We start from the raw sequence: 40911 nt of genomic DNA on the forward strand, positions 1-40911 counted from the left end.
GCTCCCACGGGGGGAGCCGCCCCTTCCGCACGTCCGGGTAGGCCCTGGTACGGCCCGTCGCGTCCCCGCCGCGGGCTCGACGGACGCGGAGGTTCCACCACGGACGCGAAGGTTCCGGCGGCTGCTCCGCGGGGCCACGGCGACCGCGGACGGTGGACCGGCGGGGGCGTCGCCGCGGACCGGCGGGGGCCGCGCCGACGCCCTCGCGCACACGATCCGGGGGGTGCTCGCCCGATCCGGCCAGGGATTCTCTGTCCGGTCAACCCGCTGACCCCACATAATGGCCTGAGACATCGGAGGTCTGAGGGACATCCGGAGTGACAGGGAGGTCCGCGCCATGGCAGTCACCGATGAGGCGATCGAGAAGATCAAGGGCATGATCGTCTCCGGCACGCTGCGCCCCGGCGACCGGCTTCCCAAGGAGAGCGAGCTCGCCGCGGACCTGGGGCTGTCCCGCAACTCACTGCGGGAGGCGGTCCGCGCGCTCTCCCTGATCCGCATCCTGGACGTGCGCCAGGGCGACGGCACGTACGTGACCAGCCTGGACCCCCAGCTCCTCCTGGAGGCGCTGAGCTTCGTCGTCGACTTCCACCGCGACGACACGGTGCTGGAATTCCTCGCGGTGCGCCGCATCCTGGAGCCCGCGGCGACCGCGATGGCCGCGTCCAGGATCAGCGAGCAGCAGCTGGACGCGCTGACCTCCCAGCTGGACGCGCTCGGCGCCGCGCCCTCGGTGGAGGAACTCGTCGCCTGCGACCTGGAGTTCCACCGGGGCATCGTGCAGACCTCCGGGAACTCGGTCCTGTGCTCCCTGCTGGACGGCCTGTCCGGGCCCACCACCCGGGCCAGGATCTGGCGGGGTCTGACCCAGGAGGACGCGGTCAGCCGCACCCTCCACGAGCACCGGGCCATCCTGACCGCCCTGCGCGACCGTGACGCGGAGGCGGCCCGCTCCTGGGCGACGGTGCACATCGCGAGCGTGGAGCAGTGGCTGCGCAGCACGCTCTGACGGGCCGCCGCACGGAATCCGCCACCGGACCGGGCGGCTACGAGGGTGCGGCCGGGCCGCCCTTTCCCGGGGGCGCGTGTCGTCACCCATACCCGCGAGCTCGGGACGTGCGCCTTCCCGCAGGCTCCCTGGCACTCCTGCCCGCTGCCCCCGAGCGCCGCTCGCCCTGGTTCGGGGCGTCCCGTTCCGGGAGCGGACGGAGCGCGTCCGGGCCTCGTACGCACCGCTCCCGATCATCGGACGTATCACCCGTCCGTGGGGCGCCGTCCCAGGTCGCCGACGAGGTTGGCCGAGAACAGCTCGGATGACTGGCGGGTGTTTCAGGGTGTGGAACGGGGCAGTGATCCGTTCACTCCCCTGTGCAAGGGGGCTGCGGAGGCACCCTCGGCACGCCGTAAGGTTGGGACGTACGCGAGGGCACGTCGGAAGGAGGCGCTGGGTGATCGAGCTGGAGGGGGTTCCCGAGCTGATCGACCCAGTCATGGTGGCCGCGTTCGAAGGCTGGAACGACGCCGGCGACGCCGCCTCCACCGCGGTCGCGCACCTGGACAGGGAGTGGAAGGGCGAGGTCTTCGCGGCGCTCGACGCCGAGGACTACTACGACTTCCAGGTGAACCGCCCCACGGTGTGGCTGGACGGCGGCGTACGCAAGATCACCTGGCCGACCACGCGTCTGTCGGTGGTCCGGGTCGGCGGCGAGAAGCCGCGCGACCTCGTGCTGGTGAGGGGCATCGAGCCGTCGATGCGGTGGCGCTCGTTCTGCAACGAGCTGCTCGGCTTCGCGCACGAGCTGGGAGTGGAGCTGGTGGTGATCCTGGGCGCCCTGCTCGGCGACACCCCGCACACCCGTCCGGTGCCGGTCAGCGGGGTCACCTCCGATGCCGACCTGGCCCGCACGATGGACCTGGAGGAGACCAAGTACGAGGGCCCCACGGGCATCGTCGGCATCCTCCAGGAGGCGTGCACGCACGCGGGCGTACCGGCGGTGTCGCTGTGGGCGGCCGTACCGCACTACGTCTCGCAGCCGCCGAACCCGAAGGCGACGCTGGCCCTCCTCAACCGGCTGGAGGACCTGATCGACCTGCGGATTCCGCTGGGCGAGCTGCCCGAGGACGCGCGGGCCTGGCAGCTGGGCGTCGACCAACTGGCCGCCGAGGACAGTGAGGTCGCCGAGTACGTGCAGACGCTGGAGGAGGCCCGGGACACCGCCGAGCTGCCGGAGGCGTCGGGAGAGGCCATCGCCCGCGAGTTCGAGCGGTATCTGCGGCGACGGGACGGCGGGGGTCCGGCGGGCCCGGCTCCCGGCGGTCACGCCACGGCCGACGGCAGCGACAGCTCGTCCTATCTGCGGGACAACCCGGGCGCGCGTCCGAAGCCGCCCAAGCCCCCGAAGCCCGAGACCGACACGGACACGGAACGCGGGGACGGCAGCGGCAGTGGGGGCGGCGCCGAGGACGAGGACTCGTCGGAGGACTGAACGGGTGGGCGGTCCGCGCGGGAGGTCCGGCCGGACGGGTCGGGCCGGCGAAGCGGACAGTCAGGTCGGGGCGGTGCGCGGACGGCGCGCCGCCCCGCGGCACGTCCGGCGAGCTGTCAGGAGGCGTGCCGACTGGGCACCATCCCGCGGAGAAGTCAGCCGGAGGGCCCGAGCACGCTCCGCCCCGACGGACGGGCCGGTTGCGGCCCTTCCAGCGGCCACCGCGGCAACTCGTCGGGCAGCAACCGGGGACGGCCGCCCGGGCAACCGCCGGGGCACCTGCCGGGGCAGGAGCGGCCGTTGGCACCGACGGGCGGCGTCGCCGTACCCGTGACGGTCTGGGCGGAGAACGGTGCGAGCGGGGAAAACAGGGCGCCGGGCGGATACCACCGCCCGGCGCCCCACGCGTACGAAACCGACGGGCTACAGGGCGACACCCAGCAGGGCGTCCACGGCGCGCGAGACCACGCCGGGCGCGCCCTCGTCCGTGCCGCCCCGCTCGTGCTGGAGGGCCGCCCAGCGGTCGACCGCGGCGAGCGCGGCCGGCGCGTCCAGGTCGTCGGCGAGGGCGTCGCGCATCTCCTCGACGAGCGCCTCGGCTGACGGGCCGTCGGGCCGGGACACGGCGGCGCGCCAGTTCCCCAGACGGGCGACCGCGTCCGCGAGGACGGTGTCCGTCCACTCCCAGTCGGTGCGGTAGTGGTGGGCGAGGAGCGCGAGCCGGATGGCGGCCGGGTCGACCCCGTCGCGCCTGAGGGCGGACACGAAGACGAGGTTGCCCTTCGACTTCGACATCTTCTCGCCGTGCAGCCCGACCATGCCGGCGTGGACGTACGCCTTGGCCATGGGGAACTCGCCGGTGAGGACCTGGGCGTGCGAGGCGCCCATCTCGTGGTGCGGGAAGGCGAGGTCGGAGCCGCCGCCCTGGACGTCGAAGCCCATCCCCAGGTGGTCCAGGGCGATGGCCACGCACTCGATGTGCCAGCCGGGCCGGCCGCGCCCGAGCGAGCCGCCGTCCCAACTGGGCTCACCCTCCCGCGCGGTCATCCACAGCATCGGGTCGAGCGGGTTCTTCTTGCCCGGACGGTCCGGGTCACCGCCCCGCTCGGCGGACAGCAGACGCATCGCGGCGGCGTCCAGGCCGGACACTCCGCCGAAGTGGGGGTCGGACTCGACGGAGAAGTACACGTCCCCTTCGAGCTCGTACGCGGCCCCGGCGTCCCGCAGTCGCTCGACGAGCGGCACGATGCCGGGTATGGCCTCGACGGCGCCTATGTAGTGGCGCGGCGGAAGCATCCGCAGGGCGGTCATGTCCTCGCGGAAGAGGGCGGTCTCCTGCTCGGCGAGTCCCACCCAGTCGACGCCGTCGCGCTCCGCCCGCTCCAGGAGCGGGTCGTCGACGTCGGTCACGTTCTGGACGTAGTGAACCTGCCGCTTGGTGTCGAGCCACACGCGCTGAACGAGGTCGAACGCGTTGTAGGTCGCCGCGTGACCCATGTGGGTCGCGTCGTACGGCGTGATGCCGCAGACGTAGATACGGGCGACGGGACCGGGGTCGAGGGTGACAGGACCGCCGGTCGCGGTGTCGTGGATCCGGAGGTCGCGGCCCTCGCCGGGCAGGGCGGGGACCTCAGAAGCGGGCCAGGCATGCATGTCATGAGCCTAACCGGACGGAACTTCCGTATACGAACCGGACCAGGCCTGATGGCCCGGAAGGCCCTCTTGTGCGGGGCGTCGCCCTGTGCATGGGCGCCCTTCCCGACCGACGCGGGGACCAGGGAACGCGGTCCCGGCGGACGGCCGCACAGCCGTGCACCTGCGCATATCGGTGCATACACGAGCATGTCGGGCGGGAGGTCGCACCACTGAGCGCCGGGGGCACCGGGAGAGCGGCGCCCCGGCGCGTACGGGGCGGGCGCACCCGCCCGGCGGCATCCTCCGCGTCGGGTTCCTCACACCGGCGCCCATGGCCCGGGCGGCGGTGCCCTCAGACCGGTGGCCAGGGAATCGCCGGCCACTCCCCGCTCGGTTCCGGATGCTTCCCCGAGGTCAGCATCGCCTCGACACGATCGCGTGTGGCGTCGATCTCGGCGGTGGTGATGAGTTCGGCCAGCCGGGTGGCCAGCGGCGCGCCGGCCGCCAGGCCGTCCCGCAGCGAGGCGAGGACGTCGACCGCCTCCGGGGTCAGCGGCTCCCCTGCCCATCCCCACAGCAGGGTGCGCAGTTTGTTGTCCGCGTTGAAGGTGACCCCGTGGTCGATGCCGTACAGCCGCCCCTCACCCGAGGGCAGCAGATGGCCGCCCTTGCGGTCGGCGTTGTTGATCACGGCGTCGAGGACGGCGAGCCGGCGCAGCCGGGTGTCGTCGGCGTGCACGAGCAGCGCCGTGCGGCCCTCGCCCACCTCGGCGAAGCCGATCGCCTTCCAGCCCTCGGCGGGCTCCTCGTCGTCCACCAGGGCGAGCAGACCGGCCCCGTCGTCCTCGGAGGACGCCTCGACCCACAGCTGGCACATGCCCTCGCCGTAGGGTCCGTCGCGCAGCACGGTGGTCGGCACCAGTCCCCACCCGGTCGCCTCGGAGACCTCGTACGCGGCGACCTCGCGCTGCGCCAGGGTGCCGTCCGGGAAGTCCCACAGGGGGCGCTCCCCCGCGACCGGCTTGTAGACGCAGAGCGCGTCGCGGCCCTCGTACGAGACGGTGCAGTACAGCACCGCGTTCGAGGCCTCACGGATCTGTCCGCGCACCTTCAGCTCGCCCCGGGCGAGCAGCTCGGCCGTGGTCACGCTCCGCGGCGGTATCCGTTCTGGCGCGGACATACGTGTCCTTCCGGGTCGAGCGGGAGGCTGCACAGCGGGCAGGGCGGCCGGCCCGCGTTGACGACGTCGAGGGCGCGCTTGGCGAAGGCCCGGGCCTGCGCGCCGGTGAGCCGGACGCGGAGCATCGGCGGACCGTTCTCCTCGTCCTGGAGGAGCCGCTCCTCGGCCTCGGCGAGGTCCTCGTCGGAGTCGGCGTCGAGTTCGACCAGGGCCTGCGCCTCGACGATCATGCGCTGCTCGTCACCGTCCCAGGCCAGCGCCATGGTGCCGACCCGGAACTCCTCCTCGACCGGCGTGTCGAGGGGGGCGGTGTCGGACACCTCGGTCGAGGCCACGGCCGGGACCGGGGCGATGCCGCCGGTGCGCCGTACGACCTCGTCGAGGAGTTCGTCCATGCGTTCGGCGAGGGCGGCGACCTGGGTCTTCTCCAGCGCCACGCTGGTCACCCGGGGGCCCGAGGAGGCCTGCAGGAAGAAGGTACGGCGCCCGGGCAACCCGACCGTACCGGCCACGAAACGGTCCGGGGGGTCGTAGAGGAACACCTGACGGGACACGTCCTGTCTCCATTGGATTCGGCATGCGGACCGGCTGACTGCGTCGGCCCGCATCGGTTGCTGACGACTTGCTGACAACTGATGCGCTGCTTCGACCGCTTCACCCTACTGCGGCCGACGATCACGGTGCGCCCGCACCGCCCCCGACCGGGGCGTCGCCGCTCGGGGGCTCCTCGTGCGGCGCCAGGGAGGCGAGATCACCGGTGTCCCCGAGGCGGACGAGGAACGGACGCAGTCGTGTGTAGCGGATCGCGGTGATGGAACACGGTTCGACGGAGATCCGCTGGAAGAGATCCAGGTGAAGTCCGAGTGCGTCGGCGACGAGCGACTTGATGATGTCGCCGTGCGAGCACATGAGGTAGACGGCGTCGCTGCCGTGGTCGCGCTCCACGCGCGCGTTCCACTCGCGTACCGCCTCGGCGGCGCGGGTCTGCATGGCCCGCATCGACTCGCCGCCGGGGAAGGCGGCCGCGGACGGATGGGCCTGGACGACCTCCATCAGCGGCTCGTCCCTCAGCTCGGCGAGCTTGCGGCCCGACCAATCGCCGTAGTGCGCCTCGCCGATGCGCTCCTCGGTGTGCGCGCGCAGCTCGGGCCGGGCGTCGAGCAGCGGCTGCACGGTCTCCTGGCAGCGCTGGAGGGGGCTGGTCACGACTTCGGAGAGCGGCAGCGCGGCGAGCCGCCCGGGCAGCGCCGCGGCCTGCTGGGCCCCGCGCTCGTCGAGGGCGACGCCGGGGGTCCAGCCGGCGAGCAGACCCGCGGTGTTGGCGGTCGAGCGTCCGTGCCGGACGAGGATCAGGGTGGGCATGCGAACCAGCGTAAACGGGTGACGCCCGGACCCGGCCGGGCCTGTGGACAGCCGGTGCCCGGCGTGCGAGCCGGCCGGCGCGGCGGGAGAATACGCTCCGTGATCGTCGACTGGGCCATCTACCGCGCCGGGCGCCGGACCGAGGGCCCCGAGGACCTCTCCGATGCCCTGGACACGGCACGTGCCGAGGGTGACGCGTTCGTCTGGATCGGGCTGAACGAACCGACGGAACAGGAGTTCGACCTCGTCAGCAGCGAGTTCGGACTGCACCCGCTGGCGGTCGAGGACGCGTTGAAGGCGCACCAGCGGCCCAAACTGGAGGTCTACGACGACTCGCTGTTCATGGTCCTCAAGCCGGTCTGCTACGAACCGGAGAGTGACGTCGTCACCGCCGGCGAGGTCATGGTCTTCATCGGGGATTCGTTCGTGGTGACCGTCCGCCACGGCGGGAGTTCACCGCTCGCGGCCGTACGGCGCCGTCTGGAGGCGGACCCCGAGTCGCTCCGGCGCGGGCCGACGACGGTGCTCTACTCGATCGCCGACGCGACGGTGGACCACTACCTGGAGGTGGCGACCGAGCTGGGGGCCGACCTGGAGGAACTGGAGGCCGAGGTCTTCTCACCGTCCGTCGGGGGCTCGCGGAACACCGCGTCCAGGATCTACGCCTTCAAGCGGCAGGTCATGGAGTTCCGCCGGGCGACGGGCCCGCTCGCCGTCCCGCTGACCCGGCTCGCCGGCACGGGCGGGACCGGTACCGCGGTGCCGTTCGTGAACGCCGCGGCGCAGCCCTTCTTCCGGGACGTCAACGATCATCTGACGCGGGTGAACGAGTCGGTGGAGGGCCTGGACCGCCTGGTGTCGGACATCCTCTCGGCGCATCTCGCGCAGATGAGCGTGCGGCAGAACGACGACATGCGGAAGATCTCCGCGTGGGCGGCGATGGCCGCGGTCCCCACGCTGATCGCCGGGGTCTACGGCATGAACTTCGACCACATGCCGGAGCTGCACTGGCTGTGGTCGTACCCGGCGGTGGTGCTGGGGATGGTCACGCTGGAGATCCTGCTGTACCGGCTCTTCAAGCGGCGCGGCTGGCTGTAGCGACGGGCGCCCGTGACCGGAGCGCCGACAGCGGGAGCGTCCGGGACCGGAGGCGCGAAGGTGGGAGCGCTCGCGGCCGACGGCAGCACGGACCGGGTGAACCGCATCGGGCGGGCCGGGCCGGGCGGCCACGGGTCACGCGAACTCGGGTGCCGCCGCCGGGGGGCCGCCCAGCGCGTCACGCCGTTCGGGCATCCTCAGGGAGACCATGCGGCGCCAGCCGCCCGCCCGCTCGTAGACGTAGACGGCGTGGATGCCCGCGGTGAGCGTCGTGGCCTTGGCCCGGGGCCAGCCGAGGATGCGGCCCATGTGGCCCGTCACGGCGAGACTGACGTCCCGGTAGACGCGGATCTCGGCGAGCGCGCAGGCCCGCAGCGTCCGCTGGATGGCCCGGCCGTGCCCGCCCGAGGCGAAGCGCAGCAGCTCCTCGTGGCAGTAGGCGAGATGCCTGTCCTCGTCGTCGGAGATCATCCGGACGGCGCGGCCGAGCTCGGGATGGTCCGCGAAGTGCCTGCGCAACAGGTCCATCTGCTCGGAGGCTCGCTGCTCGGTGACCCTGCTGTGGGCGAGATACGTGACGATGTCCCGCACGCTGAGCGGGTGCTCGCTCCGGAGCTTCTCGTGCGCGAGGCCGATCCCACGGCGTTCGAGGAGCATCGTGTAGTCCGTGTCGGCCGGGACGGCGACCGGGGCGAGGCCCCGCTTCCTCATGAGGGCGTTGAAGATCCGCCCGTGCTTGTCCTCGTCGGCGCCGTGGCGGGCGATCTTCGGCGCGAGTCCGCGTTCGTCCGGGGGGACGAGCGCGGCGATGCGCCCGTTCTCCCAGCCGCCCTGCGATTCACCGCTGGCGGCGATGGAGCAGAAGAGCCGGAACGACTCGTCGTTGTCGAGGATCTCCTGAAACAGACTCTTGGCCGAAAGCATGACTCGCACCTCTCCGCAGGTTCCGCAGAAAACGAGTCAAATCGGATGCCGGGGGCCCGGCAACCGATGTGTCGGACAAATCCGCCGAACGAAGGAGGGAAAGGGAGGCCAGGACGCGTAACCGAGCGGGCGCCCGCGCGTTGTTCACAGTGACGGCCGTGGCGGGGAAGACCCCCCGAGCCCCCACCACGGCCGCAGAACTCTTCTGTCGATGCAGGGCGAAGCGATCCGTCGCGTTACGCCAGACCGGCCCGCTCCAGGGCGTCGGAGCCGGCGCGCAGCGAGGCGATGCGATCGTCCAGCGTGAAGCCCGCGGGCGCCAGGGTGAGCGTGGTGACGCCGGCCGCCGCGTACGCCTGCATCCGGTCGGCGATGCGGTCCACGGAGCCGAGCAGCGTGGTCTGGTCGATCAGCGTGTGCGGGACGGCGGCTGCGGCACCCTCCTTGTCGCCGGACAGGTACTTGTCCTGGATCTCGGCGGCCTCCTTCTCGTACCCCATGCGCTGGGCGAGCTGGTTGTAGAAGTTCTGCTTGCGGCTGCCCATCCCGCCGACGTACAGCGCGGTGTAGGGGCGGAACATGTCGGCGAGCGCCGTCACGTCCTTGTCGGCGCCGACGGACAGCGGCAGCGTCGGACAGACGTCGAAGCCCTCCATCGTCAGGCCGGCCTTCTCCCGGCCCGCGCGCAGGTACGTGATCGCGGTGTCCTCCAGATGCTCGGCCGAGGGGAAGATCAGCAGGGCGCCGTCGGCGATCTCACCGGTCTGCTCCAGGTTCTTCGGGCCGATGGCGGCGACGTACAGCGGGATGTGCTCGCGCTCCGGGTGCACGGTCAGCTTGATCGGCTTGCCCGGGCCGCCCGGCAGCGGCAGCGTCCAGTGCTCGCCCTCGTACGAGAGCCGCTCGCGGGTCATCGCCTTCCGCACGATCTCCACGTACTCGCGGGTCCGGGCCAGCGGCTTGTCGAACTTGACGCCGTACCAGCCCTCCGAGACCTGCGGCCCGGACACACCGAGGCCGAGGCGGAAGCGGCCGCCGGAGAGCGAGTCGAGGGTGGCGGCGGTCATCGCGGTCATCGCCGGCTGGCGGGCCGGGATCTGGAAGATGGCCGAGCCGACGTCGATCCGCTCGGTCTGCGCGGCGACCCAGCTGAGCACGGTCGCCGCGTCGGAGCCGTAGGCCTCGGCGGCCCAGCAGACGGCGTATCCGAGCCGGTCCGCCTCCTGGGCGACGGCCAGATTGTCCGCGTCCATTCCGGCACCCCAGTAGCCGAGGTTGATCCCGAGCTGCATGGCCGATCCCCTTACCGATCAGTAACGTCCCTTGTGCCGGAGACCCTAGCGCGCGGACGGGCATCACGGCAGGAACCGGTTCCGGCTCTGATCATCCGGGTTGTCCACAGGGCCACCACGAGGTGAGTCATGGCCAGTAATCTCGGCGTCCATGGAGCAGAGGCATCTCGGCCGTACCGGCCTTCGCGTGTCCCGGATCGGACTCGGCACCCTCACCTGGGGCCGGGACACCGACGAGCATGACGCCGCGGAGCTGTTGAAGGTGTTCTGGGAAGCGGGCGGGAACCTCGTCGACACCGCGGACGTGTACGGCGACGGGGAGGCCGAGTACGTGCTCGGACAGCTCATAGAAGGGCTGGTGCCGCGCCGCGACCTGGTCATCTCCACCAAGGCGGGCAGCGTCCCCGACCCGGACCGGCGGTTCGACGGCTCGCGCGGGCACCTCCTGTCGGCACTCGACGCCTCGCTCCAGCGTCTGGGCACCGACTACGTGGATGTGTGGCACGTGCACGCCTTCGACCCCGGCACCCCGCTGGACGAGACCCTCCAGGCCCTCGACCTGGCGGTCAGCAGCGGCCGCGCCCGGTACGCCGGGGTGTCGAACTTCTGTGGCTGGCAGCTCGCCAAGGCGGCGACCTGGCAGCTCGCCGCGCCCGGGACACGGACCCGGCTGGCCAGTACGCAGATGGAGTACTCCCTGCTCCAGCGCGGCGTCGAGCGGGAGGTGCTGCCCGCGGCCCTCGACCTGGGCGTCGGGCTGCTGCCCTCCTCCCCGCTCGGCCGGGGCGTGCTCACCGGGAAGTACCGGGGCGGCACGCCGGCCGACTCCCGGGGCGGCTCGGAGCACCTCGCGCCCTTCGTCGCGCCGTACCTGGACGACACGGCGAGCAGCATCGTGGACGCGGTGACGACCGCCGCCGACGGCCTCGCCGTCACGCCGCTGCAGGTCGCGCTCGCCTGGGTCCGCGACCGCCCGGGAGTCGCCGCCCCGATCGTCGGCGCGCGCAACGCGCAGCAGCTCATGGGCGCGCTGTCAGTGGAGGCCCTTAGTCTTCCTGACGAGATCTGCCGGGCGCTCGACGATGTGTCGGCTCCGGTGCACCACTATCCCGATCACGACTGGAGCACGCTGTGAGCACGGAGCCCGAGACCACGGAGGAAGCGGAGCCGGGGGCCCTGGACGTCACGGCGGAGGGCGCCGCCACCGAGGCCGGTGAGGTGACCGGGGACGGGGCCATGCCCTCGACGGACGGGGACTCGGACGCGGACGCGGACGGGAGCGGCGGCGCGGGCGGCGGCACCGAAGGCGCGTCGGGAGGTGCCGAGGGTCCGGCCGAGGGCGCCGCGGACGGGGCCGGGGGCGCCGGAGCCGGGACCGAGGCAGCCGCCCAGCTGTCCGAGGCCGAGGCCGAGTTGGCGGCCCAGCGGCTGGAGCGGGAGCGGATCGAGCGGCGGAAGGCCGAGAAGCGCGGCCCGATCACCGCCGGTACCGGGCTCAGCGGTACGGCCGCCGACCTGCTGGCGGCGGTACGGGCCGTGGAGAGCGGCGAGAAGCCCGTCACCCCCTCCTTCCGCCGGCCCGAACCGGCCCCGCGCGCTCCCGCGCCGGAGTCCGCGCCGCGCCCACGACCGGTGTCCGCCCCGGCGACATCCCCGTCGGCTCCCGCTCCGCGCACCGTCGAGGCCGTCCGTGCCGTCCTGACCGGCGGCGGCGCTCCCGACGGGCTCGCACCGCAGGTCGTCGCCGCCCTGGGCGAGGGCGCGGACGAGCAGCTGCGCGAGGACCCCTGGCAGTTGCTGCGGGTCGCCGGAGTGCGGCCCGAGCAGGCCGACGGGTTCGCCCGGGCACTGCTCGGCGCGGAGTGCGGTCCGGACGACGAGCGACGCGGCCGCGCGCTCACGGTGTGGCTGCTCGAACAGGCGGCGCTCGCCGGACACACCGCCCTCGACGCTCCCGCGCTCACCGCCGCACTCTCCCAGCGGGCCGTCCCGGACCCGGACGAGGCCGTGCAGAGCGCCCTCGCGGAGGGCGAGGCCCTGGTCTTCCAGGACGCGCTGGAGACGACGGCCCCCGCGGCGGCCCCCGCGCCCGAGGACGCCGAGGAGGGCGCCGAGGGGAGCGAGGAGCGCCCGGTGCGCGTCCTCGTGGGCCTGGAGCGGTACGCGCTGGCCGAGGAGAGCCTCGCCGACGGACTGGCCCGGGTGATGAACTCCGTACCGAAGGACGACGGTTCGGCGGCCGACTGGGAACAGGCCGCCACGTCGGCCGGCCGTTCCGCCGCCGAACTGATCCGCGCGGTCGCCGGCCACGGCCTGGTCCTGCACACCGGCGGGGACGCCTCCCGCGCCGAAGCGGCGGCCCTGCTGCGCGCCGCGCGCGGTCTCGGCCTGCGTGCCTGGGCCGCCACCCACACCGCCGGCGGCCGTGACCTGCGCGCCTCCGGGCCGGCCCCGCACGACCCGCCGGACGGCCCCGAGGGCGGCGTGGACACCACCGTCGTCACCGTCGCGGACCTGCTCTCCGGTGCCGGGGGCCCGGGCCGGGACACGGACGGCGCCCTGGACCTCGACCTCCTCGTCGTCCTCGACGCCCCCCAGCTCGACGTGGAGACGGCGGCCGTGCTCGCCGAGTCCCTGCCGGACGGCGCACGGCTGGTACTGAGCGGGGACCCGGGGGTGCTGTGGTCCGCGGGTCCCGGCAGGGTCTTCGCCGACCTGCTCGCCGCCCGCGTGTGCCCGCAGGTCGCGTCGCGGACCCCGGACCCGGGACCGGTCGGCGAGCTGGTCTCCGGTGTCGGGATCGGTGAGTTGAACCAGGTCGAGGCTCCCGGCAAGGAAGTCGTGATCGTGCCGGTGCGCGACGCCGGTGAGGCGGTGCACCGCACCGTGCAGCTCGTCGCGGACTCGGTGCCGCGCGCGATCGGCATCCCGGCCGAGCAGACGCAGGTGATCACTCCGGGGCACGGCGGCGCGGTGGGCACGCGCGCGCTCAACACCGCGCTCAAGGAACGGCTGAACCCGGGCCCCGGCCGCTTCGGGGGCTTCGACCCGGGCGACCGGATCGCGTACTCCCCCGCCCCGGGCCGGACGACGCCGGGTCACGTGGTGACGGCCGACGCCGAGGGGCTGCACCTGGACTGTTCGGGCACCGCCGTCGTCGTACCGAAGGAGCGGGTGGAGCAGTCCGTCCGGCTCGGCTGGGCGCTCACCGCGCACCAGGCGGTCGGCCTGCGCTGGCCCGCCGCGGTCGTGGTGCTCCCGGGTGACGCCGCGGCCGCCCTGACCAGGCCGTGGGTCTACACCGCCTTCGGCCGGGCCGAGCGTCATCTGTCCGTGGTCCACGGGGTGGAGCAGGCGTTGCAGCGGGCGGTGGCCGAGGTCCCGCAGAAGCCGCGCACCACACGCCTGCCGGCCCTGCTCAGGGCACAGGTCCCGACCGCGGTCTGAGCCGCACACGCGGGCCTTTGGCCTTGATCCCACGAGACGGACCTCGCGGACCTGCGTCGCGGGCGGACCTCGCGACGGACCTCGCGGACGGGCCCGGCGGACAAAAAAAGGTGGCGGCCACCGGGCTCCGGTGACCGCCACCTCCTCGCGCCGGGGTCAGCGATCGGCGTCCAGGGGCTCCAGGTCCGCGTCGTCGTCCAGCTCGGAGTCCGCGTCGATGTCCTCGTCCAGTTCCTCGTCGTCCGACTCGTCGTCGAAGACCGCGCTGACGTCGAACCGGCAGACGACGCGCTGCGGGTCGATCGCCTCGAAGGGGGTCTCCAGCCACTCGCCGGGCTCGGCCGGGTCGTCCGCGGCCGTGACCCAGAGCGTGGAGTCGCCCTCCTCCAGCCCGAACTCCTTGTGCCGGGAGGCGATCTCGTCCGGTTCGAACTCCCCGAACAGGACGCCGAGCGCGCCGTGGACCGTGCCGGAGGCCGCGTCGAAGCCCGCGGCCGCGGTGGCGCCGTCCTCCTCCACCGCCTCCACCCGCTGGGCCTGCGCCAGCAGTCGCTGGGGCTCCACCACCGCGTAGTCCCGGCGGATCAGGACGCTCAGGGCGTTCGGCTCCTCGGGGCCCGTGTACGGCGGCAGGGTGTCGTCGCCGGCGGGGATCTCGAAGGGGGTGACCTCGTCGTAGCGGTCGTAGAGCAGCTCGTCGTACTCCTCGGCCGCGGCGGCCAGCTCGTTGAACGCCTCGTAGACGGCCGGGTCGTCATCGCCCGACCTGCGCTCGACCGCGGCCAGGTGGCGGTCGAGTGCGGTCTTGACAGCCTCGGCGGCGGCGCGTACCTCGGCAGCGGTGGGCTGCACAGCATCAGACATAGTGCAGACGCTATCCGTACACGGCCTCTGCCCGCACAATAGATGCGATGCCGGAATACGAATTTGTCGACGTGTACGTGCCGCGCGGGGTTTCCCGCAAGGAGGCCACCCGCCTCCTGACGGACCATGCGGAGTACGGACACTGGGAGTTGGACCGCCTCAGCCTGCACCGCGACGGCAGCCGCAGGGTGCGGTTGCGCCGGCGGATCATCCGCCAGGTGCGTGCCACGTGGTGAGCGGAAGCGGCTGAAACGGAGGGGTCCCGCCCGCGCGGGACCCGCCCCGTGCGCGGCGCCACCGGGGGACACGGGTGGCGTTGCGATGGCGGCTGCGCGACTGCGTGAGCCGCCGTGTGCGTTCCTGTCCCCCGGCCTGGCCGTCGTGCCGTTTACGCGTTCACGCGCGCCCGGCGGTAGAGCACCGCGCCCGCCAGGAGCGCGCCCGCGCCCACCGGGATCACCGCGCCGAGCGGCAGTTCACTGCCGGTGTGGGCGAGCTGCGCGGCACTGTGCGGCTGCGAGACCGACTGCGTCCCCTGGTGGACGGGGTAGGCGGTGGACGGCGTACCGGGGTTTCCGGGCGTCGTCCCGGGCTGACCCGGGGTACCGGGCGTACCCGGAGTACCGGGCGTACCCGGAGTACCGGGCGTACCCGGGGTGCCGGGAATCCCAGGCGTACCCGGGGTACCGGGGTGACCCGGGTGACCGGGGTGTCCCGGGTGACCAGGGTGACCCGGGTGACCGGGGTGACCCGGGTGACCGGGGTGACCCGGATGTCCGGGGTGCCCAGGGTGACCGGGCTCACCCGGGTACCCGGGGTGGTGGTGGTCGGGAGGACAAGGGTGCCCCGGGTGACCGGGGTGCCCAGGCTGACCCGGATGTCCCGGGTGCCCAGGGTGCCCGGGGTGACCCGGGTGACCCGGAGGTGTCTGGTGGCCGCCGCCGTGCCCGCCGGTACCGTTCCCGCACGCGTTGCCCAGCGCGCCGTTGCCGATTCCGATCACGTTCACGCTGTTGCCGCAGGCGTTGACCGGCACGTCGATCGGCACCTGGACGTGGTTGCCGGAGCCGACCCCCGGGGACCCGGCGGCGTGCCCGCCGGCGTGCGCACCCCCAGCGTGACCGCCTCCGTGACCACCCCCGTAACCGCCTCCGTAGCCGCCTCCGTGACCTCCGGAGGACGACGCGCCGCCGCCCTGGTTGACGCATGTGTTGCCGATCGCCGGGTTCAGCAACCCGACGACGTTCACGGTGTTTCCGCAGACGTTGACCGGCACGTGCACCGGCGCCTGCACCGTGTTGCCCGACAGCACGCCGGGTGAGTTCGAACTGAAGCCGCTCGCACCCGAGTCGGCGTGCGCGTAGCCCCCGGTCGCGGCGATCACGCCGGTCGCGGCCGCCACGGTCATCAGGCCCTTGCGGGTGACCTGTCGCATAGCTGTATTCCCTGCCTTAGCCCTCGGCTTGGACCATCCGGAAAGCGCGCGCACCCCTACCGGCGCGTGCGCGAAGCCGGTCGGCCCCGGAGCGCATGGCGCGCGCTCCGGGGCCGACCGCTCAGCCCCTCGTGGAGCCGGGCTCTCGCGGAGCCGGACCCCAAGGGGTGGGGCACAACGTCAGTGGTTGATGCAGGTGTTGCCGAAGGCGGGGTTCAGCAGCCCGATCACGGAGACCGTGTTGCCGCAGACGTTCACCGGGATGTGAACAGGCACCTGAATGACGTTGCCGGAAACGACGCCCGGGGAGTGCACGGCGGCACCCTGGGCACCCGAGTCGGCGACGGCCAGGCCCGCACCCGCGAGAACCAGACCACCAGTGGCAGCCGCAGCGGCGACGACCTTCTTGATCATTATTCCTCCTTGTTGGCAATGCGATCCCAGCTTCGGATCGCATCACCTGTAACGAGGAAGGAGTAATGGAGCTACGAGCTTATCGTCGGATTCACTCGTCCCGGGCGACCTCCGTACGCACGGTCGATTGCGGGCGTCAACACGTCAGGACGCCTCGATGAAGCGGTCGAGCACCCGCACGCCGAACCGCAGCGCGTCCACCGGCACCCGCTCGTCGACCCCGTGGAACATGCCCGCGAAGTCCAGCTCGGGCGGCAGCTTCAGCGGGGCGAAGCCGAAGCACCGGATCCCGAGGTCGGCGAAGGACTTCGCGTCGGTACCGGCCGAGAGCATGTACGGGACGGCGCGCGCGATCGGGTCCTCGGCGGAGAGCGCGATCTGCATGGCGTCGACCAGCGCTCCGTCGAAGGTGGTCTCCAGGGCCTTGTCCGCGTGCACGTCCTCGCGCCTGACCCGCGGGCCGAGGATCCGGTCCAGATCGGCCAGGAACTCCTCCTCGTACCCCGGCAGATAGCGCCCGTCGACGTGGGCGGTCGCCTGCCCGGGGATCACGTTGACCTTGTAACCGGCACCCAGCTGGGTCGGATTGGCGGTGTTCTGCAGAGAGGCGCCGATGAGCTTGGCGATGCCGCCCAGCTTGGCCAGCGTCTCGTCCATGTTCTCCGGGTCGAGCTCGGTGCCGAGCGCGTCGCCGAGCTCGTCGAGGAAGTGCCGCAGGGTCTTGGTCACCCGCACCGGGAACGTGTGCCGGCCCAGCCGGCCGACGGCCTCGGACAGCTCGGTGATCGCGTTGTCCCTGTGGATCATCGAACCGTGGCCGGCGGTGCCGTCCACGGTCAGCTTCATCCAGTGCATGCCCTTCTGTGCGGTCTCGACGAGATACAGCCGCAGCTTCTCGTTGACCGTGAAGGAGAACCCGCCGACCTCGCCGATCGCCTCCGTGACGCCCTCGAAGAGGTCCGGGTGCTTGTCGACCAGGTGGCGGGCACCCCAGGTGCCGCCGGCCTCCTCGTCCGCCAGGAAGGCGAGCACGATGTCACGGGGCGGCTTGCGCCCGGTGCGCAGCCGGTCCCGTACGACCGCCAGGGTCATGGCGTCCATGTCCTTCATGTCGACCGCGCCGCGGCCCCAGACCATGCCGTCCGCGATCTCGCCGGAGAACGGGTGGTGGGTCCAGTCCACCGCGTTGGCCGGTACGACGTCCGTGTGCCCGTGGATGAGCAGCGCGGGGCGCGAGGGGTCCTCGCCCTCGATGCGGGCGACCGTGGAGGCGCGGCCCTGGTGGGACTCGAAGATCTGCGGTTCGAGCCCGACCTCGGCGAGCTTCTCGGCCACGTACTCGGCCGCCTTGCGCTCACCCGGGCCGGAGTGGTCGCCGTAGTTGCTGGTGTCGATCCGGATCAGCTCGCGACAGAGGTCCACGACCTCGTCCTCGCCGGAGACGCTCCTGGTCGTGTTGGACTCGCTCACGCTGCTTCCTCCCACTGTCACTGCTGGTGGTCCCCCTCATCCTCTCCCCCACCCCCCGCCCGGCCCAAGGCCGGTCCCGGCCCGTCACGCGCCGTTCACGCGGCGACGGGGTGTGATCGGAGGCCCTCGAAAGCCTGGTAATGTTTCCTCTGTCGCCGCGAGGGAAACCCCGCGCGACAGACACCTTGTCCGGGTGGCGGAATGGCAGACGCGCTAGCTTGAGGTGCTAGTGCCCTTTATCGGGCGTGGGGGTTCAAGTCCCCCCTCGGACACACAGTGATGAGCGAGGGCCGCGACCGTCAGGTCGGGGCCCTCGCTCGTTGTGTCCGTCGCGTCACGGACGGATGTGGGGCAGATCTCGTCAGCCTGACATACCCCCACGTCAGAGCGTCGCCCACACACCGGAATGATCGGTTCCGATGCCTCGGGCGGCCTCTCCACATGGCTGATGACCAGGCACGCGACTAGCGTCGTACTAAAATTCCACGCTTGTTTGGAGCTGGACCGGAATATCCCCAGGCATACCTGCGGGCCCACCAGCGCCCCGGACGCTCCGGGAACAACTCGTGAGGACCTGATGGCAGCCCTCGAGCAAGGCCCCGCTTTCGCACTGTTCGACGAGGAGGTGCGCGCGGAGTTCGGCGACCCGGCGCGCTTCTCCGCCTCCGCCGCCGCCTCTCCCCGCACCCTGGTCGACATCCTGGACGCCTCCGTCCGGGCGTACCCCGACGAGCCCGCCCTCGACGACGGACACCGCAGCCTCACCTACCGCGCCCTGTCCGTCGAGGTCGAGGCCCTGCGCACGCGGCTGAGCGACGCCGGGGTGGGCCTCGGCGACCGGGTCGGCGTCCGCGTCCCCTCGGGCACCAACGACCTGTACGTCGCCATCCTCGCCGTACTGGCGGCCGGCGCGGCCTATGTGCCGGTGGACGCCGAGGACCCCGACGAGCGGGCCGAGCTGGTCTTCGGCGAAGCCGGGGTACGGGCGGTCGTGGGGGCCGGGCACCAACTGACCGTCAACGGCGTCTGCGAGGTTCCCGCCGCGCGGCCCGGCGTCGATCACGACGCGTGGATCATCTTCACCTCCGGCTCGACCGGCCGGCCCAAGGGCGTGGCCGTGAGCCACCGCAGCGCCGCCGCCTTCGTCGACGCGGAGGCCGACCTCTTCCTCACCGAGGACCCGATCGGACCCGGCGACCGGGTCATGGCGGGTCTCTCCGTCGCCTTCGACGCCTCCTGCGAGGAGATGTGGCTGGCCTGGCGGTACGGAGCCTGCCTGGTGCCGGTGCCGCGCTCCCAGGTGCGCAGCGGCGCCGACCTGGGGCCCTGGCTGGTCGAGCAGGAGATCACCGTCGTCTCCACCGTGCCCACCCTGGCCGCCCTGTGGGAGCCGGAGGCCCTCAACGAGGTCCGGCTGCTGATCTTCGGCGGCGAGGCGTGCCCGCCCGAGCTGGTGCAGCGTCTGGTGACCGAGGGCCGTGAGGTGTGGAACACCTACGGCCCCACCGAGGCCACCGTCGTCGCCTGCGCCTCCCTCATGAGCGGCGAGGAGCCCATCCGTATCGGCCTGCCCCTCAACGGCTGGGAGCTCGCCGTCGTCGACGAGGCCGGCCTGCCGGTCGCCATGGGCGACAGCGGCCAGCTGGTGATCGGCGGGGTCGGTCTCGCCCGGTATCTCGACGCCGAGAAGGACGCGGAGAAGTACGCGCCCCTGGAGTCGCTCGGCTGGGAGCGCGCCTACCGGAGCGGTGACCTGGTCAAGGCCGAACCCGAAGGCCTGGTCTTCCTCGGACGGGCCGACGAGCAGATCAAGCTGGGCGGCCGCCGGATCGAACTGGGCGAGGTGGACGCGGCCCTTCAGGCGCTGCCCGGCGTCGCCGGCGCCGCGGCCGCCGTCCGTACCGCCCGCGGCGGCAACCAGCTCCTGGTCGGCTATGTCGTCACCCAGGACGACTGGGACCACGCGAGCGCCGTCGAGAAGCTGCGCGCCGCGCTGCCGGCCGCCCTCGTCCCGCTGCTCGCCCCGGTCGGGGACCTGCCGACCCGGACGTCCGGCAAGGTCGACCGCGCCGCGCTGCCCTGGCCGCTGGAGGGCCTGGAGACCGGCGGGGCGAAGGAACAGCTGTACGGCACCGAGGCCTGGCTGGCCGAGCAGTGGAGCGAGGTCCTCGGCATCCCCGTGGGCAGCGCCTCCGACGACTTCTTCGCGATCGGCGGCAACAGTCTCGCGGCCGCCCAGCTCACCACCCGGCTGCGCGCCCGCCATCCCAGCGCCGCCGTGCTCGACATCTACCAGCAGCCCGTGCTGCGCAAGCTGGCCCGGCACCTGGAGAAGTCCTCGCAGGACGACGGCGCCGAGCGCGTCATCGCGCCCGTCCCGCTGCGGGCCAAGGTCGTCCAGCTGCTCGTCCTCGTCCCGCTGTTCACCCTGCTCGGGCTGCGCTGGACCGTGGCGCTGGCCGCGCTCGGGAACGTACTGCACTGGTTCGGTCCCTACACCTGGGCGCCGAGCGCCTCGTGGTGGCTCGTCGGCGCCGGGGCCCTCGTCCTGTTCAGCCCGCCGGGGCGGCTCGCCATCGCGGCGGGCGGGGCCCGGCTGCTGATGCGCGGCGTCAAGGCCGGACGTCATCCGCGCGGCGGCAGCGTGCACCTGCGGCTGTGGACGGCCGAGCGGCTGGCCGAGTTCAGCGGCGCGACCTCACTGACGGGTTCCTGGCTGGAGCGGTACGCACGCGCCCTGGGCGCCAAGGTCGGCACGGACGTGGATCTGCACTCGCTGCCGCCGGTGACCGGCCTGCTCAAGCTGGGCCGGGGTGCCGCCGTCGAGTCCGAGGTGGACCTGTCGGGGCACTGGCTGGACGGTGACCGTCTGGAGATCGGCCCGGTGAAGGTGGGCGCGCACGCCGTCGTCGGCACCCGCAGCATCCTCTTCCCGGGCGCCCGCGTCGGCAAGCGGGCCGAGGTGGCTCCCGGATCGGCTGTCGTCGGACAGGTCCCCACCGGGCAGCGCTGGGCCGGAGCGCCCGCCGTCAAGCTCGGGAAGGCGAAGCGCGCCTGGCCCAAGGAGCGTCCGCGCCGGGGCACGTACTGGCGCGCGATGTACGGCGCGACGGGTTTCGCGCTGACCGCGCTGCCGCTGCTCGGCGGGCTGGCCGCGCTCCTCGTGGCGAGCCGGTTCGTCACGCCGGACGCCGGTCTCGGCGAGGCCCTGCGGGGCGCCGCCGTCGCGCTGGTGCCGGCCACACTCGCGTTCGGGCTCACGTACGCGCTGCTGATCCTGGTCGGCGTACGGCTGCTCAGCCTCGGGCTGCGCGCGGGCACGTACCCGACGCACAGCCGGGTCGGCTGGCAGTCCTGGACGGTCACCCAGTTGATGGACCGCTCCCGGGAGACGCTGTTCCCGCTGTACGCCGGGCTGATCACCCCGGTGTGGCTGCGGCTGCTCGGGATGAAGATCGGCCGGGGCGCCGAGGTCTCCACCGTGCTGGCCCTGCCCAGCCTGACCACCGTCGGCGAGGGCGCCTTCCTCGCGGACGACACCCTGACCGCGCCGTACGAGCTCGGCGGCGGCTGGATGCGCATCGGGCGGGCCGAGATCGGGCGCCGCGCGTTCCTCGGCAACTCCGGCATGACAGCGCCCGGCCGCAGCGTGCCGGACGGCGGTCTGGTCGGTGTGCTCTCCGCGACCCCGAAGAAGGCCAAGAAGGGCAGCTCCTACCTGGGACTGCCGCCGGTGAAGCTGCCGCGCGCCACGCAGGACGGCGACCAGAGCCGCACCTACGAGCCGCCCGCGCGGCTGCTGTGGGCCCGCGGTCTGGTGGAACTGTGCAGGATCGTGCCGGTGTTCTGCTCGGCCGCGCTGGCCGTGCTCACCGTCGCCGCGCTCAGCGCGCTGGGCGCGTGGGCCTGGGCGCTGAGCGGAGTGGTGCTGCTGGTCGCGGGCGCCGCCGCCGCGGTGCTGTCCATCGTCGCGAAGTGGCTGCTGGTGGGCCGGCACCGGGCCGGCGAGCACCCGCTGTGGAGCGGGTTCGTCTGGCGCAACGAGCTGGCGGACACGTTCGTCGAGGTGGTGGCCGTGCCGTGGCTGGCCGGCTCCGTGCCCGGTACGCCGTTGATGACGGCGTGGCTGCGCGGTCTGGGCGCCCGGATCGGCAAGGGCACCTGGATCGAGAGCTACTGGCTGCCCGAGACCGATCTCGTCACCCTGGAGGACGCCTCCACGGTCAACCGTGGCTGTGTGCTGCAGACCCACCTCTTCCACGACCGGATCTTGCGGACGGATAATGTGGTCCTCCGTGAGGGCGCCACCCTGGGCCCGGGCGGAATCGTCCTTCCCGGCAGCACAGTCGGGGCGCGCAGCACACTGGGACCCGCGTCGCTCGTCATGGCGGCGGAATCCGTTCCCGACGACACCCGCTGGCTGGGCAACCCGATCGAGGCATGGCGTTCCTAGGCGCGGCCCGTACGGCGTCCGGGGACGGTGCACCGGCACGTCGTACGAGCACAGCGCAGGGAGCAGACGCAGCAGTGACCGTTCAGCAGACAGTGGGATCGGACCCGTACTTCCCGGCCAACGGTGATCCCCGCTACCGGGTGCACCGGTACGAGCTCGCGCTGGACTACCGTCCCGGCCCGAACCGGCTCTCCGGCACCGCGCGGATCAACGCGATAGCCGGCCGGGGCGCGCTCGCGGAGTTCCAGCTCAACCTGGCCGACTTCCGGATCGGGCGGATCCGGGTCGACGGCAAGGCGCCGCACTACACGCACCGGGGCGGCAAGCTGCGGGTCCGCCCGGCGAAGCCGATCCGGGCCGGGGCCGCCTTCACCGTGGAGGTGCACTGGGCGGGCAACCCCAAGCCGGTGAACAGTCCCTGGGGCGGGATCGGCTGGGAGGAGCTGGAGGACGGGGCGCTGGTGGCGAGCCAGCCGGTGGGCGCGCCGTCCTGGTATCCGTGCAACGACCGGCCGGCCGACAAGGCCTCGTACCAGATCTCGGTCACGACGCCGTCGGCGTACACGGTGGTGGCGGGCGGCAGGCTGCTGACCCGTACGACGAAGGCGTCGACGACCACCTGGGTGTACGAGCAGGCCGCGCCGACGTCCAGCTACCTGGTCGGGCTGTCGATCGGGAAGTACCAGACGGTGCTGCTGGGCGACCCGGGGCTCGGCGGTGTGCCGCAGTCCGGACATCTCCCCGCCGATCTGCTCCCCGAGTTCTCCCGTGACTTCGCGCGGCAGCCCGCGATGATGGAGCTGTTCGAGGAGCTCTTCGGGCCGTATCCGTTCGGTGAGTACGCCGTGGTGGTGACCGAGGAGGAGCTCGACGTCCCGGTGGAGGCGCAGGGGCTGTCGCTGTTCGGCGCGAACCACGTGGACGGGGCGCGCGGTTCGGAGCGGCTGGTCGCGCACGAGCTGGCGCACCAGTGGTTCGGCAACAGCGTCTCCATCGTGGACTGGCGGCACATCTGGCTGAACGAGGGGTTCGCGAAGTACGCGGAGTGGCTGTGGTCGGAGCGGTCGGGCGGCCGTACGGCGCAGCAGCTGGCCGCGGTGGCGCACCGGAAGCTGGCCGTGCGGCCGCAGGACCTGGTGCTGTCCGACCCGGGGCGCAAGCTGATGTTCGACGACCGGCTGTACGAGCGCGGCGGGCTCACGCTGCACGCCCTGCGCTGCGCGATGGGCGACACGGCCTTCTTCCGGATGCTGCGCGGGTGGGCCGGCCTGCACCGCGGTGGCGCGGTCAGTACGGCGGCGTTCGTCGCGCATGTCTCCCGGTACGCGGCGGAGCCGCTGGACGATCTCTTCGGGGCGTGGCTGCACACGGCGAAGCTGCCGCCCCTGCCGGTCCTGACGGCACCGCTCCCGGCGCGGCCCTCGTACCCGCCGACGAACGCCGACTCGGCCTGAGGGGTGGCCGTCGTCCCCGCCGGTCCGACGCGCGGGGGCGGACACGGGCTGGGGGACAATGGCGGTCATGACCAGTCGTACCTGCCCGTGCGGGCTGCCCGAGCCGTACGCGACGTGCTGCGGGCGCTTCCACCGCGGTGAGGCCGCCGCGCCGACCGCCGAGGCCCTGATGCGGTCGCGGTACTGCGCGTTCGTCCAGCGGGACGAGGGATATCTGCTGCGGACCTGGCATCCGCGGACGCGGCCGCCCCGGGTGGAGTTCGACCCCGGGACGCGGTGGACGGGTCTGGAGATCCTCCGGACGGGTCAGGGGTCGGCCTTCCACTCCACGGGGACCGTGACGTTCCGGGCGTCCTACCGGGGCGGCTCGCTGCACGAGCGGAGCCGTTTCGAGCGGGTCGACGGCGCGTGGGTGTACGTGGACGGCGACTTCGCCGAGTAGTCCCGCCGGGTCACCGCCGTGGGGCGGTCACGGCGCCAGGATGTCGAGTTCCTGGAGGGCGCCGACCGTGATCTCGCGGGTGAGGACCTCGGCGCGGACGGCGTCGCCCTCGCGGACCGCCTCCGCCACCTGGACGTGCAGGGTGACGGCGGCGGGATCGGGGTCCTCGAACATGATCTCGTGGTGGGTACGGCCCGCCAGCACCTCGGCGACGACGTCGCCGAGGCGGGCGAACATCTCGTTGCCGGACGCGTTGAGGATCACCCGGTGGAAGGCGACGTCGTGGACGAGGTACGCCTCCAGCTGATGACCGCGTGAGGTGGCGACCATGCCGAGGGCGCACTCGGTGAGTTCGGCGCACTGCCCGGCGGTGGCGTGCCGGGCCGCCAGTCCCGCCGCGACGGGTTCGAGGGCGGAGCGCAGCACGGTGAGCGACCGCAGCTGGTGGGGGCGGTCGGCGCCGGCCAGGCGCCACCGGATGACCTGCGGATCGTAGACGTTCCACTCGACCTTGGGACGGACGGTCACCCCCACCCGGCGGCGGGACTCCACGAGGTGCATGGACTCCAGCACCCTGACCGCCTCGCGCATCACGGACCGTGAGACCTCGAAGCGCTGGGCGAGTTCGTCCGTGCGCAACACGCTCCCCGGGGGGTACTCGCCCGCCGTGATGGCCGGTCCGAGGGCGTCCAGTACCTGTCCGTGCAGCCCCCGGCCCCGTGTGCTCATGGGCTCAGGGTACGAGGCCGAGCTCACGAACAAAAAGTCAGACTTATATGTCACACACTCTTGAATTAGTCCTACCTAATAGGTTTCAGTGTCGTCGACATCAGATGTCGACGAAGACGGTGAGGCAGCGATGAGCACCCCCCATGTCGTCGTGGTCATGGGCGTCGCAGGTACCGGCAAGACCACCATCGGTCCCCTGCTTGCGGCCCGGCTCGGCGTTCCCTACGCCGAAGGCGACGACTTCCACCCCCAGGCCAACATCGACAAGATGACGGCCGGGACTCCCCTGAGCGACGAGGACCGGTGGCCGTGGCTGGACGCCATCGGCCGCTGGGCGCACGAGCGCGAGGGACTCGGCGGGGTCGTGAGCAGTTCCGCGCTCAAGCGCGGGTACCGCGACCGGCTGCGGGCCGCGGCACCCGGGGTCGTCTTCGTGCATCTGACCGGTGACCGGGCGCTCATCGAGGACCGGATGTCGCACCGTCAGGGGCACTTCATGCCGACGGCGCTGCTGGACTCGCAGTTCGCCACCCTCCAGCCGCTGGAGGCCGACGAGGCGGGCGTCCGCGTGGACGTCGCCGGCGGCCCCGACGAGATCACCGAACGGGCCGTGGCCGCGCTCCGGTCCCTCGCCCAGCCCTCGCAGTAACCCCACCCACCCGTCCGAAGACCTTTCTCAGAGCAAGGGAAAACCGTGACCAGACTCAGCGTCGAGATGCTGGCAGCGGACGCCGTCGAGCCGATCACCTCCGCGGGCCACGCCCAGCTGGGTGTCGCCGTGCTGGCGGGCATCGCCGTCATCGTCCTGCTGATCACCCAGTTCAAGCTGCACGCCTTTCTGGCCCTGACCATCGGCTCGCTCGCGCTCGGCGCGGTCGCCGGGGCACCGCTCGACAAGGTGATCGTCAGCTTCACCACCGGCCTCGGCTCCACCGTCGCCGGTGTGGGCGTCCTGATCGCCCTGGGCGCGATACTCGGCAAGCTGCTCGCCGACTCCGGGGGCGCCGACCAGATCGTCGACACGATCCTCGCCAAGGCGGGCGGCCGCGGCATGCCCTGGGCGATGGTGCTGATCGCCTCCGTGATCGGGCTGCCGCTGTTCTTCGAGGTCGGGATCGTGCTGCTGATCCCGGTCGTCCTGATGGTCGCCAAGCGCGGCAACTACTCCCTGATGCGCATCGGCATCCCGGCGCTGGCCGGCCTGTCCGTGATGCACGGCCTGATCCCGCCGCACCCCGGCCCGCTGGTCGCGATCGACGCGGTCAAGGCCAACCTCGGCGTGACGCTCGCGCTCGGCGTCCTGGTCGCCATCCCGACGGTGATCATCGCGGGCCCGGTCTTCTCCCGTTACGCGGCCCGCTGGGTGGACGTACCGGCCCCCGACCGCATGATCCCCGCCCGCGCCTCCGAGGAGCTGGAGAAGCGCCCCGGCTTCGGCGCCACCCTCGCCACCATGCTGCTGCCGGTCGTGCTGATGCTGTCCAAGGCGCTGGTGGACATCGTCGTGGACGACCCGACGCACAAGGTGCAGCGTGTCTTCGACGTCGTCGGCTCGCCGCTGATCGCGCTGCTGGCGGCCGTGATCGTGGGCATGTTCACGCTGGGCCGCGCGGCCGGTTTCACCAAGGACCGCCTGTCCACCACGGTGGAGAAGTCCCTCGCGCCGATCGCGGGCATCCTGCTGATCGTGGGCGCGGGCGGCGGCTTCAAGCAGACCCTGATCGACGCCGGTGTGGGCCAGATGATCCTGGACATCTCCAAGGACTGGTCGATCCCCGCGCTGCTGCTCGCCTGGCTGATCGCCGTGGCCATCCGCCTCGCGACCGGTTCGGCGACCGTCGCCACCATCTCGGCGGCCGGTCTGGTCGCCCCCCTCGCCGCCGACATGTCGACCGCGCACACCTCGCTCCTGGTACTGGCGATCGGCGCGGGCTCGCTCTTCTTCAGCCATGTCAACGACGCGGGTTTCTGGCTGGTCAAGGAGTACTTCGGCCTGAGCGTCGGTCAGACGGTCAAGACCTGGTCGGTCATGGAGACGATCATCTCCGTGGTGGCCGGCGGACTGGTCCTCCTGCTGTCACTCGTGATCTAGGGGTACGGGGATGGGTCACCCTCTGTTCGACATCAGCGGCCGTACGGCCCTGGTCACCGGCTCCAGCCGGGGCATCGGACTCGCGCTCGCCCGTGGGCTCCTGGAAGCGGGCTGCACGGTCGTCCTCAACGGGCGCGACGCCGACCGCCTCACCCGGGCCGCCGCCGGACTGCCCGGCGACGTGCGCACGGCGGTGTTCGACGTCACCGACGGCCCCTCGGTGGCCGCCGGCATCGCCGACGTCGAACAGCGGGTGGGCCCGCTCGACATCCTGGTCAACAACGCGGGCATGCAACTGCGGGCCCCGCTGCTGGAGTTCACCGACGCGGACTGGCACCGGATCCTGGACACCAACCTCACGAGCGCGTTCCTGGTCGGCCGCGAGGCCGCGCGCCGGATGACCGGACGCGGCCACGGCAAGATCATCAACATCTGCTCGCTGCAGAGCGAGGTCGCGCGTCCGGGCATCGCCCCGTACGCGGCCACCAAGGGCGCGCTGAAGATGCTCACCAAGGGCATGTGCGCGGACTGGGGGCCGCACGGGGTACAGGTGAACGCACTGGGCCCCGGATACATCGAGACCGAGCTGACCCGGCCCCTCGTCGAGGACGAGGAGTTCAGCGACTGGGTGCGGCGGCGCACCCCGGCCGGGCGGTGGGGCCGTACCGAGGACCTGGTCGGCGGGGTGCTCTTCCTCGCCTCGCCTGCGGCGGACTTCGTCGGCGGGCAGGTGCTGTACGTCGACGGCGGCATGACGAGTGTGCTCTGAAAGGCCCGCGAGGGACTCCGGTCCCGAGGAATCCGAGAGGGACACGGCGATGCTCGGTTGTGTGATCCACGGACAGGGCGATCTACGGGTCGAGGAACTGCCGGCGCCGTCCGCCGGGCCCGGGCAGGCGCTGGTCGCCGTCCGGTACGGCGGGATCTGCGGGTCCGACCTGCACTACTGGCGGCACGGCGGCGTCGGGGACTTCCGGCTGCGGGAGCCGATGGTGCTGGGCCACGAGGTCGTCGGGACGGTGGTGTCGTACGGCGCCGGGGCCTCGGGCCCGGTACCGGGCACCGCCGTCGCCGTGCACCCGGCGACGGCGTGCGGAACCTGCCCCGAGTGCGCCGGCGGGCGGGCGAACGTGTGCCGGGACACCCGCTATCTGGGCAGCGCGGCGCGTACGCCGCACGTCCAGGGCGGGTTCTCGGCTCTGCTGGCGGTACCCGCCGCGCAGCTGCGCGCGCTGCCCGCGGGGCTCGCCCCGCGGCGGGCCGTGCTCGCGGAACCGCTGTCGGTCGCCCTGCACGCCGTGCGCCGGGCCGGAGACGTGCGGGGCCGGCATGTGCTGGTCACGGGGGCCGGGCCGATCGGCTGCCTCGTGGTGGCCGCCGCGCGGGCCGCGGGCGCGGCACGGGTGACCGTCACCGACCCGCTGCCGCGGGCACTGGAGTACGCCTCCCTGGCCGGGGCCGACACCCTCGTACGGGCCGACGACCCGGCCGATCCCGGGTGGCCCTCGGAGACCGACGTGGCCGTCGAGGCGTCCGGGGTGGCCGCCGGGCTGGACACCTGCCTGCGCCTCGTACGGCGCGGCGGGGTCGTGGTCCAGCTGGGCATGCTGCCGCCCGGGAGCAGCCCGTTCGCGGGGAACCTGCTGGTGAGCCGGGAGATCGAGCTGCGGGGCGCGTTCCGTTTCGACGCCGAGTTCGACGAGGCGCTGACCCTGCTCGCCGCCGAGCCCCGCTTCGACGCGCTGGTCAGCGCGGTCGTGCCGACGGCGGAGGCCGGGTCGGCGTTCGCCCTGGCGGCGGACCGCAGCCGCTCGTGCAAGGTGCTGCTGGACTTCGGGGAGCCGGCCCGGTAGGTGCTCCCCCGGTCGGGGCCAAGGGCTGTCCCGTAATCCCCGGTGGATCAGCGCGCGGCATCAGATGCGGTGCATCGCAAGGCGGAGGGTCGTCCTCATACTGGGTGTATTCGGGCGATCCGACAACGCGGCGAGGTGCCGTAGCTGTCGTCGTGCGCCCGCCGGAGATTACGGGACAGCCCCTAGGGCCTGTCGTCGGGCCGCCACAGCGGGTGTTCGCGCTCCGCCCAGTCCCGGCTCACCGTGCCGGTGCGCATCCCCCGCCGGGCCTCGGGGTCGCCGAGGGCCATCCCGATGTGGCCCCCGAGGACGATGCCGATCGTCAGGGCCAGCCAGTCGTGGACGAAGGTCGCCGAGGTCCGCCACATCAACGGGGTGAGGTGCGTGAACCACATGAGCAGCCCGGTGGCGAGCATGACCAGACTCGCGCCCGCGATCCAGGCCGCGTAGGTCTTCTGCCCGGCGTTGAACTTCGCCGCGGGCCGGGAGGAGGGGAACCGGTCCCTGCGCAGGGCCGCGCGCATCCACCGGCGGTCGTGCGGACCCCAGCGGTTCAGCCGGCCCAGGTCCGCGCGGAAGGCACGGGAGGCCAGGCCCACCAGGACCGGCACCGGGAGCAGCAGGCCCGCGAACTCGTGGACCCTGACGACGAGTTCACGGCGGCCCACCAGCTCGGCGAAGAACGGGAGGTACAGGCACGCCGCCGTCGCCACGCACACACCCATCAGCAGGGCCGTCAGGCGGTGCACCCAGCGTTCCGCCCGGCTGAAGCGCCGTACGTGCGCGGAGGGCACCGAGACGGCCGGGGTGTCGTCAACTCGTGGGTGCATCGTCGCGTCCGTTCGAACGGCCGACCCATGCGTCGACGTCGTAGCCCCGGTCCTCCCAGTACCCGGGACGCACGTCCTCGGTGACCGTGATGCCGGAGAGCCACTTGGCGGACTTGTAGAAGTACATGGGGGCGACGTACAGGCGGACCGGGCCGCCGTGGTCGTGGCCGAGGGGCTTGTCCTGCATCCGGTGGGCCACCAGGACGTCGGGGCGCCGGGCCTGGCGCAGCGTAAGGCTCTCCGTGTACGCCCCGTCGAAGCAGGTGAACCGGATCGCGCCGGCGGTGGGGCGCACGCCCGCCGCGTCGAGGATGTGGGAGAGGCGCACCCCTTCGAAGGGCGTGCCGGGCACCCGCCAGCCCGTGACGCACTGCACGTCGTGCACGAGGCGGGTCTGGGGCAGTGCCTTGAGGTCGGCCAGGGTGTAGCTGCGCGGGTGGTCGACCAGGCCGTCGATGGTGAGGCGGTAGTCGGCGGGGCCCTTGTGCGGGACGGAGGAGGTCACGGAGTAGTAGCGGAAGCCGCCGCCGTTGGGGAGCAGGCCGGTCAGGCCGGTGGGGTCGCCGGCGAAGAGCGACTCCAGGCCGCGCTGGAGCGGGGGCGCGGCCAGCACGCCGAGCGCGCCGAGTCCGAGGGTGCCGAGCAGGAGCCGGCGGCCGATGGGCGTCCCGGGCTCGTCGGGGCGCTCCGGTTCCCGCTCCGCCGGTCGCCCGGGCGAGCGCGCCGGCGGAGCTTGCGGGGTACGCCCCCGCTGCCGCTCCGGTCCCCGCTCTCGGGAATGTTCAGGGTTCACACACCTATACGAGCACTCGCGACCCCCTTCAGGCCAGCGGCAGCGGGTGTCCGTCAGAATTCCGTCATCACTTTCTCAGGTTTCTCAGACACCGGACGGGCGTCCGGGAGGCGCCGGGGACCTGCCGGTCCACGGCGCCTCCGCGCCTTCCGGCACGTCCGGTCGGCGCTTCCGGGCGGCTGCCTCAGGCCCCGGCCCCGGAGTCCGCCGCCTTGTCCAGCTGGAAGGCCTCGTTGCCGAGTCCGATCCGGGCGTGTGCCTCGGGTGCCCGGGAACGCAGCACCAGGCCCTGGACGAGGCCGACGACCAGGGCGGCCGCGACCAGCGCGGGCAGCAGCCGGCTCAGTGCGGAGCCCGGGCCGGTGCCGACCAGGACGTCGAAGTCCTTGACGGTGTAGATCGCGATCACGAGCAGGGCGAGGCCCGAGACGGCCGCGGTGACCAGGCGCCAGACCTGGGCCCGGGCGGCGCCGCGGCGGACGAAGAAGACGATGACGGAGAGCGAGGCCGCCGCCATCAGCAGGATGACGCCGAGCGCGCCGACGTTGCCGCCCCAGGTGAACAGGTGCAGCACGGGCGCGGTCGGGTCGCCGGTCGGCTTGTCGTCGGTCACGGCGAAGGCGACCAGAACGATCAGGGAGATGGTGGTCTGCAGGAGCGAGCCGGTGCCGGGGGCGCCGCTGGCTCCGGTGGTCCTGCCGAAGGCCTTCGGGAGCAGCCCCTCGCGGCCCATGGCGAAGGCGTACCGGGCGACGACGTTGTGGAAGCTGAGCAGCGCGGCGAACATGCCGGTCACGAAGAGCACGTGCAGGACGTCCGTGAAGGTGCCCCCGAGCCGTGACTCGGTGAGGAAGAACAGCAGCCCGGCACTCTGTTTCCGGGAGGCGTCGACGATCCCGGCGGGCCCCGTGGCGACGGTCAGCGCCCAGGAGCTGATCGCGAAGAAGACGGCGACGAAGCCGATCGCCAGGAACATCACCCGGGGGACGAGGATGTGCGGGCGGCTCGTCTCCTCCGCGTACACCGGCGCCTGTTCGAAGCCGGTGAACGCGGCGATGCAGAAGCACAGCGCGGTGCCGACCCCGGCGCCGGTGAGCGTGCCGGGGTCGAAGGCGTGCAGCGAGAGCCCTTCCTTCCCCGGATCGGCGACGGCCGCGACGTCGAAGATGACGACGAGCGCCACCTCGACGACGAGCAGGACGCCGAGCACCCGCGCGTTGACGTCGACCTTCAGCCAGGCGAGCGCGCCGACCACCAGCACGGCCACCAGGGCCGGTATCCACCAGGCCATGTCGACGTGGAGGTAGGTGGAGAACAGCCCGGACACCTCGAAGCCGAAGATGCCGTAGATGCCGACCTGGAGCGTGCTGTAGGAGAGCAGCGCCACCGCGGCGGCGCCCGCGCCCGCGGTGCCGCCGAGACCGCGCGCGACGTAGGCGTAGAAGGCGCCCGCGTTGTGGACGTGGCGGCTCATCTCGGCGTACCCGACGCTGAAGAGGACCAGCACCACGCCGAGGATGACGAAGAGCAGGGGCTGTCCGACGATGCCCATCACCGCGAATGTGGTGGGCATGACACCTGCGACCACCATGAGGGGGGCGGTCGCGGCGAGGACGGACAGGAGCAGCCCTCCGGTGCCCAGCCGGTTGGCCTTCAGGGCGCGGTCCTGCCCCTTGAAGGTGCTGATGCCGCCGTCGGCAGCGGCGGGTCTTCCCGTGTTCGCACTGCTCGATGTGCTCGAACTGCCCGTCGTCATCGCGGGGTGGTCCTTTCGGATGTCCGGTGGTCCGGTTGGGTGGAGCGGTCGTTCACACCGTGCCGAGCGCGCCGGCGCGGGCGGTACGGAAGGCCTTGTACGGGTCGCGGTCCGGGTAGGACCAGGGCACCGGGGTGGCGTGCGGGCCGATGCGGTGGAACAGGGCGGCGGCCTCGGCGCCCCGGCCCTCGCAGGACTTCGCGTGGGCGAGGAAGTTGAGGTCGAGGAGACGACGGGGGTGGTCGTCGTGCTCCCACTCCAGCCACCAGTCGAAGGCGGCCTTCATCACCTGGCGGGCCCGGCGCCCCACCCAGTGCCCGGAGGCGGCCGGGTCGGCGGATTCGCTGCCCGCGGATGCGAGCACCCGGTAGCGCTCGGCGTGCGCGACGACGGGCAGGATCGCGAGCGGCGAGTCGGCCGGGGCCTGCTCGGCCGCCCAGTTGGCGAAGTCGTAGACCTCGTGGAGCGGGTCCTGCCCCGCCTGGGCACGGCGCTCGGCGAGGCGGGCGACCATCAGGTGGTGGGCGTGGTGGTGCTCGGGATGGCGGTGGCGCACCTCGTCGAAGAGCCGGACCACGTCGGCCTCACCGCCGAGCGTGCGCTCCAGGGTCAGCAGACCGAGCCAGGGCGTGGGGTCGGCGGGGGCGAGCGCGGCGGCGGCGTGACAGGTCTCGCGGGCCCGTTCGGGACGGTCCCTGCCGTCCAGGGCGCGCTGGACGGTGGCACAGGCGAGGAGCACGGAGGCGTCGGCGGACTCGGGTTCGGCGAGCTGCCACTCGCGCGCCCAGGCGAGGGTGGTGGGCTCCTGCGCGAGCACGGTGACGCGGTGTCCGCGGCGGTCCCACTCGTCGCCGGTGACGGCGAGCAGCGAGCGGACCGCGGTCCAGCGGCCCTGCGCCAGCGCGGAGCGCGCGACGACGAGTTCGGCGTCGTCGAGTGCGGCGTCGAAGGCCTGGGCCGTGCCTTTGCGGCCGCGGCCGAGGGGAGGAGGTGGCGACACCGCGAGGGTTCCTCACAGACGCGGCTGGTCAGGTGGCGATCGCGGACAGCAAACCCTTGGCTGAGGGTTCACGTCAAGGCCCATCCAAGGTCCTACACGTGTCAACTCCTCCAATGTGAGCACAAGTTGATGACAGGACCCGGGGGACGCCCAGGACGGCGGGGCGTGCGGGCGCCTCACTCGCGCCCGCACGCCGGAACCCCGCGCGGAGGGGCTCAGCCCACCGCCCCGGCCGCCGCGCGCCCCGCCGTGCGGCCGGAGAAGAGGCAGCCGCCCAGGAACGTACCTTCGAGGGACCGGTAGCCGTGCGCTCCGCCGCCGCCGAAGCCGGCGACCTCCCCCGCGGCGTACACGCCCTCCAGCGGGTCCCCGCCCTCGGTCAGGACCCGCGACGAGAGGTCCGTCTCCAGGCCGCCGAGCGACTTGCGGGTGAGGATGTGGAGGCGTACGGCGATGAGCGGACCCGCCTTCGGGTCGAGGATGCGATGCGGCGTGGCGGTACGGATCAGCTTGTCGCCGAGGTAGTTGCGGGCCCCGCGGATCGCGGTCACCTGGAGGTCCTTGGTGAACGGGTTCGCGACCTCCCGGTCGCGGGCGACGATCTCGCGGCGCAGCGCGGCCTCGTCGATCAGCGGCTCCTTCGTGAGCGCGTTCATGCCGCGTACCAGCGCGCCGAGGTCCTTCTCCACGACGAAGTCGGCACCGTTGTCCATGAAGGCCTTGACCGGCCCGGGGACGTCGGCGCGCGCCCGCCCGAAGACACCCTTGACCGACTTGCCGGTCAGGTCGGGGTTCTGTTCCGAACCCGAGAGCGCGAACTCCTTGCCGATGATCTTCTGGTCGAGCACGAACCACGTGTAGTCGTACCCGGTCCTCATGATGTGTTCGAGCGTGCCGAGCGTGTCGAAGCCCGGGAAGAGCGGCACCGGCAGCCGGTTGCCGCGCGCGTCCAGCCAGAGGGAGGAGGGGCCGGGCAGGATGCGGATGCCGTGGTTGTCCCAGATGGGGTTCCAGTTCTGGATCCCCTCGGTGTAGTGCCACATGCGGTCGCCGTTGATGAGGCGCGCGCCGGCCTCCTCCGCGATCCCGAGCATCCTGCCGTCGACGTGCGCGGGCACACCGGAGATCATCCGCTCGGGCGGAGTGCCCAGCCGCTCGGGCCAGTTGGCGCGCACCAGGTCGTGGTCGCCGCCGATGCCTCCCGAGGTGACGATCACCGCCTGCGCCTTCAGTTCGAACGCGCCGGTCACCGTCCGCCCGCTGGCCTGGCCGCGCTCGATCCCGGACGGTTCCAGGATCTCGCCGGTGACGGTGTCGACGGCGCCCGCGCTGCGGGACAGGCCGGTGACCCGGTGGCGGAACCTGAGCTCGACGAGACCACGCTCGACCCCGGCCCGCACCCGCCGTTCGAAGGGGGCGACCAGTCCGGGCCCGGTCCCCCACGTGATGTGGAAGCGGGGTACGGAGTTGCCGTGGCCGTTGGCGTCGTAGCCGCCGCGCTCCGCCCAGCCCACCACCGGGAAGAAGCGCACCCCCTGCTGGTGCAGCCAGGACCGCTTCTCACCGGCCGCGAAGTCCACGTACGCCTCGGCCCAGCGGCGCGGCCAGTGGTCCTCGGCGCGGTCGAAGCCCGCCGTGCCCATCCAGTCCTGGAGGGCGAGGGCGTGACTGTCCTTGATGCGCATCCGGCGCTGCTCGGGCGAGTTCACGAAGAAGAGACCGCCGAAGGACCAGTGCGCCTGGCCGCCGATCGACTGCTCCGGTTCCTGGTCGAGGAGGATCACCTTGCGGCCCGCGTCGACGAGCTCCGCGGTCGCCGCGAGCCCCGCGAGACCCGCTCCGATCACGATCACATCTGCGTCGTAGGCCATGGGCCCGTCCTCTCGGCATGACGACGGCCCATGTCGGCTTCGTCACAAGTCGCCGTCGTCACGGCAGGTTGACAGGAAAGTGGTGTCAGCACACCGGCGGCCGACCGGGACAGCCGGTGACCGGCCCGCCGTTGTTACTGATCGGTCAGATCCTTCGGCAAGAGGAGTGACCGAGTCAACCGTCCCGTCGCGGCTACTCCGTGGGCGGCGCCCGGCGGGTGGCACTACAGTCGGCGGGATACGCACCCGTGACCCGATCCGACCCCGGATGTATCGAGGTACCCAGCGTGTCGCTTCTCGTTCTGATTCTCTCGGTGAGCGCGGCCTGTTGCCTGGGTTTCGGCTTCGTGCTCCAGCAGAACGCCGCGTCCCGCGCCCCGCTGAACGACTTCCTCTCCCCCCGTCTGCTGCTGGACCTCATCCGGGTGCCGCGCTGGCTGGGCGGTATCGGACTCATGGTGTGCGGCATGGTCCTCGGCGCGATCGCCCTGGGCAAGGGCGAGGTCTCCCAGGTGGAACCGCTCCTCGCGACCAACCTGCTGTTCGCGCTCGGCCTCTCCCGCCACCAGACGAGGAAACCGCTGGGCCCGCAGGGCTGGTCCGGGCTCGCGCTGCTCGCGGGCGGGGTGACCGCGTTCATCCTGGCGGGCAGGCCCAGGGGCGGTGACGCGGTGTCCGACCCCCTGCGGCACTGGCTGATCATCGGCGTCATGCTCGGGCTCGCGCTGCTCCTCACCACGTACGCCAAACGCTCCCGGCTGGGCGCCGCTCCGGTCCTGCTCGCCCTGGCCGCGGGGGTGCTGTACGGGGTGCAGGACGCGCTCACCCGGGTCAGCGGGGAGCGGTTCGGCGAGGGCGGCTGGGGCGAACTGCTCGTCAGCTGGCAGCCGTACGGGGTGCTGGTGCTCGGTGTGTCGGGGCTGGTGCTGGTGCAGAGCGCCTTCGAGACGGCGGAGCTGCGGATGTCGCTGCCCGCGCTCACCGCCGCCCAGCCGCTCGCCGGGATCCTCTGCGGGGTGGGGTTCCTCGGGGACCGGCTGCGGACCGACGTGGGCGCGCTGACCTGGGAGGCGGTGGGACTCGCGGCGATCGTGACGGGCATCGTGCTGCTCGGGATGCACCCCGCGATGCCGGCCGGAGCGAAGAGGACGGAGCCCGCGCGGGACCTTCAGCGACGCTGAGGGCGGCCGGGTCGGGACCCCGCCCCGGCCGGGCACGTCGGCCCGCGAGGACCGGCGAGCTGGGCCGCACGGCCATCCCGGAGGGCGGCACGGCCACCCCGGCGAGCGGCACGACCTGCCCGGTGAGCGGCACGACCACCCCGGCGAGCGGCACCGCCCACCGCGTGAGCGGCGCGGCCGACGCGGTGAACGGCACCGTCCACGCGGGCCATGGACACCCGTTCGGCCGAACGGCGCGCGCCGTCCCGGGAACACCCGGCCGGCGGAGCGGCGCGCGGTGAATCCGGGTGCGTCGCGTGGCCGCTCCGGACGGGGCGGAGGGACCTGACGGGTGCCGGCGGTGCGGGTTCCCCGCGGGCGTCCGGACGGCGGCCCGCACGGGGCCGGCCCGACGGGGCCCACTGGACGGAGGCCGACTGGACGGGGCTGGTTGGATGGAGGCATGAGCGCCGCTGACGAGATCCTCGACATCGTGGACGAGAACGACGTGGTCGTCGGACAGTCCCCGCGCGCGGAAGCGTACGCGCGCGGACTCCGCCACCGGTGCGTGTTCGTCCAGGCCCGGGACGCGGACGGCAGGCTCTTCGTCCACCGCCGCACCGCCACCAAACTCGTCTTCCCCTCCCTGTACGACATGTTCGTCGGCGGGGTGGTGGGCGCGGGCGAGTCGTACGACGCCGCGGCCCTGCGCGAGGCCGAGGAGGAACTCGGCGTCTCCGGACTCCCGGACCCCGTCCCGCTCTTCAGGTTCCTCTACGACGACGGCACGGGACGTACCTGGTGGTCCGCGGTCTACGAGGTCCGCTGCGACCTCCCCGTGAACCCCCAGGCCGAGGAGGTCGCCTGGCACACCTTCCTCACCGACGAGGAGGTGGAGCGGCGGCTGCCGGAGTGGACGTGGGTGCCGGACGGGCTGGCGGCGTACGAGCGCCTGCGGGAACACCGCGCGGCGGGCTGACCCTTCGCGGTGCCCGGCGGCGACCGCGCCGCGGGACGGCCGAGTAGGGTCCGGGACGTGATCGAATTCGTACGTGACGTCCGCCTGTGGTTCGCGCCCGAGGAGGTCCGGCAGGAGGGCGTCACTCCCGACTACCGGTTCTCACTGGCCAACGAGCGCACCTTCCTGGCCTGGCTGCGCACCGCGCTGGCGCTGATCGGGGGCGGCTTCGCCGTCGACCAGTTCCTGCCGGACCTGCGATGGGCCTGGCGCGTCGGTCTCGCACTGGCCCTGCTGGCGGCGGGCGTGCTCTGCTCGCTGCGGGCCGTCAACCACTGGGTGCGGTGCGAGCGGGCGATGCGCAGGGGCGACGACCTTCCCGTGTCGCGTTTCCCGGCGCTGCTGGGCATCGCCGTCGCGGTGGTCGCGGTCGCGATGGTCGTCGTCGTCCTCGTCCGCTGGGAAGGATGACCGCGCCCGTCCCGGTGCGCGACCCGGGACTCCAGCCGGAACGCACCCGGCTCGCGTGGCGGCGTACGACGCTGTCGAGCACCGTCGCCGCCGTGCTGGCGGCCAAGGCGGCGCTGCACGGCGGTCCGTCGGCGACCGGGGTGGTGGCCGGTGTCCTGTGCGGCGCGCTGTGGCTGGGGTTCCTGGCACTCGCGCACCGCCGCATCCGGGTGCTGGCCGCGTCCGGAACCACCGGCCCGCCCGCCCTCGCACCGTGGCACGCGACGGCCGCGGCGCTGTGCACGGTCGCGCTGGCGCTCTGCGCGGCGGCGCTTGTGTTCTGAGAACCCCGTGGGGGCGACGCCCGGCCGCGGCCCCTCCACCCGTGCGCCCACCCCTTACTCCCGGACGGCACGCATGCCCGAATAATGAGTAATTGACATATATGTCACGCTTTCTGGCGCTAGCCTGAGCCGTCGCTTCCCGCCACGCACGAAGGTGAGCACCACCATGACCACCCTCCACCCGGAGCACTCGGCCCATCAGCACACCCACGGTCCCGCCTGCGGACACACCGCGGTGCCGCACGGGGACCACGTCGACTACGCGCACGACGGACACCTGCACCGCGAGCACTCCGGACACTGGGACGAGTGCGAGCCGAGCGGCCACACGGCACACGGCGACCACGGGGGCCACCAGCACGGCGAGGACTGCGGCCACCCGGCGGTCGAACACGGAGACCACCTCGACTATCTGCACGACGGGCACCGGCACGCCCAGCACGACGGCCACTGGGACGACCACTAGGGACGGCGGACACAGAGGACACGACGGACACCCCGGGCGTCCCGCCGGACACCCGGAACGCCCTCCGACGTCTCTTCGCGACGACCGCCCGGCGTCTCCCCTCGACGCCCGTTCGGCGTCTCCCCCGGCCCCCCGGAGGAGACGCCGATCACGTTTGGCGTACACCCTGGACGACATACCGACTGGTCGGCATCATGGTCACGTCCCGCTCCCTCGCGTGTAGGAGAAACGATGAGTCCCGACCACCCGCCAGGTCTCGATCTCGACCGGCTGCGCGGCCTGCTCGACGGCGAGCGGCCCGGTCTGACGCACGGCCCGCTGACCGGCCGGCTGATCGAGGGCGGACGGTCGAACCTCACCTACGCGGTCACGGACGGCACCACGCGATGGGTCGTACGGCGGCCCCCGCTCGGCCATGTGCTGGCCACCGCGCACGACATGAAGCGCGAACACCGGGTGATCAGCGCACTGCACCCGACGGCCGTCCCGGTGCCGCGCCCGTTGCTGCTGTGCGAGGACGAGGAGGTGCTGGGCGCCCCGTTCTACGTCATGGAGTTCGTGGACGGCACGCCGTACCGCACCGCCGAGCAGCTCGCCCCGCTCGGCCCGCGGCGCACCCGGGACGCGGTGCTCGGGCTCGTCGACACGCTCGTCGAGCTGCACGCCGTGGATCCCGCCGCGGTGGGCCTCGCCGACTTCGGCCGCCCCGAAGGCTTCCTGGACCGCCAACTGCGGCGCTGGGGAAAGCAGTTGGACGCCTCCAGAAACCGCGAGCTGGCCGGGATCGACGAACTCCACGCGGCCCTGGGGCGCGCGCTGCCGCACTCCGCCGCACCCACCGTCGTGCACGGCGACTACCGGCTCGACAACGTGCTGATCGGCGAGGACGACCGGATCAAGGCGATCCTGGACTGGGAGATGTCCACGCTCGGCGATCCACTGACCGACCTGGGCCTGCTGGTGATGTACAGCACGCCCCTGGAACTGCCCGACTCCCCCATCAGCACGACCGCTTCGGCGGCCGGACACCCGGACTCGGCCGAGATCGTCGAACGGTACGCCGCGCGCTCGGGGCGCGACGCGTCCGACGTCGCCTGGTACACGGCGTTCGCCTGGTTCAAGCTCGCCGTGATCCTGGAGGGCATCCACTACCGCTACACGCTCGGCCAGACGGTCGGCGCGGGCTTCGACCGCATCGGTGACCTGGTGCCGTTCTTCATCGAGCACGGTCTGACGACTCTTCAGGAAGGCTGATCCGCCATGGACTTCGCATTCGACGCGCGCACCGAGGAACTGCGGGACAGGCTGCTCGCCTTCATGGACGAGTACGTGTATCCGGCGGAGGCGGTGGCGGAGGAGCAGCGCGCCCTGCTGGCCTCCCCGTGGGACACGCCCGCCGTGGTCGGGGAGTTGAAGGCAGAGGCACGCAGGCAGGGGTTGTGGAACCTCTTCCTGCCCGACGCCGAGCACGGCGCCGGACTCACCAACCTCCAGTACGCGCCGCTCGCCGAGATCACCGGCCGCAGCCCGCACCTGGCGCCCACCGCGCTGAACTGCGCGGCGCCGGACACCGGGAACATGGAGGTGCTCGCGCAGTTCGGCGACGAGCGCCAGAAGAAGCAGTGGCTGGAGCCGCTGCTCGCCGGCGAGATCCGCTCGGCGTTCGCGATGACCGAGCCGGAGGTGGCCTCCTCCGACGCCACCAACATCACCACGCACATCGAGCGGGACGGCGACGAGTACGTCGTCACCGGCCGCAAGTGGTACATCTCCGGGGCGATGAACCCGGACTGCAGGATCTTCATCGTGATGGGCAAGACGGACCCGGACGGGCCGGACGTCCGCCGCCAGCAGTCCATGGTCCTGGTCCCGCGTGACACGCCGGGGGTCGAGGTCCGGCGCGCCATGCAGGTGTACGGATACGAGGACCACTCCCACGGCGGGCACGCGGAGGTCGTCTTCCACGGGGCGCGCGTTCCCGTCACCAACCTGGTCGGCGAGGAGGGCGGCGGCTTCGCCATCGCCCAGGCGCGGCTCGGTCCCGGCCGTATCCACCACTGCATGCGGCTGATCGGCATGGCCGAGCGGGCGATCGAGCTGATGTGCCGGCGAGCCGTGTCCCGGACGGCGTTCGGCAAGCCGCTGGCCCAGCAGGGCGTGGTCCAGAACTGGATCGCCGACGCGCGGGTCGCCGTCGAGCAGCTGCGGCTGCTGGTGCTGAAGACCGCGTGGATGATGGACACGGTCGGCAACAAGGGTGCTCACACGGAGATCCAGGCCATCAAGATCGCCACCCCGCGTACGGTCGTCGACATCCTCGACAAGGCGGTGCAGCTGCACGGCGCCGGGGGTGTGAGCCAGGACTTCCCGCTGGCGGAGCTCTGGGCCGCCGCGCGCACCCTGATGCTCGCGGACGGGCCGGACGAGGTGCACCAGCGGTCGCTGGCGCGGCGGGAGATCAAGAAGTACGTGTGACGCCGGGGGCGGTGGGGGGGTCTTCGCCCCCGCCGCCCCTGCCCGTCCCATCCCGTACCTGGGGGCTCCGCCCCCAGACCCCCGCCGGCCTTAAGGGCCTTGTCCTCAAGCGCCGGACGGGCTGTTTGTGGGGGGCCGCCGGTTCCTGGGGGGGGAACTCGGGAGCCCGGGCCCGGCC

At 72.5% G+C, this 40911-nt stretch carries 36 protein-coding genes and 1 tRNA gene; 21 read left to right on the forward strand and 16 right to left on the reverse strand.

What is annotated here, in order from left to right:
• The first annotated feature begins 337 nt into the window (after positions 1-337).
• Both ACFV2J_RS31870 and ACFV2J_RS31875 read left to right on the forward strand, forming a co-directional pair.
• Positions 338-1009: a FadR/GntR family transcriptional regulator gene (locus ACFV2J_RS31870; protein WP_385098062.1), complete on the forward strand. Its 672-nt coding sequence runs from the start codon at positions 338-340 to the stop codon at positions 1007-1009.
• 439 nt (positions 1010-1448) lie between these two features.
• Positions 1449-2486, forward strand: coding sequence for a PAC2 family protein (locus tag ACFV2J_RS31875; RefSeq protein WP_385441874.1), 1038 nt, complete (start codon positions 1449-1451; stop codon positions 2484-2486).
• A 423-nt stretch (positions 2487-2909) separates the two neighbouring features.
• Here ACFV2J_RS31875 and mshC read toward each other — a convergent pair whose 3' ends face one another.
• The 4 genes from mshC to ACFV2J_RS31895 form a co-directional block, all read right to left on the reverse strand.
• Positions 2910-4139 carry a cysteine--1-D-myo-inosityl 2-amino-2-deoxy-alpha-D-glucopyranoside ligase gene (gene mshC, locus ACFV2J_RS31880; protein ID WP_385095124.1) on the reverse strand — a complete coding sequence of 410 codons (1230 nt, stop codon included), beginning with the start codon at positions 4137-4139 and terminating at the stop codon, positions 2910-2912.
• 334 nt (positions 4140-4473) lie between these two features.
• A complete protein-coding gene (locus ACFV2J_RS31885; RefSeq protein ID WP_385095127.1) occupies positions 4474-5301 on the reverse strand; it encodes an SCO1664 family protein in 828 nt (275 codons plus the stop codon).
• Positions 5265-5855 (reverse strand): DUF3090 domain-containing protein, encoded by a 591-nt coding sequence (locus ACFV2J_RS31890; RefSeq protein WP_385095130.1) that lies wholly within the window; start codon positions 5853-5855, stop codon positions 5265-5267. Before ACFV2J_RS31890 ends, ACFV2J_RS31885 begins: the two co-directional genes overlap by 37 nt.
• 121 nt (positions 5856-5976) lie before the next feature.
• On the reverse strand, positions 5977-6663 hold the full coding sequence (locus tag ACFV2J_RS31895) for a histidine phosphatase family protein (protein WP_356274034.1): 687 nt from the start codon (positions 6661-6663) through the stop codon (positions 5977-5979).
• Positions 6664-6762: 99 nt separating this feature from the next.
• On the opposite strand from ACFV2J_RS31895, the gene corA reads away from it, so the two are divergent.
• Positions 6763-7761, forward strand: coding sequence for a magnesium/cobalt transporter CorA (corA, locus tag ACFV2J_RS31900; RefSeq protein ID WP_385095133.1), 999 nt, complete (start codon positions 6763-6765; stop codon positions 7759-7761).
• 135 nt (positions 7762-7896) lie between these two features.
• On the opposite strand, the gene ACFV2J_RS31905 is transcribed toward corA, so the two are convergent.
• Together ACFV2J_RS31905 and ACFV2J_RS31910 are read right to left on the reverse strand one after the other, a co-directional pair.
• Entirely contained in the window at positions 7897-8685 is a 789-nt protein-coding gene (locus tag ACFV2J_RS31905) for a ferritin-like domain-containing protein (RefSeq protein ID WP_385095136.1), read from the reverse strand.
• Positions 8686-8921: 236 nt separating this feature from the next.
• On the reverse strand, positions 8922-9977 hold the full coding sequence (locus ACFV2J_RS31910) for an LLM class F420-dependent oxidoreductase (protein WP_385088556.1): 1056 nt from the start codon (positions 9975-9977) through the stop codon (positions 8922-8924).
• 151 nt (positions 9978-10128) lie between these two features.
• Between ACFV2J_RS31910 and ACFV2J_RS31915 the strand changes: the two genes are divergently transcribed.
• Positions 10129-11112, forward strand: coding sequence for an aldo/keto reductase (locus ACFV2J_RS31915; RefSeq protein ID WP_385088558.1), 984 nt, complete (start codon positions 10129-10131; stop codon positions 11110-11112).
• Positions 11109-13424, forward strand: coding sequence for a helix-hairpin-helix domain-containing protein (locus ACFV2J_RS31920; protein WP_385088560.1), 2316 nt, complete (start codon positions 11109-11111; stop codon positions 13422-13424). Before ACFV2J_RS31915 ends, ACFV2J_RS31920 begins: the two co-directional genes overlap by 4 nt.
• A gap of 156 nt (positions 13425-13580) precedes the next feature.
• On the opposite strand, the gene ACFV2J_RS31925 is transcribed toward ACFV2J_RS31920, so the two are convergent.
• Positions 13581-14288: a hypothetical protein gene (locus ACFV2J_RS31925; protein WP_385088562.1), complete on the reverse strand. Its 708-nt coding sequence runs from the start codon at positions 14286-14288 to the stop codon at positions 13581-13583.
• A 47-nt stretch (positions 14289-14335) separates the two neighbouring features.
• Here ACFV2J_RS31925 and ACFV2J_RS31930 point away from each other — a divergent pair, with 47 nt between their 5' ends.
• Complete coding sequence (locus tag ACFV2J_RS31930) at positions 14336-14524, forward strand: DUF5703 family protein (protein WP_005319466.1); 189 nt, start codon at positions 14336-14338, stop codon at positions 14522-14524.
• 152 nt (positions 14525-14676) lie between these two features.
• Here the strand turns inward: ACFV2J_RS31930 and ACFV2J_RS31935 are convergent, their stop codons facing one another.
• The 3 genes from ACFV2J_RS31935 to ACFV2J_RS31945 all read right to left on the reverse strand — a co-directional run bounded on the left by ACFV2J_RS31935 (position 14677) and on the right by ACFV2J_RS31945 (position 17607).
• Positions 14677-15723, reverse strand: a complete 1047-nt coding sequence (locus tag ACFV2J_RS31935) for a chaplin (RefSeq protein WP_385088564.1) — start codon at positions 15721-15723, stop codon at positions 14677-14679.
• 180 nt (positions 15724-15903) lie between these two features.
• A complete protein-coding gene (gene chpH / locus ACFV2J_RS31940) occupies positions 15904-16137 on the reverse strand; it encodes a chaplin ChpH (RefSeq protein ID WP_153291494.1) in 234 nt (77 codons plus the stop codon).
• Positions 16138-16281: 144 nt separating this feature from the next.
• Positions 16282-17607: a M20/M25/M40 family metallo-hydrolase gene (locus ACFV2J_RS31945; RefSeq protein ID WP_385088566.1), complete on the reverse strand. Its 1326-nt coding sequence runs from the start codon at positions 17605-17607 to the stop codon at positions 16282-16284.
• 187 nt (positions 17608-17794) lie between these two features.
• Between ACFV2J_RS31945 and ACFV2J_RS31950 the strand changes: the two genes are divergently transcribed.
• The 4 genes from ACFV2J_RS31950 to ACFV2J_RS31965 all read left to right on the forward strand — a co-directional run bounded on the left by ACFV2J_RS31950 (position 17795) and on the right by ACFV2J_RS31965 (position 23956).
• A tRNA-Leu gene (locus tag ACFV2J_RS31950) sits at positions 17795-17879 on the forward strand.
• A gap of 305 nt (positions 17880-18184) precedes the next feature.
• On the forward strand, positions 18185-22060 hold the full coding sequence (locus ACFV2J_RS31955) for a Pls/PosA family non-ribosomal peptide synthetase (RefSeq protein ID WP_385088568.1): 3876 nt from the start codon (positions 18185-18187) through the stop codon (positions 22058-22060).
• A 74-nt stretch (positions 22061-22134) separates the two neighbouring features.
• A complete protein-coding gene (locus ACFV2J_RS31960; RefSeq protein WP_385441887.1) occupies positions 22135-23514 on the forward strand; it encodes a M1 family metallopeptidase in 1380 nt (459 codons plus the stop codon).
• 67 nt (positions 23515-23581) lie between these two features.
• Positions 23582-23956, forward strand: a complete 375-nt coding sequence (locus ACFV2J_RS31965) for a YchJ family protein (protein ID WP_385094137.1) — start codon at positions 23582-23584, stop codon at positions 23954-23956.
• A 27-nt stretch (positions 23957-23983) separates the two neighbouring features.
• On the opposite strand, the gene ACFV2J_RS31970 is transcribed toward ACFV2J_RS31965, so the two are convergent.
• Positions 23984-24685 carry a FadR/GntR family transcriptional regulator gene (locus tag ACFV2J_RS31970; protein ID WP_385094134.1) on the reverse strand — a complete coding sequence of 234 codons (702 nt, stop codon included), beginning with the start codon at positions 24683-24685 and terminating at the stop codon, positions 23984-23986.
• A gap of 130 nt (positions 24686-24815) precedes the next feature.
• On the opposite strand from ACFV2J_RS31970, the gene ACFV2J_RS31975 reads away from it, so the two are divergent.
• The 4 genes from ACFV2J_RS31975 to ACFV2J_RS31990 are packed head-to-tail and all read left to right on the forward strand — an operon-like array spanning position 24816 to position 28630.
• Positions 24816-25334: a gluconokinase gene (locus ACFV2J_RS31975; RefSeq protein WP_385094131.1), complete on the forward strand. Its 519-nt coding sequence runs from the start codon at positions 24816-24818 to the stop codon at positions 25332-25334.
• Positions 25335-25379: 45 nt separating this feature from the next.
• Entirely contained in the window at positions 25380-26777 is a 1398-nt protein-coding gene (locus ACFV2J_RS31980) for a gluconate:H+ symporter (RefSeq protein WP_385094129.1), read from the forward strand.
• Positions 26778-26787: 10 nt separating this feature from the next.
• Positions 26788-27546, forward strand: a complete 759-nt coding sequence (locus tag ACFV2J_RS31985) for an SDR family oxidoreductase (protein ID WP_385094126.1) — start codon at positions 26788-26790, stop codon at positions 27544-27546.
• Between the two features lie 49 nt (positions 27547-27595).
• Complete coding sequence (locus tag ACFV2J_RS31990) at positions 27596-28630, forward strand: L-idonate 5-dehydrogenase (protein WP_385094123.1); 1035 nt, start codon at positions 27596-27598, stop codon at positions 28628-28630.
• A gap of 182 nt (positions 28631-28812) precedes the next feature.
• On the opposite strand, the gene ACFV2J_RS31995 is transcribed toward ACFV2J_RS31990, so the two are convergent.
• The 5 genes from ACFV2J_RS31995 to ACFV2J_RS32015 all read right to left on the reverse strand — a co-directional run bounded on the left by ACFV2J_RS31995 (position 28813) and on the right by ACFV2J_RS32015 (position 34880).
• Positions 28813-29460 (reverse strand): cytochrome b/b6 domain-containing protein, encoded by a 648-nt coding sequence (locus ACFV2J_RS31995; RefSeq protein ID WP_385094120.1) that lies wholly within the window; start codon positions 29458-29460, stop codon positions 28813-28815.
• Positions 29444-30121, reverse strand: a complete 678-nt coding sequence (locus ACFV2J_RS32000) for a molybdopterin-dependent oxidoreductase (RefSeq protein ID WP_385094140.1) — start codon at positions 30119-30121, stop codon at positions 29444-29446. The genes ACFV2J_RS31995 and ACFV2J_RS32000 overlap by 17 nt, the downstream gene beginning before the upstream one ends.
• A 316-nt stretch (positions 30122-30437) precedes the next feature.
• Positions 30438-32009: an APC family permease gene (locus ACFV2J_RS32005; protein WP_385082163.1), complete on the reverse strand. Its 1572-nt coding sequence runs from the start codon at positions 32007-32009 to the stop codon at positions 30438-30440.
• A gap of 52 nt (positions 32010-32061) precedes the next feature.
• Positions 32062-33009: a hypothetical protein gene (locus ACFV2J_RS32010; RefSeq protein ID WP_385441895.1), complete on the reverse strand. Its 948-nt coding sequence runs from the start codon at positions 33007-33009 to the stop codon at positions 32062-32064.
• 215 nt (positions 33010-33224) lie between these two features.
• Positions 33225-34880, reverse strand: a complete 1656-nt coding sequence (locus ACFV2J_RS32015; protein ID WP_385082161.1) for an FAD-binding dehydrogenase — start codon at positions 34878-34880, stop codon at positions 33225-33227.
• A 287-nt stretch (positions 34881-35167) separates the two neighbouring features.
• Between ACFV2J_RS32015 and ACFV2J_RS32020 the strand changes: the two genes are divergently transcribed.
• The 7 genes from ACFV2J_RS32020 (at position 35168) to ACFV2J_RS32050 (ending at position 40733) form a co-directional block, all read left to right on the forward strand.
• A complete protein-coding gene (locus tag ACFV2J_RS32020) occupies positions 35168-36061 on the forward strand; it encodes a DMT family transporter (protein WP_385082160.1) in 894 nt (297 codons plus the stop codon).
• A 442-nt stretch (positions 36062-36503) separates the two neighbouring features.
• Positions 36504-37019, forward strand: a complete 516-nt coding sequence (locus ACFV2J_RS32025) for an NUDIX domain-containing protein (RefSeq protein WP_385082159.1) — start codon at positions 36504-36506, stop codon at positions 37017-37019.
• Between the two features lie 57 nt (positions 37020-37076).
• Positions 37077-37469 (forward strand): YidH family protein, encoded by a 393-nt coding sequence (locus tag ACFV2J_RS32030; RefSeq protein ID WP_385082158.1) that lies wholly within the window; start codon positions 37077-37079, stop codon positions 37467-37469.
• Complete coding sequence (locus ACFV2J_RS32035) at positions 37466-37792, forward strand: DUF202 domain-containing protein (protein WP_385082156.1); 327 nt, start codon at positions 37466-37468, stop codon at positions 37790-37792. The genes ACFV2J_RS32030 and ACFV2J_RS32035 overlap by 4 nt, the downstream gene beginning before the upstream one ends.
• Before the next feature lie 166 nt (positions 37793-37958).
• Complete coding sequence (locus tag ACFV2J_RS32040; protein ID WP_385082155.1) at positions 37959-38258, forward strand: hypothetical protein; 300 nt, start codon at positions 37959-37961, stop codon at positions 38256-38258.
• Positions 38259-38489: 231 nt separating this feature from the next.
• On the forward strand, positions 38490-39512 hold the full coding sequence (locus tag ACFV2J_RS32045) for a phosphotransferase family protein (protein ID WP_385082154.1): 1023 nt from the start codon (positions 38490-38492) through the stop codon (positions 39510-39512).
• 6 nt (positions 39513-39518) lie between these two features.
• The gene (locus ACFV2J_RS32050) at positions 39519-40733 is read left to right on the forward strand and encodes an acyl-CoA dehydrogenase family protein (RefSeq protein WP_385441901.1); all 1215 of its coding nucleotides are present in this window, start codon (positions 39519-39521) and stop codon (positions 40731-40733) included.
• Positions 40734-40911 lie beyond the last annotated feature (178 nt).

It is taken from the genome of Streptomyces sp. NPDC059668 (assembly GCF_042734135.1).
Lineage (GTDB): Bacteria > Actinomycetota > Actinomycetes > Streptomycetales > Streptomycetaceae > Streptomyces.

Bases quoted from the DNA above. Each gene is read 5' to 3' on its own strand.
- ACFV2J_RS31870 (WP_385098062.1), top strand. From the start codon at position 338: ATGGCAGTCACCGATGAGGCGATCGAGAAGATCAAGGGCATGATCGTC.
- mshC (WP_385095124.1), bottom strand. From the start codon at position 4,139: ATGCATGCCTGGCCCGCTTCTGAGGTCCCCGCCCTGCCCGGCGAGGGC.
- ACFV2J_RS31885 (WP_385095127.1), bottom strand. From the start codon at position 5,301: ATGTCCGCGCCAGAACGGATACCGCCGCGGAGCGTGACCACGGCCGAG.
- ACFV2J_RS31895 (WP_356274034.1), bottom strand. From the start codon at position 6,663: ATGCCCACCCTGATCCTCGTCCGGCACGGACGCTCGACCGCCAACACC.
- ACFV2J_RS31905 (WP_385095136.1), bottom strand. From the start codon at position 8,685: ATGCTTTCGGCCAAGAGTCTGTTTCAGGAGATCCTCGACAACGACGAG.
- ACFV2J_RS31910 (WP_385088556.1), bottom strand. From the start codon at position 9,977: ATGCAGCTCGGGATCAACCTCGGCTACTGGGGTGCCGGAATGGACGCG.
- ACFV2J_RS31915 (WP_385088558.1), top strand. From the start codon at position 10,129: ATGGAGCAGAGGCATCTCGGCCGTACCGGCCTTCGCGTGTCCCGGATC.
- ACFV2J_RS31925 (WP_385088562.1), bottom strand. From the start codon at position 14,288: ATGTCTGATGCTGTGCAGCCCACCGCTGCCGAGGTACGCGCCGCCGCC.
- ACFV2J_RS31930 (WP_005319466.1), top strand. From the start codon at position 14,336: ATGCCGGAATACGAATTTGTCGACGTGTACGTGCCGCGCGGGGTTTCC.
- ACFV2J_RS31935 (WP_385088564.1), bottom strand. From the start codon at position 15,723: ATGCGACAGGTCACCCGCAAGGGCCTGATGACCGTGGCGGCCGCGACC.
- chpH (WP_153291494.1), bottom strand. From the start codon at position 16,137: ATGATCAAGAAGGTCGTCGCCGCTGCGGCTGCCACTGGTGGTCTGGTT.
- ACFV2J_RS31955 (WP_385088568.1), top strand. From the start codon at position 18,185: ATGGCAGCCCTCGAGCAAGGCCCCGCTTTCGCACTGTTCGACGAGGAG.
- ACFV2J_RS31965 (WP_385094137.1), top strand. From the start codon at position 23,582: ATGACCAGTCGTACCTGCCCGTGCGGGCTGCCCGAGCCGTACGCGACG.
- ACFV2J_RS31970 (WP_385094134.1), bottom strand. From the start codon at position 24,685: ATGAGCACACGGGGCCGGGGGCTGCACGGACAGGTACTGGACGCCCTC.
- ACFV2J_RS31975 (WP_385094131.1), top strand. From the start codon at position 24,816: ATGAGCACCCCCCATGTCGTCGTGGTCATGGGCGTCGCAGGTACCGGC.
- ACFV2J_RS31985 (WP_385094126.1), top strand. From the start codon at position 26,788: ATGGGTCACCCTCTGTTCGACATCAGCGGCCGTACGGCCCTGGTCACC.
- ACFV2J_RS31990 (WP_385094123.1), top strand. From the start codon at position 27,596: ATGCTCGGTTGTGTGATCCACGGACAGGGCGATCTACGGGTCGAGGAA.
- ACFV2J_RS31995 (WP_385094120.1), bottom strand. From the start codon at position 29,460: ATGCACCCACGAGTTGACGACACCCCGGCCGTCTCGGTGCCCTCCGCG.
- ACFV2J_RS32005 (WP_385082163.1), bottom strand. From the start codon at position 32,009: ATGACGACGGGCAGTTCGAGCACATCGAGCAGTGCGAACACGGGAAGA.
- ACFV2J_RS32015 (WP_385082161.1), bottom strand. From the start codon at position 34,880: ATGGCCTACGACGCAGATGTGATCGTGATCGGAGCGGGTCTCGCGGGG.
- ACFV2J_RS32025 (WP_385082159.1), top strand. From the start codon at position 36,504: ATGAGCGCCGCTGACGAGATCCTCGACATCGTGGACGAGAACGACGTG.
- ACFV2J_RS32035 (WP_385082156.1), top strand. From the start codon at position 37,466: ATGACCGCGCCCGTCCCGGTGCGCGACCCGGGACTCCAGCCGGAACGC.
- ACFV2J_RS32040 (WP_385082155.1), top strand. From the start codon at position 37,959: ATGACCACCCTCCACCCGGAGCACTCGGCCCATCAGCACACCCACGGT.
- ACFV2J_RS32045 (WP_385082154.1), top strand. From the start codon at position 38,490: ATGAGTCCCGACCACCCGCCAGGTCTCGATCTCGACCGGCTGCGCGGC.
- ACFV2J_RS32050 (WP_385441901.1), top strand. From the start codon at position 39,519: ATGGACTTCGCATTCGACGCGCGCACCGAGGAACTGCGGGACAGGCTG.